This window comes from Mucilaginibacter endophyticus (genome assembly GCF_003351025.1).
GTDB classification, from domain to species: Bacteria; Bacteroidota; Bacteroidia; order Sphingobacteriales; family Sphingobacteriaceae; genus Mucilaginibacter; species Mucilaginibacter endophyticus.
The window spans coordinates 805,954-859,280 of sequence record NZ_QPCG01000003.1 but is presented as its reverse complement, the minus strand read 5'-3'; the positions used below and the strand labels follow the sequence as shown (position 1 = coordinate 859,280).

At 41.5% G+C, this 53,327-nt stretch carries 53 protein-coding genes and 1 tRNA gene (1 of these 54 running past the window's edge); 28 read left to right on the top strand and 26 right to left on the bottom strand.

From position 1 onward, the window contains the following. The 4 genes from DUL71_RS16855 to DUL71_RS16840 all read left to right on the top strand — a co-directional run. Positions 1–523 (top strand): NAD-dependent epimerase/dehydratase family protein (locus DUL71_RS16855; RefSeq protein ID WP_114939220.1); only part of this gene is annotated, 523 nt, incomplete at its 5' end. 113 nt (positions 524–636) lie between these two features. Continuing rightward, a complete protein-coding gene (gene galE / locus DUL71_RS16850; RefSeq protein WP_114939175.1) occupies positions 637–1,659 on the top strand; it encodes a UDP-glucose 4-epimerase GalE in 1,023 nt (340 codons plus the stop codon). A gap of 12 nt (positions 1,660–1,671) precedes the next feature. Next, entirely contained in the window at positions 1,672–2,727 is a 1,056-nt protein-coding gene (gene rfbB / locus DUL71_RS16845) for a dTDP-glucose 4,6-dehydratase (RefSeq protein WP_114939174.1), read from the top strand. A gap of 3 nt (positions 2,728–2,730) precedes the next feature. After that, positions 2,731–3,471: a tyrosine-protein phosphatase gene (locus DUL71_RS16840; RefSeq protein ID WP_114939173.1), complete on the top strand. Its 741-nt coding sequence runs from the start codon at positions 2,731–2,733 to the stop codon at positions 3,469–3,471. An 81-nt stretch (positions 3,472–3,552) separates the two neighbouring features. On the opposite strand, the gene DUL71_RS16835 is transcribed toward DUL71_RS16840, so the two are convergent. Further along, positions 3,553–4,791: an ABC transporter permease gene (locus DUL71_RS16835; RefSeq protein WP_114939172.1), complete on the bottom strand. Its 1,239-nt coding sequence runs from the start codon at positions 4,789–4,791 to the stop codon at positions 3,553–3,555. Between the two features lie 163 nt (positions 4,792–4,954). Between DUL71_RS16835 and DUL71_RS16830 the strand changes: the two genes are divergently transcribed. Further along, positions 4,955–5,785, top strand: coding sequence for a peroxiredoxin family protein (locus tag DUL71_RS16830; protein WP_114939171.1), 831 nt, complete (start codon positions 4,955–4,957; stop codon positions 5,783–5,785). 65 nt (positions 5,786–5,850) lie between these two features. Here DUL71_RS16830 and DUL71_RS16825 read toward each other — a convergent pair whose 3' ends face one another. Then, the gene (locus DUL71_RS16825; protein WP_112573281.1) at positions 5,851–6,198 is read right to left on the bottom strand and encodes a HesB/IscA family protein; all 348 of its coding nucleotides are present in this window, start codon (positions 6,196–6,198) and stop codon (positions 5,851–5,853) included. A gap of 91 nt (positions 6,199–6,289) precedes the next feature. On the opposite strand from DUL71_RS16825, the gene DUL71_RS16820 reads away from it, so the two are divergent. The 3 genes from DUL71_RS16820 to DUL71_RS16805 all read left to right on the top strand — a co-directional run bounded on the left by DUL71_RS16820 (position 6,290) and on the right by DUL71_RS16805 (position 9,632). Then, the gene (locus DUL71_RS16820) at positions 6,290–6,820 is read left to right on the top strand and encodes a DUF7935 family protein (protein ID WP_114939170.1); all 531 of its coding nucleotides are present in this window, start codon (positions 6,290–6,292) and stop codon (positions 6,818–6,820) included. Between the two features lie 854 nt (positions 6,821–7,674). Next, positions 7,675–9,099 (top strand): chromosomal replication initiator protein DnaA, encoded by a 1,425-nt coding sequence (dnaA, locus tag DUL71_RS16810; RefSeq protein WP_090528828.1) that lies wholly within the window; start codon positions 7,675–7,677, stop codon positions 9,097–9,099. 77 nt (positions 9,100–9,176) lie between these two features. Then, the gene (locus DUL71_RS16805) at positions 9,177–9,632 is read left to right on the top strand and encodes a nuclear transport factor 2 family protein (RefSeq protein ID WP_114939219.1); all 456 of its coding nucleotides are present in this window, start codon (positions 9,177–9,179) and stop codon (positions 9,630–9,632) included. A 65-nt stretch (positions 9,633–9,697) separates the two neighbouring features. Here the strand turns inward: DUL71_RS16805 and DUL71_RS32785 are convergent, their stop codons facing one another. The 8 genes from DUL71_RS32785 to DUL71_RS16765 form a co-directional block, all read right to left on the bottom strand. After that, positions 9,698–10,054 (bottom strand): DUF5615 family PIN-like protein, encoded by a 357-nt coding sequence (locus DUL71_RS32785; protein ID WP_114939169.1) that lies wholly within the window; start codon positions 10,052–10,054, stop codon positions 9,698–9,700. Further along, complete coding sequence (locus DUL71_RS16795) at positions 10,054–10,281, bottom strand: DUF433 domain-containing protein (protein WP_114939168.1); 228 nt, start codon at positions 10,279–10,281, stop codon at positions 10,054–10,056. Before DUL71_RS16795 ends, DUL71_RS32785 begins: the two co-directional genes overlap by 1 nt. A gap of 51 nt (positions 10,282–10,332) precedes the next feature. Next, a complete protein-coding gene (locus DUL71_RS16790; protein WP_114939167.1) occupies positions 10,333–10,884 on the bottom strand; it encodes an NUDIX hydrolase in 552 nt (183 codons plus the stop codon). Then, positions 10,877–11,281, bottom strand: coding sequence for a hypothetical protein (locus DUL71_RS16785; RefSeq protein WP_114939166.1), 405 nt, complete (start codon positions 11,279–11,281; stop codon positions 10,877–10,879). Before DUL71_RS16785 ends, DUL71_RS16790 begins: the two co-directional genes overlap by 8 nt. A gap of 27 nt (positions 11,282–11,308) precedes the next feature. Further along, positions 11,309–12,097 carry a TPM domain-containing protein gene (locus DUL71_RS16780; protein ID WP_114939165.1) on the bottom strand — a complete coding sequence of 263 codons (789 nt, stop codon included), beginning with the start codon at positions 12,095–12,097 and terminating at the stop codon, positions 11,309–11,311. A gap of 12 nt (positions 12,098–12,109) precedes the next feature. Then, positions 12,110–12,544 (bottom strand): TPM domain-containing protein, encoded by a 435-nt coding sequence (locus DUL71_RS16775; protein ID WP_112573297.1) that lies wholly within the window; start codon positions 12,542–12,544, stop codon positions 12,110–12,112. A gap of 102 nt (positions 12,545–12,646) precedes the next feature. Continuing rightward, entirely contained in the window at positions 12,647–13,228 is a 582-nt protein-coding gene (locus tag DUL71_RS16770) for a LemA family protein (protein WP_114939164.1), read from the bottom strand. Positions 13,229–13,473: 245 nt separating this feature from the next. After that, positions 13,474–14,049, bottom strand: coding sequence for an RNA polymerase sigma factor (locus DUL71_RS16765; RefSeq protein WP_223818106.1), 576 nt, complete (start codon positions 14,047–14,049; stop codon positions 13,474–13,476). Positions 14,050–14,387: 338 nt separating this feature from the next. On the opposite strand from DUL71_RS16765, the gene DUL71_RS16760 reads away from it, so the two are divergent. Genes DUL71_RS16760 through DUL71_RS16750 form a run of 3 tightly spaced genes read left to right on the top strand, consistent with a single transcriptional unit; the run spans position 14,388 to position 16,775 of the window. Then, on the top strand, positions 14,388–15,938 hold the full coding sequence (locus DUL71_RS16760; RefSeq protein ID WP_114939163.1) for an NAD(P)/FAD-dependent oxidoreductase: 1,551 nt from the start codon (positions 14,388–14,390) through the stop codon (positions 15,936–15,938). Further along, the gene (locus DUL71_RS16755) at positions 15,935–16,417 is read left to right on the top strand and encodes a DinB family protein (protein WP_114939162.1); all 483 of its coding nucleotides are present in this window, start codon (positions 15,935–15,937) and stop codon (positions 16,415–16,417) included. Before DUL71_RS16760 ends, DUL71_RS16755 begins: the two co-directional genes overlap by 4 nt. Next, complete coding sequence (locus DUL71_RS16750; RefSeq protein ID WP_114939161.1) at positions 16,410–16,775, top strand: CoA-binding protein; 366 nt, start codon at positions 16,410–16,412, stop codon at positions 16,773–16,775. Before DUL71_RS16755 ends, DUL71_RS16750 begins: the two co-directional genes overlap by 8 nt. 55 nt (positions 16,776–16,830) lie before the next feature. On the opposite strand, the gene recG is transcribed toward DUL71_RS16750, so the two are convergent. The 4 genes from recG to DUL71_RS16735 form a co-directional block, all read right to left on the bottom strand. Beyond that, the gene (recG, locus tag DUL71_RS16745) at positions 16,831–18,990 is read right to left on the bottom strand and encodes an ATP-dependent DNA helicase RecG (protein ID WP_279629796.1); all 2,160 of its coding nucleotides are present in this window, start codon (positions 18,988–18,990) and stop codon (positions 16,831–16,833) included. Between the two features lie 117 nt (positions 18,991–19,107). After that, positions 19,108–19,485: a RidA family protein gene (locus DUL71_RS16740; RefSeq protein ID WP_114939159.1), complete on the bottom strand. Its 378-nt coding sequence runs from the start codon at positions 19,483–19,485 to the stop codon at positions 19,108–19,110. Then, positions 19,482–19,625 (bottom strand): DUF6728 family protein, encoded by a 144-nt coding sequence (locus DUL71_RS32305; RefSeq protein WP_162997005.1) that lies wholly within the window; start codon positions 19,623–19,625, stop codon positions 19,482–19,484. The genes DUL71_RS16740 and DUL71_RS32305 overlap by 4 nt, the downstream gene beginning before the upstream one ends. Before the next feature lie 138 nt (positions 19,626–19,763). Next, entirely contained in the window at positions 19,764–21,128 is a 1,365-nt protein-coding gene (locus DUL71_RS16735; RefSeq protein ID WP_114939158.1) for an OmpA family protein, read from the bottom strand. Positions 21,129–21,276: 148 nt separating this feature from the next. Here DUL71_RS16735 and DUL71_RS16730 point away from each other — a divergent pair, with 148 nt between their 5' ends. The 7 genes from DUL71_RS16730 to DUL71_RS16700 all read left to right on the top strand — a co-directional run bounded on the left by DUL71_RS16730 (position 21,277) and on the right by DUL71_RS16700 (position 31,109). After that, entirely contained in the window at positions 21,277–22,566 is a 1,290-nt protein-coding gene (locus DUL71_RS16730; protein ID WP_114939157.1) for an aminopeptidase P N-terminal domain-containing protein, read from the top strand. 340 nt (positions 22,567–22,906) lie between these two features. Then, entirely contained in the window at positions 22,907–23,920 is a 1,014-nt protein-coding gene (locus DUL71_RS16725) for a glycosyltransferase family 9 protein (RefSeq protein WP_114939156.1), read from the top strand. Next, entirely contained in the window at positions 23,913–24,899 is a 987-nt protein-coding gene (locus DUL71_RS16720; protein ID WP_161964455.1) for a glycosyltransferase family 2 protein, read from the top strand. The genes DUL71_RS16725 and DUL71_RS16720 overlap by 8 nt, the downstream gene beginning before the upstream one ends. Before the next feature lie 150 nt (positions 24,900–25,049). After that, positions 25,050–26,930, top strand: coding sequence for an ABC transporter ATP-binding protein (locus tag DUL71_RS16715; protein WP_114939154.1), 1,881 nt, complete (start codon positions 25,050–25,052; stop codon positions 26,928–26,930). 116 nt (positions 26,931–27,046) lie between these two features. Then, positions 27,047–28,426, top strand: a complete 1,380-nt coding sequence (locus DUL71_RS16710) for a M20/M25/M40 family metallo-hydrolase (RefSeq protein WP_114939153.1) — start codon at positions 27,047–27,049, stop codon at positions 28,424–28,426. Between the two features lie 224 nt (positions 28,427–28,650). Continuing rightward, complete coding sequence (locus DUL71_RS16705; protein WP_244228780.1) at positions 28,651–29,970, top strand: MFS transporter; 1,320 nt, start codon at positions 28,651–28,653, stop codon at positions 29,968–29,970. A gap of 329 nt (positions 29,971–30,299) precedes the next feature. Beyond that, entirely contained in the window at positions 30,300–31,109 is an 810-nt protein-coding gene (locus tag DUL71_RS16700; protein ID WP_114939152.1) for an SDR family oxidoreductase, read from the top strand. Between the two features lie 49 nt (positions 31,110–31,158). Here the strand turns inward: DUL71_RS16700 and DUL71_RS16695 are convergent, their stop codons facing one another. From DUL71_RS16695 to ettA, 3 genes are read right to left on the bottom strand one after another with little or no spacing between them, the layout of a single operon-like run. Continuing rightward, the gene (locus tag DUL71_RS16695) at positions 31,159–31,695 is read right to left on the bottom strand and encodes a hypothetical protein (protein WP_114939151.1); all 537 of its coding nucleotides are present in this window, start codon (positions 31,693–31,695) and stop codon (positions 31,159–31,161) included. 33 nt (positions 31,696–31,728) lie between these two features. After that, complete coding sequence (locus DUL71_RS16690) at positions 31,729–32,274, bottom strand: hypothetical protein (protein ID WP_154402414.1); 546 nt, start codon at positions 32,272–32,274, stop codon at positions 31,729–31,731. Positions 32,275–32,321: 47 nt separating this feature from the next. Then, complete coding sequence (gene ettA / locus DUL71_RS16685) at positions 32,322–34,004, bottom strand: energy-dependent translational throttle protein EttA (protein WP_112573330.1); 1,683 nt, start codon at positions 34,002–34,004, stop codon at positions 32,322–32,324. Positions 34,005–34,529: 525 nt separating this feature from the next. Here ettA and DUL71_RS16680 point away from each other — a divergent pair. After that, positions 34,530–37,064 carry an ATP-dependent Clp protease ATP-binding subunit gene (locus DUL71_RS16680; protein ID WP_114939149.1) on the top strand — a complete coding sequence of 845 codons (2,535 nt, stop codon included), beginning with the start codon at positions 34,530–34,532 and terminating at the stop codon, positions 37,062–37,064. A 147-nt stretch (positions 37,065–37,211) separates the two neighbouring features. Here the strand turns inward: DUL71_RS16680 and DUL71_RS16675 are convergent, their stop codons facing one another. Continuing rightward, positions 37,212–38,321 carry a carboxypeptidase-like regulatory domain-containing protein gene (locus DUL71_RS16675; RefSeq protein ID WP_114939148.1) on the bottom strand — a complete coding sequence of 370 codons (1,110 nt, stop codon included), beginning with the start codon at positions 38,319–38,321 and terminating at the stop codon, positions 37,212–37,214. Between the two features lie 146 nt (positions 38,322–38,467). Here DUL71_RS16675 and DUL71_RS16670 point away from each other — a divergent pair, with 146 nt between their 5' ends. Next, a complete protein-coding gene (locus DUL71_RS16670) occupies positions 38,468–38,869 on the top strand; it encodes a hypothetical protein (protein ID WP_114939147.1) in 402 nt (133 codons plus the stop codon). A 73-nt stretch (positions 38,870–38,942) separates the two neighbouring features. Here the strand turns inward: DUL71_RS16670 and DUL71_RS16665 are convergent, their stop codons facing one another. The 5 genes from DUL71_RS16665 to DUL71_RS16645 all read right to left on the bottom strand — a co-directional run bounded on the left by DUL71_RS16665 (position 38,943) and on the right by DUL71_RS16645 (position 44,843). Further along, complete coding sequence (locus tag DUL71_RS16665) at positions 38,943–39,755, bottom strand: enoyl-ACP reductase FabI (RefSeq protein ID WP_114939146.1); 813 nt, start codon at positions 39,753–39,755, stop codon at positions 38,943–38,945. 34 nt (positions 39,756–39,789) lie between these two features. After that, positions 39,790–40,557 carry an energy transducer TonB gene (locus DUL71_RS16660; protein ID WP_114939145.1) on the bottom strand — a complete coding sequence of 256 codons (768 nt, stop codon included), beginning with the start codon at positions 40,555–40,557 and terminating at the stop codon, positions 39,790–39,792. 31 nt (positions 40,558–40,588) lie between these two features. After that, entirely contained in the window at positions 40,589–42,283 is a 1,695-nt protein-coding gene (recN, locus tag DUL71_RS16655) for a DNA repair protein RecN (protein WP_114939144.1), read from the bottom strand. A 185-nt stretch (positions 42,284–42,468) separates the two neighbouring features. Beyond that, a complete protein-coding gene (locus DUL71_RS16650; protein WP_114939143.1) occupies positions 42,469–44,460 on the bottom strand; it encodes a M56 family metallopeptidase in 1,992 nt (663 codons plus the stop codon). A 5-nt stretch (positions 44,461–44,465) separates the two neighbouring features. Then, the gene (locus DUL71_RS16645) at positions 44,466–44,843 is read right to left on the bottom strand and encodes a BlaI/MecI/CopY family transcriptional regulator (protein WP_091217546.1); all 378 of its coding nucleotides are present in this window, start codon (positions 44,841–44,843) and stop codon (positions 44,466–44,468) included. A 328-nt stretch (positions 44,844–45,171) separates the two neighbouring features. Here DUL71_RS16645 and murB point away from each other — a divergent pair, with 328 nt between their 5' ends. Both murB and DUL71_RS16635 read left to right on the top strand, forming a co-directional pair. Further along, positions 45,172–46,191: a UDP-N-acetylmuramate dehydrogenase gene (murB, locus tag DUL71_RS16640; RefSeq protein ID WP_114939217.1), complete on the top strand. Its 1,020-nt coding sequence runs from the start codon at positions 45,172–45,174 to the stop codon at positions 46,189–46,191. A gap of 263 nt (positions 46,192–46,454) precedes the next feature. Beyond that, positions 46,455–46,991: an RNA polymerase sigma factor gene (locus DUL71_RS16635; RefSeq protein ID WP_090528721.1), complete on the top strand. Its 537-nt coding sequence runs from the start codon at positions 46,455–46,457 to the stop codon at positions 46,989–46,991. 82 nt (positions 46,992–47,073) lie between these two features. Here DUL71_RS16635 and DUL71_RS16630 read toward each other — a convergent pair whose 3' ends face one another. Then, positions 47,074–47,679 (bottom strand): helix-turn-helix domain-containing protein, encoded by a 606-nt coding sequence (locus tag DUL71_RS16630; RefSeq protein WP_114939142.1) that lies wholly within the window; start codon positions 47,677–47,679, stop codon positions 47,074–47,076. Between the two features lie 90 nt (positions 47,680–47,769). Further along, positions 47,770–49,251: a phytoene desaturase family protein gene (locus tag DUL71_RS16625; protein ID WP_114939141.1), complete on the bottom strand. Its 1,482-nt coding sequence runs from the start codon at positions 49,249–49,251 to the stop codon at positions 47,770–47,772. A gap of 82 nt (positions 49,252–49,333) precedes the next feature. Between DUL71_RS16625 and DUL71_RS16620 the strand changes: the two genes are divergently transcribed. Genes DUL71_RS16620 through DUL71_RS16605 form a run of 4 tightly spaced genes read left to right on the top strand, consistent with a single transcriptional unit; the run spans position 49,334 to position 51,673 of the window. Next, positions 49,334–50,185, top strand: coding sequence for a phytoene/squalene synthase family protein (locus DUL71_RS16620; RefSeq protein WP_244228779.1), 852 nt, complete (start codon positions 49,334–49,336; stop codon positions 50,183–50,185). Beyond that, a complete protein-coding gene (locus DUL71_RS16615) occupies positions 50,185–50,730 on the top strand; it encodes a hypothetical protein (protein ID WP_112573360.1) in 546 nt (181 codons plus the stop codon). The genes DUL71_RS16620 and DUL71_RS16615 overlap by 1 nt, the downstream gene beginning before the upstream one ends. Continuing rightward, the gene (locus DUL71_RS16610) at positions 50,727–51,407 is read left to right on the top strand and encodes a lycopene cyclase domain-containing protein (protein WP_114939139.1); all 681 of its coding nucleotides are present in this window, start codon (positions 50,727–50,729) and stop codon (positions 51,405–51,407) included. The genes DUL71_RS16615 and DUL71_RS16610 overlap by 4 nt, the downstream gene beginning before the upstream one ends. After that, complete coding sequence (locus DUL71_RS16605) at positions 51,404–51,673, top strand: cytochrome b5 domain-containing protein (RefSeq protein WP_114939138.1); 270 nt, start codon at positions 51,404–51,406, stop codon at positions 51,671–51,673. The genes DUL71_RS16610 and DUL71_RS16605 overlap by 4 nt, the downstream gene beginning before the upstream one ends. Positions 51,674–51,717: 44 nt before the next feature. Here DUL71_RS16605 and DUL71_RS16600 read toward each other — a convergent pair whose 3' ends face one another. Further along, positions 51,718–52,632 (bottom strand): PfkB family carbohydrate kinase, encoded by a 915-nt coding sequence (locus DUL71_RS16600; protein ID WP_112573366.1) that lies wholly within the window; start codon positions 52,630–52,632, stop codon positions 51,718–51,720. 305 nt (positions 52,633–52,937) lie between these two features. Between DUL71_RS16600 and DUL71_RS16595 the strand changes: the two genes are divergently transcribed. Both DUL71_RS16595 and DUL71_RS16590 read left to right on the top strand, forming a co-directional pair. After that, positions 52,938–53,014, top strand: a tRNA-Asn gene (locus DUL71_RS16595). A gap of 201 nt (positions 53,015–53,215) precedes the next feature. Continuing rightward, a protein-coding gene (locus tag DUL71_RS16590) for an ABC transporter permease (protein WP_114939137.1) crosses the window boundary here: on the top strand, positions 53,216–53,327 show its 5' end (the start). 2,426 nt of this gene lie beyond the right edge of the window; the window shows 112 of its 2,538 coding nt (coding positions 1–112); the start codon lies at positions 53,216–53,218; the stop codon falls past the right edge of the window.

The window sequence follows — 53,327 nt, the reverse complement described above, 5'->3', positions numbered from 1 at the left end:
GTTCCAGGAAGCCATCACCATGGCCTATCATACCTTCCATGGTGTAGAAACCAGGATCGTGAGGATCTTTAACACCTACGGGCCAAGGATGCGGCTGAATGACGGCAGGGTATTACCGGCTTTCATCGGTCAGGCACTAAGGGGCGAACCGCTGACGATGTTTGGCGATGGTTCACAAACCAGATCATTCTGCTATGTAGATGATTTGATAGAAGGTATCTATAGGTTGTTGCTGAGCGATTATGCTCAGCCGGTAAACATTGGTAACCCGGATGAGATCACGATCAAACAATTTGGTGAGGAGATCATCAAACTTACCGGCACCAATCAAAAACTGATCAGTTTACCATTGCCTACAGATGATCCGAAACAACGTCGTCCGGATATCACCAAGGCTAAAGCCATATTGGGCTGGGAGCCAAAGGTATCCCGGAGTGAAGGTTTGAAGATCACGTTAGAATACTTCAAATCGTTACCTGAGCAGGAAATACACCACAAAGACTTTTCTTACTACAATAAATAAGGTAACAAGGCCGAAAATTAACTTTTTTGGCCTTGTTTATAATATAAAAGTAGATTGATTTGTTACAATCTGCTTACTTTGCTGAACAATCAAATATACTCTCTATACAAACTATGAAAATATTAGTAACAGGCGGTTTGGGTTTTATTGGCTCGCACACCGTTGTTGAGCTGGTTAACGCGGGTTATGATCCCGTTATTGTTGACGATTTATCAAACTCAGATCCTAAAATATTAGATCAGCTTACCAAGATATTAGGCTTTACCCCAACCTTTCATAAACTTGACCTTTGCGATGAAGCTGGTGTTAAGTCGCTTGCGCTTGCCGAGCCCGAAATAGGGGGGATCATTCACTTCGCGGCTTTTAAAGCTGTGGGGGAGTCGGTAAAAAAGCCAATGAAATACTACAGGAATAACTTTTATTCGCTTATCAACTTATTGGAAGCTTATTACGGTAAAGCTATCAATTTTGTATTTTCATCAAGCTGTACAGTTTACGGTCAGCCGGAAAAATTACCTGTTACCGAAGATGCTCCGGTACAACCGGCACAATCGCCATACGGCAATACCAAACAAATAGCCGAAGAGATTTTGGTTGATATGGTAAATTCTGGCAGCGACTATAAAGTAATTTCATTACGCTATTTTAACCCGGTGGGTGCTCATGAATCGGCCCTGATTGGCGAATTGCCAATTGGTGTACCACAGAACCTGGTACCTTTCATCACCCAAACAGCTATTGGTAAACGTGAAAAGATCACTGTTTTTGGTGATGACTATAACACACCTGATGGTAGCTGTATCCGTGATTATATTCACGTGGTTGATTTGGCTAAAGCGCACGTAGCCGCGTTAAGGCTTGCCGAAAAAGACGACTTTAAAGGTTATGACGTATTTAACCTGGGTACCGGCAACGGCTCTTCGGTGTTAGAGGTAATTCATGCTTTTGAAAGTACAACCGGCGAAAAGCTGAACTACGAAATTGGTCCGCGCCGTGAAGGCGATGTGGAGCAGGTTTGGGGCGATGTTACCAAATCATCAACCAAACTTGGCTGGACAGCCCAACTCGGCATTGGCGAAATGATGTCATCTGCCTGGGAGTGGGAAAAATATATCGCTCAAAATCCGTTTAATTAATAATAGCAGGGAATGAAAAAAAAGATCATTATTACGGGTGGGGCAGGTTTTATCGGCTCGCATGTAGTGCGCAGGTTTGTAAAAAACTACCCCGATTACAGCATTGTTAATTTAGACAAGCTTACCTACGCCGGTAACCTGGCTAATTTAAAGGATATCGAAAACGAGCCTAACTATAAGTTTGTGAAAGGCGATATTGTGGATATTGCCTTTATTAATGAGCTTTTTACAGCAGAGAACCCTGATGCAGTGATCCACCTTGCTGCCGAATCGCATGTAGACAGGTCTATCACCAACCCGCTTGATTTTGTGATGACCAATGTGGTAGGTACGGTAAATTTATTGAACACTGCCCGCGAGCACTGGAAAGGCAGATATGATAAAACCCGTTTTTATCATGTATCTACCGATGAGGTGTACGGTACCCTTGGCGAAGATGGTATGTTTACTGAAGAAACAGCCTATGATCCGCACTCTCCGTATTCGGCTTCAAAAGCTGGATCAGACCATTTTGTGCGCGCTTACCAGGATACTTACGGTATGGATACCGTTATTTCAAACTGCTCAAATAATTACGGATCGTTTCATTTTCCGGAAAAGCTTATTCCGCTGGCAATCAATAATATCAAGCAAAATAAACCGGTGCCGGTGTATGGTAAAGGCGAAAATATTCGCGACTGGCTTTGGGTTGAAGACCATGCCCGCGCTATTGACGTGATATTCCATAATGCTAAATCTGGCTCAACCTATAACATTGGCGGTCACAATGAATGGAAAAATATTGACCTGATAAGATTGCTTTGCAGTATATTGGACAAAAAATTGGGCAGGGCCGAGGGAGAATCGGCTAAACTGATCACATTTGTAACAGACCGGGCCGGGCATGATCTAAGATATGCTATCGACGCAACTAAGCTTAAAAATGAATTGGGCTGGGTGCCGGGCATAACTTTTGAGGAAGGTCTGGAAAAAACTGTAGATTGGTATCTTGCTAATGAAGAATGGCTAAACGATGTAACATCTGGTCATTACCAGCAATATTACAGCGGTCAGTATAACGATAGATAAAAAATGTTCGGGCTTTTTAAGAAGAAAAAAGAAGTAAGGGAAGTAAAACTCAACTATGAGGGTATCATGGTTGATATGCACTCGCATGTGTTACCGGGAATTGATGATGGCGCCAAAACGCCAGAAGAATCGGTGGAACTGATAAAGAAAATGATGGCATTAGGCATAAAAAAAGTTATTGCCACGCCGCATATCATGATAGATTTTTATCGTAATACGCCCGAAACCATAGGCAACGCGCTTACTTTATTAAAAGCCGAACTGGTGAAAGAAGGGATTGATATTCCGGTTGAAGCCGCTGCCGAACATTACTTTGATGAAACATTTGAAGCACGGGTAGAAAATGGGCCGGTAATGACCATGGGTGATAACCATGTATTATTTGAGTTCTCATTTATAAATCAGCCACCCAATACCTATAGTGTAATCCAAAAGCTTCATGATAAAGGTTATAAACCTATTTTGGCCCACCCTGAGAGGTATCAATATCTTGATTTGGACAAGCTGAAAAACCTGCATAGCTGGGGCGTTGATTTTCAGCTTAATACCATATCGCTTACAGGGTACTATGGTAAGGATATAAAAAAGATGGCCGAAGATCTGATCGATAATAGTTTGATAGATTATATTTCAAGCGATATGCACCATTTAAAGCATGCTGCGGCGCTTGGAGATGCACTCAGGACAACTTATATTGAAAAAGTGCTGGTTGATTATCCGCTTAAAAATAAGATGTTGTTTTAGCATAAATTTATAAACAAAAAAGGCGCATTAATTGCGCCTTTTTTGTTTGCAGGTGGCTTTAAGATTTTGAAGCCGTGTCTGTTATTCGTACCTCAATGCCTCAACCGGATCAAGCCTTGCCGCTTTTTTTGCAGGGTAATAACCGGATATTAAACCGATAAAGGTACAAAGCACCACTGCAAAAAATAACCATGCCCATGGCACTACAAATGCGCCGCTTATTTGTACCGCGATGAGGTTTCCTGCAGCCATGCCCAGTATCATGCCGGCCGCGCCGCCTATTAAACAGATCACTATGGCCTCTATCAAAAACTGCTTACGGATAATAGCAGGAGTTGCGCCGATGGCTTTTCGCACGCCAATTTCGCGGGTACGTTCTGTTACCGATACCAGCATGATATTCATAAGGCCGATAGCCGCGCCAATGAGTGTGATGATACCTACAGCAAAACCGGCAGCTGTAATTCCAGCAAGTTGACCAGAAAGTTCTTTTTGAATAGAATCACTCCGGGTTATTTCAAAGTTATCCTGGTTAATTACATTAAGTCCCCTTACATTTCTGAACAGGGAAGTGGCTTCGCCGATGCTTGCATCAAGCGCGCCGGGAGTAGCAACTTTAATAGTTACCGTGAATGACGCGTTTTTGGTGCTGTCAATCTGTTTAGCTTTCAGTACCGGGATCACACAAAATTTATCGCCCCCAAATGAGCTTGAACCTTTTGAGGCAAACACGCCAACTATCCTGAACCTATTTGTACCAAGGTATATCGATTTATTGATCGGGTCTTCGGTTTTGAATAATTTCTTTTTGATCTCATCGCCAATAATTGCCACGTTTGAGCCATGCTCCAATTCGGAAGCCGAAAAATTACGTCCAAACGCCAGTTTCTTGCCGGCTGTTACCAGGTAGTTTTCATTAGATCCTGATATGGATATGTTAGGGTTGGTTTTTTGGTTGCCGTATTTGGCCACTGCTGTGCCGGTTACCTCTAAATTAATGGCTACAGCTACAGGTAGTTTAAAAGTATTTTTAAAACGTACAGCCTGGTCATAGGTAATGGCCGGATAAATCTTACGGTGGCCGCCGTTGCCGAAATTTAAACCTTCGCCGCGGTTTTGTAAAGTGAAGGTATTGGCACCTAAATCGGCAAATGCATCATTGGTAAATTGCCTGATCCCTTCAATTGCCGTTAAGATACCAACCAATGCCATAATGCCTATAGCAATAATAAGCGCTGTTAATGAGGTACGCAGCCTGTTGCCGGCTATGGACTGTAATGCAATAGAAATGTTTTCTTTGTAAGAGGTTTTTACCGGCATGGTATAAATATAAAAAACTTGTCGGTATGACTAAGCATTATGCCTATTTGTTACAGTTATTGCTCAATAATCTTTTTGATAGATAGTATAATCCGGCCGCTAATTGTTTTGCTTGTTTGTTACACTTTGATGCTTTATAATTAAATATCTGTATTGTATATTTATGAAATTAATACTAAACCATATCATGAAATATTTTACGCCATTGCTTTTCTTAATTGCGTTGAGTTTCAATAGCTGGGCGCAGGATACGCTGAGGCATAAAGCTGTTAATCGTTCATTCAGAATCGATGATCATTCAGTTGTAAAGGATTCGACCGGGAAACAACTAACTTATAAGCAATGGAGCGATCTGATGCGTACCAGGCAATATGTTTTACTGCCCGAAAATATGGAAGACACCAAAACTGCTTTTATACTTAGCAGGAAGGATGAACGGGAGGCACGATACATAAAGCCCAATACCGCACCTACTGATAGAGTTTCCATAAATACCCCTAAGCAACTATCACCCGAAGAGGCCCAGGAGCAGTATATGGCTTCGCTTCCCAAACCTTATGAATCTTCTTATTTTAATACCGGTGAGGTTATGGAGCCATTTAGTACACATGATATTAATGGTAATAAAATCAAATTAAAAGATTTGCGTGGCAAAATAGTGGTATTGAATTTTTGGTTTATAGGCTGCCCAGCCTGTATGCAGGAGATTCCGGAGTTAAACAAACTGGTTGATGATTATAAAAATAACACGAATGTGGTTTTCCTGGCAATAGCGCTGGATGATCGGTATGACCTGAAGAAATTTTTGAAGCAGACGGAGTTTAAGTATGATATTATAGATGATGGCCGGTATATTGCTTCCGGCTATAAAATAGGACTTTATCCGACGAGCGTTATTTTAGATAAGGAAGGAAAGGTTGCTTTTCATACGGTAGGTTTTGCTGTAAACTCTCCTTATTGGATGAGGAAGACCATTAATGAAGGATTGAAATAAACCCATAAACAAAAGCCGCTTCATGTTTTTATGAAGCGGCTTTTAATATTTTAAATGTCTCTGTCTTAAACCGAGAACGAAGAGCCGCAACCACAAGTGCTGGCAGCGTTAGGGTTGTTGAAAGTAAAACCACGGGCGTTTAATCCGTCCTGGTAATCAATTTGCATACCGGCCAGGTATAAGCCATGCGCTTTATGCATAAATACTTTTATACCATCAATGATGTATTCCTGGTCGCCGTCTTTTTTCATGTCGAAGCCTAAAATATAGTTCATGCCCGAGCAGCCACCACCCTCAACTCCAACGCGTAAACCAAACTCCTCGTTTATTTCTTGCTGGTCTTTTAATTTAAACAGTTCTTTTACGGCGCCCGGTGTAAAAGAAACCGGAGCAGTTTCAACAGCTATACTCATCTTATTTTTATTTATTCTACACAAATATAACGTAAAATGCAGATTTTTGTTAATGTCATAATTTTATGACCGCTATATAACATTTATAAATATGCTGGCTCTGCCTTTTTTGTTTGATATTTTAAAGTATACCGTTTCGGGTTTAGGCGTTGTATATATCGCTTTTTACTTGTTTAAACCATATCTTGATAAATCAGAAAGTATCCAGCTGTTGGAGTTAAAGCGTACCATCAGCAATCAAACCCTGCCGTTGCGGTTGCAGGCCTACGAGCGGGTTGTACTATTTATTGAAAGGGTTAACCCGGCAAGTCTGCTCATTCGTCTTAACGGATCGGCCGATACCGCTGCCGAGCTACAGGCAATTATTATCAATGAGGTACGTAACGAGTTTCAGCATAATATTACCCAGCAAATTTATGTGAGCGCCCGGGTTTGGAATGTGGTAAAAAGGGTAAAGGACGATACCATTAGCCTGATCAACAATGCGGTGAAGGCATTGCCTCCTGATACCTCTGCGCTTGAACTAAGTAAAGTTATCCTGGTGCATTTAAGCAAGCTGGAAGATAATCCTTATGATGTTGCTTTAGGCCTCATCAGGCAGGATATGGAAGAGCTGTATTAAGTACTGCGTTGTCTATTACTGTACGTACTAATTTCTATCCTATCATCTTCTATTCCCCCTAGGGGATACCTGTTTGTAGCAAATAATAGTAGCACTCTTTGCCTCGTAGAGGCTACCTTTTCAGCATTGATCATAAATATTGCTTTTAGGCAATCGCTTATTTGCGCGTAATGTATCAATGCAGAATATACAGGCTGTGGTGCCGGTGTTTAAACTGTTAGGCTTGTGAAATCTTCCATAAAACATAATTTGTGAAAATCGTGGGAGTTATCGGGAAAGGGCAACGAGAAAGTGCTGAGAAAAGTTTACATCTTTTGGGAATAGAGGCCCCCGGTAATTAAAACTTATCGCGTTTTATCGTAACTTCGGTTGAAAGCTATACTATCTCCGGGAAATCACCAATATTTTGGGGCGTATGGGCATCGTGATGTGGCTTCCTTGCATGTGTTTTTAGCGTGCCACAAATCAAAAAAACTTGGTTTTTATTTTTATAAGACACTAAACCAGTGTGTTAATTTTTTGTTTGCGATAACCGTAAAAAAGGCGCAAACATTGCCTGTGTTTTGGCGTATAATTAAGGGTTGTAACAGGTGGTTTTGTTCTTCTTTTTTTTGAAATTTCAAAAAAAGAAAAAAATAATGAAGAAATATTCGGATTGTGATTTTTATACCAAAAATTATGTTATCCATACAAAAATTTCATTGAAAAATCGAATTTGTTAATAAAAAGCCAAATGTTAAAAAAGTGAAAATTTAATTTTTTTATAAGCTTTTTTTGGCAATATTCGATGTTCCGTAGCAAGGCCAAAAGTTGTTTCGCTGGGGGTTGGAAATCAATATTTTACTTATATCTATATGGAAAAAACTTGTACGAACGTTTGGAATAGCTGCCTTCAGATCATCAAAGACAACATACCGGCCCAGAGTTTTAAGACCTGGTTTGAGCCGATAAAAGCTTTGAGAATGGAAGGAAGCGTATTAACCATACAAGTACCAAGTTTATTCTTTTACGAGTGGCTTGAAGAGCACTATGTAGGGTTGCTGCGCAAAACCATTAAGAAACAATTGGGCGATGAAGGACGTTTAGAGTATAATATAGTTGTTGAGCAATCATCAAGTAAACCATACACAACTAATATGCCTTCAAACGGAAATGGCGCTGATTCAAAACATCAGAGTATGCCGATACCTATTTCAATTAACAAGGACATTAAAAATCCTTTTGTTATACCCGGGCTTAAAAAGTTGAACGTAGATCCTCAGCTTAACCGTAATTACACCTTCGAAAACTTTGTTGAAGGTGATTGTAACCGTCTGGCCCGTTCGGCAGGTTACGCGGTAGCGGCTAAACCCGGTGGTACCTCTTTTAACCCGTTGATGATTTATGGCGGCGTGGGTTTAGGTAAAACCCACCTGGCACAAGCCATCGGTAACGAAATCAAGCGCACCCTGCCCGATAAACTGGTACTGTATGTATCATGCGAAAAATTTACACAGCAATTTGTTGATGCCTTAAAGCATAACAACATCAACGACTTTGTGAACTTTTACCAGGCCATTGACGTGCTGATCATGGACGATGTGCACAACTTTGCCGGTAAAGAGAAAACACAGGATTTCTTCTTTCATATATTTAACCATCTGCACCAGTCAGGCAAGCAACTAATCATTACATCAGATAAAGCGCCTAAAGATCTGGCCGGTTTGGAAGAACGCCTGCTTTCGAGGTTTAAATGGGGCCTATCTGCCGATTTACAGATCCCTGATCTGGAAACCCGTATGGCTATCCTGAAAAATAAGATCTATCAGGACGGTATCGATCTGTCAAACGATGTGATTGAATACGTTGCTCATAATATCGACAATAACGTACGTGAGCTGGAAGGAGCTATGGTGTCATTACTGGCACAGTCAACCCTTAACCGTAAGGAGATTGACCTGAACCTGGCTAAACAAATGTTGAAAAACTTTGTGAAGAACTCATCTAAAGAAATTTCGATGGAGTATATTCAAAGCCTGGTGTGCGAGTATTTTGAAGTGCCTATTGAGATGGTGAAATCACAGACCCGCAAACGCGAAATTGTTCAGGCCCGTCAAATTTCAATGTACCTGGCAAAAGCCCATACCAAAAGCTCATTGAAATCAATTGGTCATTTCTTTGGCGGCCGCGACCACTCTACCGTGATCTATGCCTGCCAAACTGTAGAAGACTTAATTGATACCGATAAGAAATTTAAAGGCTACGTAGCCGATATTCAGAAAAAATTGAAAATGTCGTAAATAACGATTTTGTAAATATGAAAGCCTTGCATTTATGCAGGGCTTTTTTGTTTGGTGGCAATATTTTATATTTAATTATGAAAAAACTGATACTCCTTTTTCTTGTCGCGCTCTCGTCGAATTCCTTTGCTCAGCAAACAGAGCAGGATGCTATTAAGCAAACTATCAACACCATGTTTAATGCCATGCGCAAGGGCGACAGCACGATGCTCAGGGCAACCTTTGCCAAAGGAATAGCATTTCATAGTGTGGCTAATAAAAAAGATGGTTCGGTAGCCCTGGAGATTGAAAACCCTGATGATTTTATAAAATTGATTGGAACCCCGCATAAAGGTGTTTATGATGAGCGTATAACCTTTACCGATATTAAGATCGATGGCCCTTTGGCCAGCGTTTGGGCGCCATATAAGTTTTATTTAGATGATAAATACAGCCATTGCGGTGTCGATGTTTTTCAACTGATGAAAACCACGGATGGTTGGAAGATCATCTATATAGTTGATACCCGCCGGAAAGATAACTGCCCGGAGTGATTCTACATCACTCCCAGCTTCATCATGCCGTAAAACAAACCGCCGCAATGCATGGCTTGTTTTATTTACAAATACAACTCGAACACCCCCAATGAATCGTCTTGAATAAACTGTACAATTGAGTTTCTGGATCGCGATAATAAGTCGGAGATCGCTTTGGTATTCACGTTACCAGTCCTTAGCCATATTATTTTAGGAGGAGAGGAGTAAAGATTCTGCAATTCCCTAAAGTCTTCATCAAAAGTCAAGATAGAATAACCATTGGCTTTTGCGAATTGCCATATACGGATATCGCTCAAACGTTCGTGAGGCGCAATTTCATTTACAGGTAAAATGTCCCATGATGGGAGTAGTTTCTTTAAACGCCACGAGATATTCTCATCAGTAATGATACGGATCTCGTAAGAAGCAATTATAGCCATTATGCAACTCTTATTGTCCGCTCTTTATTCGCGGCATATGCAAGGCAGGCAAAAATATGATCTTCATTTAGTTGGGGGAAATCTTCAATAATCTCTTCATGAGTGGAACCGGAAGCAAGCCACTGTAAAACATCATACACGGTAATGCGTGTACCTATAATTACGGGCTTCCCAAATCTTATTTCCGGGTTTACTTCAATAAATTGCTTGTAATCGATCTGCCGCATATTCAAATTTAACTAAAAAGCATTCAAATCTGAAATATTACAGATGTAATCTTACATCACTCCCAGCTTCATCATGCCGTAAAACAAACCGGCGCAATGCATGGCTTGTTTTATTTCGTTATTGAGCAGTAATTGTTTTACCTCTTCAATGGTATATTCCTCAACAATCAGGTCTTCCAGTTCGTCGAGGTGCTGGCCTTGTACTTTTTTGCCGCCTTTGGTAAAGTAAGTAAAAGTTTGATTGTTAGCTGTAGATGGGTTGCCATAAACTGTACAGATCAATTCAAATTCATCAAACTGATAGCCGGTTTCTTCCAATAACTCGCGGCGTATAGCATGAACCGGATCTTCGCCGGCATCAATTACGCCACCCGGAATTTCGAGCGAGATAATGCTTGCTGCATGACGGTATTGTTTTACCATCAATACCTTGTTATCTTCGGTTATAGCTACCGCGTTAACCCAGTTTGAATATTCAAGTACATAGTAATCTTCAACGATTTTGCCGTTTGGCATTTCGCATTTATCAATGCGGAGTGTTGCCCAGGGGCCTTTATGGATGTATGATGATGAAAGTAGTTTCCAGGTGAGATCTTTACTCATAGTTGTTTTGCAGAAATTGATAGATGGCGTTGCGCTTGTTTATGTTTTCGAATGATGTACGATTATGAATCTTTTCCAAACGGTTAAATATTGAAATGATCTTTTGTAAGGCGGCTAACGTTTCGTCATTAGCTACAAAAGGCTCATAATACATATATAACAGCTGAGCCAAAGCATCAAGCTTTTCGGGCGAATAGTTTCTCTCATCAAGTAAAATGTCAAAATCTTCGATACTTAGCTTAAGTAAATCGTTTAATTTTAGATCATACTCATTCTGAAGCAATTGATCAGCATGTTGAATAAATGCTTCAGGATTTACGCTGTTTTTGAAACCCGCGAGCCTTGTTATTGAATATACGATCTTTTCGATCTCGCGTAAGATGTAGTCTTTTTGCATGAGTTAGAACGAGTTTATTGTGAACGACTACCAACTACCGCTTGAGCCGCCACCGCCACCGCTGCCACCGCCGAAGCCTCCAAATCCGCCACCGCCGCCACCGCCGGAAAAACCTCCCCAATCGCCTCCGTTGCTACGACCGCCACCGCCAAGCATATTGCCTGCCAGGAACCACCAGAATGGGCTTGCACCACCCCGGCGACCGATGATCTGCCTGCCACCGCCTCCACCACGGTTGCGGAAGATTATAATCAGGATCACTACTACAATTATAATAATGATAAAACCGGCAGGGCCACCGTCATTGCCTTTTTTGCTTGATTTCCTATCAGCTTTATATTCGCCTTTCATGGCTTTAATAATGCTGTTTGTCCCGGCATCAAGGCCGCCATAGTAATCGCCTTGTTTAAAATGTGGTTTAAGGTCGTTTTGGATAATATCCTGTGTAACAATATCAGGTAGTGCACCCTCGGCACCGTAGCCGGTTTGGATACTCATTTTACGGTCGCCAATGGCAACAAGTACCAATACGCCGTTATTCTTGTCTTTTTGGCCAATACCCCATTTACGTAACAACTGAACGCCATAGTCATTGATATCATAGTTACCGACAGATTTCAGTATCACTACTGCTATTTGCGTTGAGGTAGAATCGTTAAAGGCAACCAGCTTAGTTTCCAGCTGTTGTTTATCAGCCGGGCTTAAGGTATTGGTATAGTCGGTAACAAGGGTATTGGAGCGTTCCGGAAAATCCTGCGCAATTGCTGCAACAGCGCAAAGTATAAATCCGAAGAACAGTATAAACTTTTTGAACATGTTTTTTAGTTTTTAATCGCCATCCATAAAGGCAATATCATCCGGAAGTTCGTTTTGATCGCCATCCTGATGAGGGAAGTATTTTTGAAGTTGTTCGCCGGCAATTTTCAAGCCTGTAACAATTCCTTCAACAATATCGCCATATTTAAAATGTTGCAGCATGTCATCGCGTGTGGTATCCCAAAAATCGGGAGGAACTACCTGGTTGATTCCTGCATCGCCGATAATCGCGAACTTACGATCGACAGTGGCAACGTATACCAGCACGCCATGCCTTAGCTTGGTTTTGTGCATATTAAGCTGCACGAAATATTTTGCCGCACGGTCAAGCACATTCTCGCTGCATCTTTTTTCAATGCAGACCCTGATCTCGCCCGATGAGCGCTGCTCGGCTTCTTCAATAGCCTTACGAATGCGCTGCTGTTCTTCTTCGTTAAATACAGCCATGTTTTTTAATTATTGAATTATTGATCTGGTGAATTATTGAATGTAGAGTTATTGAAATAGCAAGTTGCAATTCAATAACTCAATACCTCATTATTTCAATAATTAATTAAACTCTACTTTAGGGGCTTTGTCGGCACCCGGTTCGGCAGTGAAATAACCTTTTGCAGAAAAGCCAAACATTTTGGCAGTTATATTGGCCGGGAACGAACGGATTTTGCTGTTGTATTCCTGAACTGCATCATTGAAATCCTTACGGGATACGTTGATCCTGTTTTCGGTACCTTCCAGCTGAATTTGCAGATCGTGGAAGTTTGAGTTTGATTTCAGATCGGGATAGTTTTCTGTAATAGAAAGCAATTTGCCAAGGGCAGCGCTCAATTCACCTTGCGAGGCCTGGAAAGCTTTAATAGATTCTGGCGTAAGTTTATTAGGGTCAACCTGTACAGATGTTGCTTTTGAACGGGCCTCAACAACAGCTGTTAAGGTGCTTTTTTCAAAATTGGCAGCACCTTTTACAGTATTAACTAAATTCGGGATCAGGTCGCTGCGGCGCTGATAGTCGCTTTGTACGGCTCCCCATTTTGCTTTAACAGACTCATCTAATTTAACCATGCTGTTATAGCTGCATGAGCTTAAGGACATGACTGTCACTATAACTAATATAGCAGAGAATAATCTTTTCATTTGTTTTTCGTGTATTTATGTGATGTTTCGGGTTAGAGTGCAAATCACGTACCGTTGTTACAAACAAGGCATATGCTGACAAGGTGTCAAGATACGGCTTTTCGGTAAGTTATAAAAGGATATGAGGTATGCGAAGTGCGATATGAGAAAATTTGCACAGTATCTGACCACTTATAAAAGCAGAAAGCCCCATCAGGGGCTACAGCTTTGTAAATGATTTGTGTAAGGTTAATGGCAGGATCGGCTTATCCTGCCAGGCAATGTTCTTCGCGCATGGTTAGCTTGGCTACCATTTCTTTTAAAAGTGTACGGGCGCGGTGCAAGGTAGTGCGCGATAATAGTTCGCTCATACCTAGTGATGAACCGATTTCCTGGTGCGAGTAACCTTCAATAGCGTACATGTTAAAAACAGAGCGGTATGTTTTTGGTAGTTTTTGTACCAGTTTCATCAGGTCTTTAGCTTCAAGGCCGTTATCGTTATATGAACTGCTGATAGGCACAGCCGAAGCTTCTTCTGCCGCGAAATCATCAACCAAAACCATCGGTTTTAATTTGCGGTAGCGTGATATGGCGCAATGTACCATAATGCGACGGATCCATCCTTCCAGGCTACCTTCGCCACGGTAGTTTTTCATGTTGCGGAACATTTTGATAAAACCTTCCTGTAATATATCTTGTGCCTCGTCTTTATCGGTTGCATAACGCATGCAAACTGCAAGCATGCGGGGTGCTAATAACCTGTATAATTGTTCCTGGCTTTTTCTGTCGTTACTCAGGCAGCCATTCCATATTGTGTGTAAGCGTTCGTCGGCGGTAGTCATTTTTTTATTATTTAAATACATGAGGTGCATGCCAATCTGAGTGCCATTTTGTAATTTATTGATTTTCAGTAATTTATTTTTAATGGTATTTTAAAACTGTTCGATAGCGTACGGTCATTGTGCAAACCCGAACGGTTTTAGCTTTATTGAACACCACTAAAAGGAGGTGAATGATCATGATTTGCGTTACAAACGCAAACCCATTTTAAGCCCTCGTTAAAAACAGGCGCAAGTAAAATCTTCATGGCAGCGGCTTTTAAAAGTGTCCCCTTTAGGGGGGAGATTTAGAGGGGGTTTCTTAACTTTGCATCATCCGGGATAAAAACCCGGCATTAGTCATGACAAAAGAAACAGAGATAGTTTGCCCTCCCGGGCGGCAGGAAGATGAGGCCGTTTTAAAGCAACTTGCTGCATCGGCGCTTAAGACCCCCCTGAAAAATATTACGGCATTAAAAATCCTAAAACGTTCTATTGATGCGCGTGGCCGCCGTGTGGTTTACCGCATGCAGGTGAAGGTTTTTATGCAGGAGGCCTATCAGCCCGAAGTTTTTACTGTAAATTATCCCAACGTACAATTTGGTCGACCGGTAATCATCGTAGGCGCGGGCCCTGCCGGGTTATTTGCCGCTTTGCAATGTATCGAATTGGGATTGAAGCCGATTGTTATTGAACGGGGCAAAGATGTAAAACAACGCCGCCGGGATTTGGCCAATATTAATAAACAGGGCCTTGTAAATCCCGAATCAAATTACTGCTTTGGCGAGGGTGGGGCAGGTACTTACTCTGATGGTAAACTATATACCCGCTCAACCAAGCGTGGCGACGTGAACCAGGTATTAAAAATGTTTGTAGCCCATGGTGCTGCCGAAGATATCCTGATTGACGCGCGGCCGCATATCGGCACCAATAAATTGCCTCAAATTATCACCGCCATGCGCGAAACCGTGCTGAACGCGGGCGGTGAGATCATGTTTGATGCCAAAGTAACCCAACTGCTGGTTGACTTTGGGAAGATCAAAGGGGTAAAAACCTCAGCAGGTGAAAAAATTACTTCCGATGCGGTGATCCTGGCTACAGGCCATTCGGCAAGGGATGTGTTTGAGATGTTGCACAGTCAAAATATTTTGATCGAGGCCAAGCCTTTTGCCCTGGGTGTAAGGATTGAGCATCCGCAGGAAATAATTGACCGTGCCCAATACCATTGCGAACATCGTGGGCCTGATTTGCCACCTTCATACTATAGCCTGGTTGAACAGGTTGATGATCGTGGTGTGTTCTCTTTTTGTATGTGCCCCGGTGGTATCATAGCGCCGTGCTCAACCGAAGCCGGTGAGATAGTGGTGAACGGATGGAGCCCGTCAAAAAGGAACAATCCTTTTGCTAATTCAGGTACCGTAGTACAAATTAATCTGGAAGATGTTGCCGGCGACGATAACGATCCGTTTAAAATGCTTAATTTCCAGAAGCAGGTTGAGCAGGCTGCTTTTATGGCTGGCGGTGGTAACCTGGTTGCTCCCGGTCAGCGCATGGTTGATTTTGTGCAGAACCGTTTATCAACCGATTTGCCTGTTAATTCATACCTGCCTGGGACTAAAAGTGTGGAGTTGAAAGAGGTTTTACCGGGCTGGATCAACGAGCGTTTGCGTAAGGCACTGCCTGTGTTTGGTAAAAAAATGAAAGGTTATTTCACCAACGAAGCAATTCTGGTAGGTGTTGAATCGCGTACATCATCGCCGGTAAAAATACCGCGCGATAGGGAAACATTGCAGCACCCCCAGGTTACCGGGCTTTTTCCTTGTGGCGAGGGTGCGGGTTATGCCGGTGGTATAATTTCTGCTGCAATTGATGGTATTAATTGTGCAAACGCTGCTTTAAAAATATTATCATGACAACATCTCAAAAATTAGCCGCCGAGCTTGAAAATGTGTTATCGGGCAACCCATGGTATGGCCCATCTGTTTATAGTATTGTTGAGAGCATCAGCTTTGAGGCCGCTTATGAAAAACCTGTGGGCTCGGTACATAATATTGCTGCCATTATTTTGCACATGACTGGTTGGACCGAAGAGGTAATGGACCGCATGAACGGCATGGATGCTCAAATGCCCGTGCGTGGTGATTGGCCTGAGCCCGGCCTGCCCGAAGAACAAAAGTGGAAATGGATTGTTGAAGATATAAAGCTGGTAAATGTAAATTTGGCAGGTTTTATTCAGAATTTCCCGGAAGAAAGGTGGAGTGAACCTGTTGCCGGTAAGTCGGGAGCTGACGAAACGGGCGAAACTTACGAGTATCAGGTGGCGGGTTTGATACAGCATCATATTTATCACTCTGCGCAAATTGCTTTATTAAACAGGATGATCAATGGCTGATAAGAAAACATTAATATTAGGGGCAACACCCGATACCAGCAGGTATGCCAATTTTGCGGCTACCCGTTTGGTTGAACGGGGGCATCCCATTGTTAACGTCGGCATAAAAACGGGAGAGGTAGCAGGTGTGCCTATTGAAAGGCCTGAAACTATACATCATGATATTGATACCATAACGCTGTATGTTGGCCCGCAAAATCAGCCGCCGCTCTATGACTACATCCTGAACACCAATCCCAAACGAATAATATTTAACCCCGGTACCGAAAATACCGAGCTCCGGCGCAAAGCCAACGAAAAGGGTATCGAAACAGCTTATGCCTGTACGCTGGTAATGCTATCAATAGGAGAGTATTAATAAAACGAGTTGTTATTGCGATGAGTGGAGCAAGGTAGTGAGCTTGCTAATCGCCTTATGATATCTTATCCCAACTTAATCCGGCGTTTTTTACTTCAAAGGCGTGGTGCAATACCTGGTTTTCGGGATGTGCCAGCTGTGGGTCTTTCTCAAATATAGCTTCAACACATTTGCGTACTTTAAAAAGCAGTTCCTGGTCGGTGGCCAGGTTGGCCAGCTTTAAATCAACTACGCCACTTTGTTGGGTGCCTTCAATATTGCCGGGGCCACGCAATTGCAAGTCAATCTCCGAAATCTCGAAACCGTTGTTGGTTTTTACCATCGTATCCAGCCTGATCTTGCCGTCGTTACTCAGTTTGTGGCTGCTCATCAAAATACAATAGGATTGTTCTGCGCCACGCCCAACCCGGCCCCTTAACTGGTGTAGTTGCGACAGGCCAAAACGTTCGGCATTTTCAATGATCATCACCGAGGCATTAGGCACATTCACGCCTACCTCAATAACGGTGGTGGCCACCATGATCTGCGTTTCGTGCTTAATAAAACGCTGCATTTCAAAATCTTTATCGGCAGGCTTCATTTTGCCGTGAACAATACTCAATCGGTAGTTGGGCAACGGGAACTCGCGTGACATAGCTTCGATGCCATCCTCCAGGTTTTTCAGATCGAGTTTTTCACTTTCCTGTATCAGCGGATATACCACGTAGATCTGCCTGCCCAACGCTATCTCCTGTTTCATAAAACCAAACATGCGTAGCCGCTGGTTTTCAAAAAAATGGACGGTTTTAATTGGCTTACGCCCAGCCGGTAACTGGTCAATTACCGAAACATCCAGATCGCCATACAGCGTCATGGCCAGCGTGCGCGGGATAGGAGTGGCCGTCATTACCAGGATGTGTGGGGGGATGATATTTTTACGCCAAAGCTTTGAGCGCTGTTCAACGCCAAAACGGTGCTGCTCATCAATTACCACAAAGCCAAGGTTTTTAAACTGCACTTTATCCTCAATAAGCGCATGTGTACCAACCAGTATTTTCAGATCGCCGTCTTCAAGTTTTTGATGCAGTACTTTGCGGTCTTTTTGTTTGGTAGAACCGGTTAGCAATGCCACTTCAATAAAATCGTCGCCAACCAAGCTTTTAATGGTTTGATAATGCTGAGTGGCCAGGATCTCGGTGGGTGCCATGATACAGGTTTGGAAACCATTATCAATAGCAATCAGCATGCTCATCAACGCTACTACGGTTTTACCGCTGCCTACGTCGCCCTGTAAAAGGCGGTTCATTTGTATACCGCGCTGGGTATCCTGCCGTATCTCTTTCAATACCCTCTTTTGCGGATCAGTCAGCGTGAAAGGTAGTTTGTTGTGGTAAAACTCATTAAAATAATGCCCAACCTTATCAAACACATTTCCCTTAAACTTTTGGGTATGCAATAGCTTATTCTTGAGTAATTTGAGCTGAAGGAAAAACAACTCTTCAAACTTCAAACGGATCAAGGCTTCGTTAAGCAAAGTAGCATCACCCGGAAAATGGATGTTACGGTAAGCATCGGCCCGGTTGAGTAGCTTAAACTGGTTTATGATATATAAAGGCAGGTTCTCCCGAATATCTTTAGCGTGCTGGTCAAGCAATGAGGCGGTTAACTTCTGGATACCTTTGGTATCCAGCGAAAATTGCTTGAGCTTTTCTGTTGAATTGTATACGGGTTGTAAAGAAAGATTGCCTTGTTTCTGGGCCCCCGGCACATATAATTCCATTTCGGGATGCGCCATTTGGGGCATCATATTAAAAAATCCCGGCTTGCCAAACAGTATATAAACCTTGCCGGGAATAATGGTTTTCTCAATCCAGTTAATGCCCTTAAACCATACAAGTTCTATAATGCCAGTATCGTCTTTAGCCTTTACTACCAGGCGGCGGCTTTGTTTTTCGCCCACAACTTCTTTACTCACTATCCGGGCCAGTACCTGCACATAAGGTAACTCCTCCCTAATCTCCCTTACCTTATAAAACCGGGTGCGGTCAATATACCTGAACGGGAAATGCCGCAGCAAATCTTCAAACGTGTGCAGCTCAAGTTCCTTTTTCAAAACTTCGGCCCTTGACTGGCCTACACCTTTTAAATAAACAAGTGGCGTTTGAAAAGGATTCATTGATTGGTAGTTGTCTGAATCAGAATTTACTGAATTAGAAAATGTTGTCTGAACTCGAATTAAACGAATTAAGAGAATTTATTGAATTTGGTGAGCATGCTGCTCATTCAATAAATTCTCTTAATTCCGGTTCAGGCAATATCCGAAATCGAAAATCCGAATTCCGAAATCAAAGTATTATTTAACCGCGATAACCGAGATCTCAACATTTACGCCTTTAGGTAAAGCAGATACCTGGATAGTTTCGCGGGCCGGGAAATCGGCAGTAAAATAGGTGCCGTATACTTCATTAACCTGTACAAAGTTTTGCAGATCGGTTAAGAAAATGCTGGTTTTTACAATGTTATCGAAGCCTAAACCTGCTTCGGTTAAAATGGCTTCAATGTTTTCCATTACCTGTGTTGCTTCGGCCTTGATGTCACTGCTGATAAGCTCGCCGCTCAAAGGATCGATAGGGATCTGGCCCGAAACGAATAAAAAACCACCGGCTAAAGTAGCCTGGCTATATGGCCCGATAGGGGCAGGTGCATTGTTGGTATTGATGATTGTTTTCATTTTTTTAGTATAAATACCTGTACCAGTTTCCAGATGATCCCGGCCAGGAACATAATAATAGCCAGTGCATTTATAAAATGCATCACCCGCAAATTGAAATTGTCGGGACGGTTCGGATCTTTTTTCCTGAAGAAATACATTACACAAACTTACGTAAAATTTTACCGCTGTAAACCTGTACCTATTATATAAGGTATAACTATTAGGCAAAAAACTATGTAAAACAAAGAAGGCTCCGGGTTATCCGGAGCCTTCGCAAATAATATTTTAATCAGATATTATTTCTTTTTGAATTGAACACGACGGTTAAGTACGCGACCTTCTTCAGTTGAGTTGTCAGCAATTGGGTTAGTTTCACCGTAACCTTTTACTTTCACTTTCTTAGCATCAACACCAGAGTTAACTAAGTAAGTTTTTACTGAGTTAGCACGGTCTTTAGATAATGACAAGTTGTGAGCAGCAGTACCTTCAGATGAAGCGAAACCATCAACTTCAACAGCAGCACCAGATGAACGTAAGTCAGCTGAAGTAGCATCTAACACTGGGTAAGATGAAGTACGTAATACTGAGCTATCAAATTCAAACTGGATGTTTGAGTAAGCAGTAGCAACCGGAGCAGCAACAGTATCTTTAGGGAATACGATAACGCAACCAGAACCATCAACTACGCTACCTGCAGCAGTACCTGGACATTTGTCAAACTGATCAGCAACACCGTCACCGTCAGAATCTTTTTTCAGGTCATTAACAGCAGTTTCAACGTTAGCAACACGGCCTTTTAGAGCTTCAACTTCCTGACGTAAAGCTGCATCATACAGTTCGTCATACATCATAGCTACCGGGTTAACCCACTCTAATACTGGTTTTGATTTCGAACCTAAAGTGAAGTCTAAACCAGCGTAAGCGTATGAGTAGTGGTCTTTAGTAGGGTAAGCCCTTTTGAAACCGTCTAAGTTGTCACCATCAACATAGTTTTGAGTATAACCCAAATCTAAAGCAACAACATCGCTCAATCTGAATTTAACACCTGCACCTACAGGGATAACTAATTCTTTCACGTAGTGAGTACCATCGGTACCGTTGTTTTTAAAGTGACCAGTGAAAGTAGAAGTACCGTCATTACGAGTGATTGTTGGATCATAGAAAGCTAAGCCACCACCTGCTTTGAAGTAGAAGTTAACAGCGTTTTTACGACGGATGAAATCGATAGTAGCAACGTTAACAACCGCGCTTAAGCTTGCTTGCCAAAATTTGGTATCGTAGCTAACATAAGTATCGCGGTAAGTACCAGCAGCTGAAACTGGGTTTTCACCTTTAATTTTACCACCGTTCAGATCTAATTGTAAAGCAAATGAGTGTGCTAATTGCTCTTTAAATGAGATACCGTAACCAAGGCTGATTTTTTTGTTTTGGAAATCGGTTGAACCACCGGTTGCCAGTGACTGTGAAGTTGCGCCACCGTTTATACCGATGCTAAATTTCCTGTACTGACCCAAACCACCAAATACCTTGGCTGTTGTGGTTTCAGATGACGTTGTAGTTGCCGTTGTTTTGGTTGAATCGGACTGGGCGTTAGCCAAACCCGCAACCATCAAAGAAGCAAATGACAATGCGACTGTTTTCTTTAATGTAGAATAATTCATAGTTTTTAAGATTAAACGATTTTAATTGTGATTTTTTTCAAATTTAGTAATTATGTTTGAATCCATGACCAAACATTGTTCCAAAAATTGTAATAGTTACACAAATAACTAAAAAAAAATGATTTAATAAAATATTCAACCGATAAATATGAAATATCTGCCGATAAAGAATAGCTTATTTACGAATAATAGAAAAAATTTCGTCTCGCGAACAAAATCCAACTCCATCGCTATTTTTCATGCCAATGACGAATTTCCGCGTAGTGGCGATCAGGCATTTATGTTCAAGCAGAATCCCGACTTTTTTTATTTAACAGGCATCGATCAGGAGCAGAGTATCCTGGTTTTATACCCGGATTGTCCTAATAAAGCATACAGGGAAGTACTTTTTTTAAGACAAACCAACGAACACATTGCTATTTGGGAAGGCCACAAGTACACCAAAGAAGAAGCTCGTGAAGCATCAGGGATAGAGAGCATTTTTTGGCTGCAGGAGTATGATACAATACTGCATAGCATTATTAACTATGCCGAAAATATATACATTAATACTAACGAAAATGACAGGTACGCGCACACCGTGCCTTACCGTGATTATCGTATGTACGAAGCACTTAAATTAAAGTATCCGCTTCATAACTACACCCGCTCGGCGCCAATTTTACGCGACCTGAGAGTTATCAAATCCGACATCGAAATTGAGCTTACTCAAAAGGCCTGCAACATAACCCGTGATGCTTTTGTACGAGTTTTAAAATACACTAAGCCTGGTGTTACCGAGTATGAAATAGAGGCGGAAATTATTCATGAATTTATTCGTCAGCGGGCTACCGGGCATGCCTATAATCCCATTATTGCATCAGGGCCCAACGCAATTGTATTGCACTATAACGATAATAATCAGGTATGTAAGGATAGTGATGTAATACTGCTTGATTTCGGTGCCGAATACGGTAATTACAACGCCGATATGACCCGTTCAATACCTGTTAACGGCCGCTTTAACCCACGCCAGCGCAAGGTTTACAATGCCGTTTTAAATGTAATGCGTGAAGCCACGAAGCTTATTGTAGCAGGTACAGTATGGAATGAATATCAGGACGAGGTTGGTAAAATCATGACCAGCGAACTCATTGGCCTTGGTTTGCTTGACCGCCACGATGTTGAAAAGCAGGACAAAAACGCACCGCTATATAAAAAGTATTTTATGCATGGTACATCGCACCATCTTGGGCTTGATGTACATGATTATGCAAGCCGATATAAACCTTTTGAAGTTGGCAACATATTAACCTGCGAACCCGGAATTTATATTGCTGAAGAGGGATTAGGTATCCGCCTCGAGAACAATATCCTTATAACCGCCAGCGGCAATACCGACTTAATGGGAGACATCCCCGTTGAGGCAGATCATATTGAAGAAATCATGAATAGTTAATGTTTGTTGTTAAAAAAATATAAACAAATCTGCGAGGGGTTATCTTTTGTTTACATTAAGCTAAACAAATACTATACAATAAGTATCCACAAAACTATACAGATCAAGATTAAATTTATCTTAAGCTTCAGCTATATCAGGCTGAAGCTTTTTTTATGCCTGTTTCCGTCATTTCGTGTTCATCGCGTTGTATGCTTTTTCGGTCAGCCATTATTTCTATCAATCCTGATTTAATATATCGTGGAATGGTCGCCTTAAAAACAATCCATAAAATTTATCAATACATGAGTTAATATATCGTTATTATTGCAGTTTTACGCAAAATGTAACTGAAGCGGTAATGCAAATTGATCACACTACAATTAAACATGTTTTAATAAGCAGAGTTGATGCTATTGGCGATGTTGTACTTACCCTGCCAATGGCAGCATATATTAAAGAGCTTTTGCCGGGCACTACCGTATCATTTTTGGGTCGTACGTACACCAAACCTATAATAAACAGTTGCACCGCTGTTAATCATTTCATTAATTACGACGACCTTAAAAAGTTACAGCCTAATGAGCAGGTTAGCTACTTAAAGGAAAAAAACATTGATGCGGTAATCCATGTTTTTCCAAATAAACATGTAGCCAGCTTATGCAGGCAGGCAGGCATTAAATTACGTATAGGAACAACAAACCGCGTTTTTCACTGGTATACCTGTGATAAGCTGGTAAAGCTAAGCCGCAAAAAATCCAACCTGCACGAAGCTCAGCTTAACCTCATTTTGCTGCAGCCTTTTGGTTTGAAAGATGTGCAACCGCTTGCAGCGGTAATTGAACATAATGAGTTCGAAAGCAAGACAGTATTGCCGCAAGCGCTTAGCAAAGTGTTTAATCAAAATAAATTCAACCTGATTGTCCATCCAAAATCGCACGGTAGTGGGATGGAATGGGGGCTTGAGAATTACGGCAAGCTAATCACCGGTTTGCCTGCTGATAAGTTTAATATCATCATCACCGGATCAGACAAGGAGAAACAATTACTGGCCGACTGGATAAAAAGCCTTCCCGAAACTGTTATAGATATGACGGGTAAAATGTCGCTTGACGAGCTGATTGCTTTTATTGCAACCGCCGACGGGCTTTTAGCTTCGGGCACCGGCCCATTACATGTGGCGGCGGCATCTGGTATAAACACGCTTGGATTGTTCCCGTCTGTACGGCCAATCCACCCAGAGCGCTGGGCCCCGCTGGGAAAAAAAGCAAGCTACCTTGAAAGCCAAACTATTGATCTTAACGGCATAACTACAGATATGGTAAGCGAAAAAATTAATGTATGGTATAATAATAAATTCATTATTAATGGATAATACCAATATTAATGGAGGAATATCGGTTGTAATACCTAATTATAATGGTATTAAACTATTAAGCAAAAACCTTCCTTCTGTTTACCAGGCCTTAAAAAACAGCGGGCTCCCTTATGAGGTTATAATAAGCGACGATGCATCTACAGATGAGAGTGTTTCGTTTGTCAGAACCAACTATCCGGATGTCATCCTTATCGAAAACCGGGAAAACAGCGGTTTTTCAATCAATATTAATAAAGGTATAGCCTCTGCAAAACTTGAACTGGTGCTGTTGCTTAACAGCGATATTAAACTTGATGAACATTACTTTGATACGCAATTAAAATATTTTGACAACCCCGGCACCTTTGGTGTAATGGGCAAAATCATTGATGAAGGTACCGGCGATGTTGCAGAATCATGCAAGTATCCGTTGCCTTCCTGGTTTAAGATCAATCATTTCAAAAACATACCTGTTAACACTGATAGCCCGGTGTACTCTTTTTATTTAAGCGGTGCCAACGCATTGGTTAACCGGGAAAAGCTGAACGAGCTTGGCGGCTTTAATGAAATATTTTCGCCGTTTTACCATGAAGATCTTGACCTGTCGTTGAGGGCCTGGGAAAATGGTTGGCAATGTTATTATGAGCATAATGCTGTTTGCTTCCATGCGGTTTCTGCAACTATAAAATCGCACAGTTCAAAAAAGAAGATCAAAACTATAAGCACCCGGAACAGGCTGTTACTTCATTTTTTTCACCTGAATGGCATCAGGCTGTACTTATGGTCGTTAATTACTTTCCTGTCGCTATCGGTAAAATGGATAAGTGGTAAGTTTTATTACTTTGATGCCTATCGCCAGTACTTAAAAAAGCTGCCTGCAATGAAAGTTTATAAACAGGCATTTAAACAAAACGCCATAGGTAAGGGCAAATATGTACCTTACGTTGTGGTTAAAGAGAATATTCGTACAGCTATCGATCGGGTGCTTGCCTCTTGATTGCAAATAAATCACCGGTAAAAAATAGTATTACCGTCTATTGTTTCGTTAGATAACGGATGCTAACGTAGTTGGTTGCAATGTCACAAGCTGGTGGCTATTCACATTATTTATTAAATACTGTTAGCTTTGTACTTTTAAAATTATTTAATGAAGATTTATTTCAGGCTTTTGTCGTTTGCCCGCCCAATTGGCAAATTCGCATTTCCTTACGCCATTTGTACTATATTCACAGTAATATTCAGCACATTAAACCTTGCTTTGCTCGCGCCACTTCTTTCAACTCTTTTTGACGAAAAATCGCATAATAAAGCACTTGTTAAACCAGCCCACTGGGTAGACCTGTCTGCAAACTTTGACTATTATGCTGCACTGGCTAACCATACTTACGGACAAACCGGCGCGCTAAAGTTTGTATGCTTAATTATTGTTGCCTCAGTTTTACTAAGCAACATATTCAGGTATCTGTCGCAAAGGATAATGGAAAACCTGCGTATTTATACGTTATTAAACTTGCGCAAAACGGTGTTTAACAATGTGATGGATCTGCATACAGGCTATTTTAGTAACGAACGTAAGGGCGACATCATAGCCAAGATATCTGCCGATGTACAGGTTGTACAGTTTTCGGTTACAGGAACTTTACAGGTAATATTTAAAGAGCCGCTGCAACTGATAGCCTACCTGGCAAGCTTATTCTGGATTTCGTATCAACTTACGTTATTCTCCATGCTTGTGATCCCCGTTTCGGCCTTTGTTATATCGCGAATAGTTAAAAAATTAAAGGAACAGGCCATAGCTTCACAAAAAACATATAGCAATATGATCAGCTATCTTGATGAGGCATTATCCGGGGTTAAAATAATAAAAGCATTTAATGCAACGGATTTTATCAAGAAACGCTTTAACGATGAAAACGTAAATTATTCACAAATAACCAAAAGTATGGCCAGGCGTCAGCAGTTGGCCTCGCCTGTATCTGAATTTATGGGGGTTTTGATGGTGTCCTGTATTGTTTTATATGGAGGCTCATTAATCATAAGCCATCAAAGCTCACTCACGGCGGCAGGTTTTGTGGGTTACATCGCCTTGTTTTCACAAGTGATGCGCCCTGCTAAGGCCATTTCTGATTCATTTAGTAATATTCACTCGGGCATTGCCGCAGGTGAACGCGTGTTAAGCTTAATTGATGAGAAACCACAAATTGTAGATCAACCTAACGCCATCGAGCTTTCAGCTTTTGAAGATAAGATCAAATTTGAAAATGTATCATTTGCTTATACCATTAAGCCCGATGTAAAAGAGGATGATCAAAATGACAAGCCGCTGGCTTCGATAGAAAAATACGTGTTGCATGATTTAAACCTTGAAATACCTAAGGGAAAAACGGTAGCACTGGTTGGCCCGTCGGGCGGAGGTAAATCAACCATGATGGACTTGCTACCACGTTTTATCGAACCGCAATCGGGTATTATTTCTATCGACGGTCATGACATCAAGAGTGTTACTGCCAATTCATTAAGGTCATTAATGGGGGTAGTTAACCAGGAGTCGATATTGTTTAACGATACCATTTTTAATAATATAGCCTTTGGCAAAACTGGAGTAACGCAGCAGGAGGTTGAAGCCGCCGCGCGGATAGCCAACGCCCATAATTTTATTATGGAAACGCCAAACGGTTACCAAACTAACACCGGTGACCGTGGTACCAAATTATCCGGGGGGCAGCGTCAACGGATCTGTATTGCCCGCGCTGTACTCAACAATCCGCCGATTATGCTTTTGGATGAGGCGACTTCGGCACTGGATACCGAATCTGAAAAACTGGTACAGGAAGCTCTGAATAACCTGATGAAGAACCGCACTTCACTTATTATAGCTCACCGCTTAAGCACAATCCAAAACGCCGATACCATTATCGTACTTGAAAACGGCAGGGTTGTTGAACGCGGTTCGCACCTGGAGCTGTTACAAAACAATGGCCTCTACAAAAAGCTGATAGATATGCAGGCTTTTAACAGCGCGGAGTAGATTGGTAGTTTGCAAGTGAGGTAAGCGCACTTTTTATGGCGGTCAATTTCTTTTATTACAGGTTCGTCCTTTAGCGCTCAAATAATATATTTGTTGAAACTGATCCCGCTATTTATATGAAGAAATTTTCCTTTCTATTTTCTGCCGTGTTACTGTGCGCACAAGTAAAAGCACAGGATTCATTAGCTATTCGTAAAATGTATGATGAGGCACTGGTTAATGGCCAGTGTTATGAAAACCTGCATTACCTGTGTAAAAATATTGGCCAGCGTATAAGTGGTTCGGACAATGCGCAAAAAGCTGTTGACTGGAGTAAAAAACTGATGGATAGCTACGGTTTTGACAAAGTTTACCTGCAGGAAGTAATGGTACCACACTGGGTACGCGGAGCAAAAGAGGAGGCCGCAATTATTGACGGTAAAACCCGCATCCCGGTTCCAATTGTTGCTTTGGGGATGAGCATTGCTACACCAAAAGCAGGTATCACTGCCAATGTTATAGAAGTTAAAAGTATCAAGGAGCTTGAAGCCCTTGGCGAAAATGTGGTAAAGGGAAAAATAGTTTTCTTTAACCGTGCTTTTGATCCTCGTTTTATTGAAACTGGTATGGCATACGGTACAGCAGGAGATCAACGCTTTATGGGGCCTGCCGTTGCAGCCAAACTTGGCGCAGCTGGCGTAATTGTACGTTCCCTTACCGAAATTATTGACGATTACCCGCATACCGGCGCTACACTTGCTACCCCGGGAAGTAAAATAATTCCGGCGGCAGCTATCTCAACTAAGGCGGCAAATAAATTGAGTGCTATGCTTAAACTGAGAAAATTCCCTGCGGCAAAATTTTACTTTAAACAAAACTGTGAGTTATTGCCCGATGTGAAATCATATAACGTTATCGGCGAAATAACCGGCTCCGAAAACCCTAACAAGTTTATTACTGTTGGCGGTCACCTGGATTCTTGGGATTTGGCCGAAGGCGCCTATGACGATGGTACCGGTGTAATGCAGTCGGTTGAAGTATTGCGTATTTTTAAAACCGTAGGCTATAAACCTAAAAACTCAGTACGCGCTGTACTTTTCATGAATGAGGAGAACGGCCATAAAGGCGGCTCCAAATACGCCGAGCTGGCTGCCCAAAACAAGGAGCAGCATATCGCGGCTATTGAAACCGACGAAGGTGGTTTTACTCCCCGCGGTTTCAGTTTTGCCGATGTATCGAAAGATTTTATCAAAAAGGTGAACGATAATTTCAAATCAATTCTGGAACCTTATGATGTTGACAAATTAACCATCGGTGGTGCCGGTACTGATATTGAGCCAATGAAGGAAACTTTGCCAGGCGTAGTGCTAATTGGTTTCCGCCCGGATTCGCAACGTTATTTTGACCTGCACCATACCGCCAAAGATGTTTTTGAAAACGTAAATAAACGTGAGCTTGAACTTGGCGCAGCTGGTATGGCAGCGTTAATTTATTTGATAGATCAGCACGGATTGTAAACACCTGAACCATGATTATTAGGATTAGAGGATGACCATGATGTTGTCTGAACTCGAATTAAACGAATTAAAGAATTTATTGAATCTGATTAGTTTTCTGTTCATTACTTAATTCCCCCAAATTCAAGTTCAGACGGTCTTCATCTCAAGTTCATCCTTTAATCCTGCTAATCAAGGTTCAAAAAAATATCTACCTTTGCGGCACATCATAAAAAACTATACAAGTGACCGAAGAAGGCGATAGTAAACCCCAGAAAGTAGACTCCTTTGCAGCATTGCGTTATAAAGATTTCAGATCTTACATAGGCATGCGTTTTTGTTTCACCTTTGCATATTCCATGCAAGCCGTAGTCCTCGGCTTTTACATTTACAGCATTACTCATAGTAAAATAGCGCTTGGCTATATTGGCTTGTGCGAGGCTATTCCGGCTATCGGTATTGCTTTGTACGGCGGCTATATTGCCGATAAATCAGAAAAGCGTAAAATGCTTTTGCTGATTTTTACCGGTGTGTTGCTTACATCCCTGGTGATGTTTACCGTTACGCTAAAAAGCATGAGCAATATTATCCATGCAGCCTGGATAGTGCCCATCATGTATAGCATGATATTTTGTAACGGCGTGGCCCGCGCCTTTTATGGTCCTGCCACGTTTACCATTTACGCTAATAGTATCCCTAAAGAATTATACCCTAATGGCAGCACCTGGAGCAGCAGCAGCTGGCAGGTGGCATCTATTTTAGGCCCGGCCGCAGGTGGTTTGATATATGGTTATGCCGATAAGATTGTACCTGGTTTAACGGGGATTACGGCTGTTTTTGGCTGTATTTTGTTTTTGCTGCTGGTATCATTGGTGCTGGTTTTCATGCTCAGAAAATACCCTGCGCAATATGTTCCTAAAGAAAGTATCTGGAAAAGCCTTTCGGAGGGGATTCACTTTGTATTTAGTAATAAGATGATGATAGGTGCCATGAGCCTCGACTTGTTTTCGGTGTTTTTTGGCGGCGCGGTTGCTTTGTTACCGGTTTTTGCCAACGAGATATTAAAGGTAGGTGCAGAGGGGTTGGGTGTCATGAGGGCCATGTCATCATTGGGCGCGGTACTTACCATGCTGGTCATGACACGTTTTTCGCCGATGGGTAAGCCGTGGCGTAACCTGCTTATTGCCGTAACCGGTTTCGGCCTGTCAATTTTATGTTTCGGTTTATCAACAAATTTTTACTTGTCGCTGGTATTCATTTTTACCGAAGGTGCCTTTGATAGTATCAGTGTGATCATCCGAGGTACACTGATGCAGCTTTTAACTCCTGACCATATGCGTGGCAGGGTATCGGCAGTAAACCAGATGTTCATCGGGTCATCAAATGAGATCGGTGCATTTGAATCGGGTACCGCTGCTCAATTACTGGGCACTGTTCCATCGGTAATTTTTGGTGGCAGTATGACCATGCTTATCGTTGGCATTACTTACCTTAAAACAAAAAAACTGATCCCGCTATCCCTGCAGCAAATCCATGCGCCGGGTGAAGAGGGGATAAAAGCGTAGGGTAAATACTAAACAGGCTGTCATTTCGATAGAGCTGAGGGGGACTGTGCGTTGGGGCGAAGATTCAGACACAGTTTGAAAAGAGGTGTCATGCTGAGCTCGTCGAAGCATGGTGGGTAGGCCTCTGCGCGCGGGTCTTCGACAGGCTCAGACTGACAGGCCGATGTTATCGATCTCCATCCAATCCTCATGAATTTTTTATGCAGGTAACATTAATTTTAATTTATCTGCTTGTTTTGCTGCATTATAAATTCACATCTTTACGCTGCCGGAAAACGGCATCAACAAACCAATAAACAATCAAACAAAACAACTCACCCTTACAAACAATGAAAAAGGTAATATTAGTAACAGGAGCATCTTCTGGTATTGGCTTAGCTTGTGCTAATGCGCTTCAGGCGGCTGGCCATACGGTTTACGGTTCATCGCGTAATCTCGACCGTATGAAATCCGTATCATTTAAACCTGTTCAACTTGATGTTACCGACGACGCTTCGGTAAAGGCAGCAATAGACACTATTATTAAGGCAGAAGGTAAAATTGATGTACTGGTGAATAATGCCGGTAACGGCGTAACCGGTCCGGCTTATGCTATGCCTGTTGAAAGCGCCAAGCAACAGTTTGAGGTTAACTTTTTCGGAGTGATCCGTGTTAGCTCTGCGGTATTACCTACGATGATCGAAAAAGGTCAAGGCCTTATCGTAAACATCAGCTCGTTGGCCGGCTTATTCGGTTTGCCGTACCAGGGTATGTACAGCGCTTCAAAGTATGCTATTGAAGGTTATTCACAAAGCTTAAGGATGGAGCTACGTAACACCGGTGTTAAAGTAACCCTGCTTAACCCGGGCGACTTTAAATCTGACTTTAGCCAAAACCGCGCGAAAGTTAAATTCCCTATCAAAAACGATAAGCTGGAAACCGAATACAACGCTGCAGTTGCTGCCATGGAAAAAGACGAAAGCATTGCCCCAAGTCCGGAGTCGTTAGCCAAAAAGCTGGTTTCGATAGTAGCATCATCAAGCCCTAAACATCGTTACCTGGTTGGGCAAGTTGGCCAAACCATTGTACCGACACTTAAAGCGATATTACCTGGTGGTTTGTTCGAGAAATTGATGAATGATCATTACGGGATAAAGTAAGATCTACTTAATTGATATAAGAAATGCCGCCCGGTTTGGGTGGCATTTCTTATTTGGATAAAGTTTTGCTTTCTATAGTTTCGAAGCCGAATAAGCCTCTGCGAAGAGTTAGATCAACAGTGTTAAAACCATCTGTTGATGTGCCGCAAGGGAAAATAATTTGCTTGTCAAACTTTTCATATTTGACAGTAACGTAAGGCTCCCCGCATCCCGAACTACCTTTTGCTAACGTGCCTTTGTCGGTTATCTTTAAAGAAATTGAAGTGCGGTTTGGAGTGCCCCAATAAAAATTTGGAGCCATAAATAAATAGATCACAATGCCACCCCATGTGAATATGTTAAAAAGAAACTGAAACACAAGAAGATTACTTTTTAAGTACCGTGGCAATCTTTTGAAAAATAAAGGTGTTATAATGACTCCTGAAAACATCCATAATAAAAAAGGGATTGCGAACGAAATAAAGGTTAATCTGTAAATGCAGATTTCTAAGTAAGTGAGGGTAATTCCTGTAAAAAAGGCTATCGTAAAAAAGGTATTTTCGGTAGTTATATCAAGAACCTTTAAGAATGATTTGATCTTGTTCATGGTTTAGGTTATCTGCTTATCAAGTGCTTTTGATCATTGTGCGGGTAAGCCGACGTTAATATCTTCCTGATAAACGACATCAAAGCCCCAAAGCCCCTCTTGAATTGGAAAGGTAACGGTTTTGTATTTATCAACCGGTGTGCCCCAGTCGTAAAATATTTCTTTGTTTAGCCCTTTGTATGCAACCACAACACTGGGGGGATTTTTGAACTTCCCTACTTCGGCTGAGATCACTTTGAAAGTTTGCGGAGAGGTTTTATTATTGGCAAAATAGTAATTGGTTGCCATAAAAATATATAATGGCAACCCGGCCGAAGCGTATCCATAAAACAGGGACACTAAAATAGTGCTAAACGATTTTTTGTATTTCCAATAAAAACGAATAAAGATTACAAAACTGATTATTGCAAATGCTGTCCATATTTCCATGGAAACAAGTAGCGGTATAAACGTAAGTTCAAACAAGCCGATTTGGGCAACTAATGAAAACGCGCCGACAAGTAGGGCAACGAGAGCGAGCGCCCCGGCTCTTCGTGAGGGTATTGGTGGAATCGGAGGCCCGTAGTAGTTTCTGATCATTACGTTATAAAAAAAATCTCCCCCATTCGGAGGAGATTTAGAGGCTTTTACGCCGTCAACTTTTTATACTTGATCCTTTTCGGAGCAACATCACCTAAGCGTTTTTTACGGTTTTCTTCGTAGTCGGAGTAGTTACCCTCAAAGAAGTAAACCTGTGAGTTGCCTTCAAAAGCCAGGATGTGCGTACAGATACGATCAAGGAACCAACGGTCGTGGCTGATCACTACGGCGCAGCCGCCAAAGTTTTCCAGGGCCTCTTCCAACGCACGTAAAGTATTTACGTCGATATCGTTGGTAGGCTCATCCAGCAGCAGCACGTTTGATCCTTTTTTAAGGGTGATGGATAAGTGAACTCGGTTACGCTCACCGCCCGATAGTACACCCACTTTTTTCTGCTGATCGGCGCCGTTAAAGTTAAACTTAGATACATAAGCCCTTGAATTTAAAGGACGGTTACCTACCATAATGGTTTCCAGACCGCCGGTTACGTTTTCCCAAACAGATTTGTTAGGGTCAAGGTCGTCATGCATCTGGTCTACATAACCCAAAGCTACGGTTTCACCAACACGGAAGGTACCGGCGTCTGGTTGGTCCTGCCCGGTGATTAAACGGAATAGCGTGGTTTTACCGGCACCGTTAGGGCCAATGATACCAACTATACCGGCCGGAGGCAATGAAAAGCTCAGGTTATCAAACAATAATTTATCGCCGTATGATTTGCTTACGTTATTGGCTTCAATCACCACGTTACCCAAACGCGGGCCTGGCGGAATAAACAGCTCCAGTTTTTCTTCGCGTTCTTTGGTTTCTTCAGAAGCCAGTTTTTCGTAATTGCCTAAACGGGCTTTTGATTTGGCATGACGGCCTTTCGGGCCCATGCGTACCCATTCCAGCTCGCGCTCCAATGTTTTCTGACGTTTGCTCTCGCTCTTTTCTTCCTGCGCCAAACGTTTGGCTTTCTGGTCCAGCCATGAGGAATAATTTCCTTTCCATGGGATACCTTCTCCACGGTCAAGTTCCAGGATCCAGCCTGCAACATTGTCAAGAAAATACCTGTCGTGCGTTACCGCGATAACTGTTCCTTTATATTGTTGTAAATGTTGTTCCAGCCAATCAATAGATTCGGCATCCAGGTGGTTGGTAGGCTCATCAAGCAATAAAACATCCGGTTCTTTTAATAAAAGGCGGCACAAAGCCACGCGGCGACGCTCGCCACCAGATAATACCGAAATTTTGGTATCCGGCTCAGGGCAACGAAGGGCATCCATTGCGCGCTCCAGTTTGCTGTCCAGTTCCCATGCATTTACAGCATCAATTTTATCCTGCAATTCGCCCTGGCGGTTCATGAGTTTTTCCATGGCGTCGGCATCTTCGTAATACTCCGGAAGGCCGAATTTCTCGTTGATCTCTTCGTACTCTTTCAGTAAGGCTGTTGTTTCGGCAACGCCTTCTTCAACTATTTCACGCACAGTTTTTTCGGGATCAAGTTCCGGTTCCTGGCTCAGGTAGCCAACGGTGTAGCCCGGCGAAAAAACAACTTCGCCTATATTGGTTTTATCAATGCCTGCAATAATTTTAAGCAGTGACGATTTACCAGAACCATTTAAGCCGATAACGCCAATTTTTGCGCCGTAAAAAAACGACAGGTATATGTTTTTTAATACTGTTTTTTGCGGGGGATAAACTTTGCTAACCCCGGCCATTGAAAAAATTATCTTTTCGTCTGCCATTATAATTGATCAATAAATAGAAATTCAAATATGGATAAAATAGATGAAACGGCAGTCGCAGATTAATGTTTAGGAGTAGTAATTTTAGGCTGATTTTTGAGTTATAATGTTAATTTAAATTTAATTGAACCTTAAACGAAGTTACACAACCCTCGCCGGGCATTCACCGTATATAGTATATATGACGATAATTACAAGGCTAATGCCTAATTGTCATGTTTATGACGAAATGCCTTAAAAGGTGGAAATGTTATTAAATATTTGAAATTTGTTTAAACTTTTTTAGGATATTTATATCAAACAGGTAAGTTTCGTTCGTATATTGTAAAAAAAACACTTAGCAGTGGGCTTTTGAGGTAAAAACTGTTGATTGGCACTAATCTTTGATACATTGCGTATCATAACAATGTCTGTTTCTGCAAAGCTTTAAATGTTGGCAATATTGTTGATGAAAGTAAAACAGGCGTCGTAATTTATAAAGACATAATTTATACATTAGGGCGTTCAATAATTAGAAAGGTATATATGGAAGCTAAATTTTCGCCGAGGGTAAAAGATGTTATTCAATATAGCAGGGAAGAGGCATTACGTCTTGGGCATGACTATATAGGTACTGAACATCTTTTGCTGGGGCTTATCCGCGATGGGGATGGTGTAGCAATTAAATTGCTGAAAGGATTGAACGTTGATACCGCAAAACTTCGCCGCGCCGTTGAGGATGCAGTAAAGGGAACTATTGGAACAAACGTACATATCGGCAGCATCCCGTTAACAAAACAGGCCGAGAAAGTATTGAAGATAACTTATCTGGAAGCCAAAATATTTAAAAGCGATGTGATTGGTACAGAGCACCTGCTGCTGTCTATCCTTCGTGATGAAGACAACATTGCCTCTCAAATACTGGTGCAGTTCAACGTGAACTACGAGGTATTTAAAGGCGAAGTTGAATCACATAAAAACGACGTTACTGACGAAATGCCGGGATCACCTACAGGTGGCGACGATGACTTTAAAGAAGAAGAGTCATTTAGTCAGCCTAAAAAAGTATCTGACATTAAATCAAAAACGCCGGTGCTTGACAACTTTGGCCGCGATTTAACCCGCGCCGCCGAAGATGGCAAGTTGGATCCGATTGTTGGTCGTGAAAAAGAGATCGAAAGGGTATCACAAATTTTATCGCGCCGTAAAAAGAACAATCCTATATTGATAGGTGAGCCGGGTGTAGGTAAATCGGCCATTGCCGAAGGTCTTGCATTGCGCATTGTTCAGCGCAAAGTATCACGTGTATTGTTCAATAAGCGTGTAGTTACACTTGATTTAGCCTCATTGGTTGCAGGTACCAAATACCGTGGCCAGTTTGAAGAGCGTATGAAAGCGGTAATGAACGAACTGGAAAAATCACCTGATGTAATTTTATTTATTGACGAGATCCATACTATAGTAGGTGCTGGTGGTGCTTCAGGTTCGCTTGACGCGTCAAATATGTTTAAACCAGCTTTGGCGAGGGGAGAGATACAATGCATTGGCGCTACTACCTTAGATGAATATCGCCAGTATATTGAAAAAGATGGTGCTTTGGACCGTCGTTTCCAAAAAGTAATGGTTGAGCCGGCTACCCCGACTGAAACCATTGAGATACTGAACCGCATTAAGGATAAATATGAAGAACACCACGGTGTTACCTATACTCCTGAAGCAATCAACGCTTGCGTTAACTTAACTACCCGGTACATCACCGACAGGTTTTTGCCAGATAAAGCTATCGACGCGCTTGACGAAGCAGGTTCACGTGTTCACTTAACCAACATCCACGTGCCTCAAAACATCCTGGATATTGAGCAAAAGATTGAGCAGATCAAGATAGAGAAAAACAAAGTTGTTCGCAGCCAGAAATATGAAGAAGCTGCACAATTGCGCGATACCGAGAAAAACCTTTTGGTTGAGCTTGACCAGGCAAAAGCTGTTTGGGAAGCCGAAACAAAATCTAAACGTTACACCGTAACCGAAGATAATGTTGCCGAAGTGGTTTCAATGATGACCGGTATCCCGGTACAACGTGTTGGTCAGGCCGACAGTCAGAAACTGTTGCATATGAGCGATACTGTTGCCAGCAAGATCATTGGTCAGGATGAAGCTATCAAAAAGCTAACCCGTGCTATACAACGTACCCGTGCAGGTTTGAAAGATCCTAAAAAGCCAATTGGTTCATTCATTTTCTTAGGCCCTACGGGTGTTGGTAAAACCGAGCTTGCCAAAGAGCTTGCCCGCTTTATGTTTGACACTGAAGACGCCCTGATCCAGATTGACATGAGCGAGTACATGGAGAAATTCGCGGTATCTCGTTTAGTAGGTGCGCCTCCGGGCTACGTAGGTTATGAAGAAGGCGGTCAGTTAACTGAAAAAGTACGTCGTAAACCATATGCGGTAGTTTTATTGGATGAGATCGAAAAAGCTCACCCTGATGTATTCAATATCCTGTTACAGGTATTGGACGAAGGTCAGCTTACCGATTCATTAGGCCGTAAGGTTGATTTCAGGAACACCATCATTATCATGACATCAAACATCGGTGCCCGCCAGTTGAAAGACTTTGGTCAGGGTGTAGGTTTCAGCACCAATGCTAAAACTTTACAGGCCGAAAGCCACTCACGCGGTGTTATTGAGAATGCTTTGAAACGTGCTTTTGCACCTGAGTTCCTGAACCGTATTGATGATGTTATCGTATTTAACTCATTAGGTAAAGAAGAGATCTTCAAGATCATCGATATCGAGCTTGCTTACCTGTTTAGCCGTGTAAATGGCTTAGGTTTCAAAATTGAGCTTACCGAAGCAGCTAAAGATTTCATTGCCGATAAAGGTTACGATTCGCAATTTGGTGCAAGGCCGCTTAAACGCGCCATCCAGAAATACCTGGAAGATCCAATTGCCGAAGAGATCCTGAAAGGTGAATTAGCCGAAGGCGATGTAATGGTAGTTGATTTTGATACTGAAACTAAAGAGATCAAAATTACCGACAGAAAAGGTGAAAGCAAAAAGCCAGAACAGGAAGAACAAAAGTAATTTTGTAATCCCATAAATAATATCAAAGCCCCGTTTCGATTTTTCGAAACGGGGCTTTTGTTTTTGTCAGAACTCGAATTTTTTGAATTAAATGAATGGGTAGAATGCAAAACAAATTCTCTTAATTCCCTTAATTCAAGTTCAGACTCATTTCTTCTCCACCACCGGCTCATAATCAACCGGCAGCATTTCGGCAACGCGGCGTATGCCCCAATCACCTTCGTATACAATTGAATGGGGATTGGCTACTATGCCGTTGTTGTCAAAAAAAGCATGTGGTTCATCGAAGGAAATGATGGTTGTAGCGTTGTTGGGCATATTGAATGCCTGAAAAGTGCTGGCAGACGGATCCTGCCCTTTTTTAGTATACATTACATACAGGCAATCGGTAAAGCCTATGGCAAATAGGCCTTCCTGGTCTGTTGTATAAAAAAAATCGGGCCTGTCTAAAGGCTTGTTGACAAGACTTTGCTGGTATTTATTATTTGGTCCGCCATGATAATTGGGATTAGGTTTACGGATCAGGCGCATGACAACAAAATTTTCTTTGCTGAGGCTATCCTTAATCGCTGCCCGGTAGAAATGCATGCTTGAACCCAGATAGGCTATTTGCCGTTGTTTGTGCCATCTGCGTTTCTGTTTTTCGCTGCCTTTAAGATCTTCAAAGTTGGAGATTCCCTCGTAATATAGCATGGCTTTGCCCGGATTATAATTAAAGTTAGTTAGCTTATACCTGATCCGGTAGCCTAAGGCTTTATTCTCGATCTCCAGAAAATCATGCGAAGATGCTTTTAACACATAAGTTACATCGTCGTAATCAAAATCAAGTACATCAGAATTCAGGATCTTGCATTGGGCTGTATTATCGGATGTTCCCAAAAATTGCTGCCTGAATATATTGTAGTATTTTTCACGGTTAGGATCTGGCCTGATCTTAACCTCATTAAGCTGAAAAGTTTTAGGAATAATGCTGATGGTACCCAGATCGATATTGGAGCTGCCCGCCTGAAGGCTGTAAGTATAGGTTTCGTAGCCTACTATGGATATGATAAAATCATATTTGCCTGGCTTTACATTACTTAGCGTGAATGTACCATCCTCGGCTGTTTTATTGCCCACCTGGGCATTATTTAAAAATACGCTGGCATTAGGTACCGGTTTGGTATCTGTCATGTTAATCACTTTCCCGGTAATTTTTACCTGGGCCAAGCAGCAAGCAGGTAATAATATCAACAAAAGCAACAGGGATTTACGCATAGCTAAAATTAAACTAAAATGTTAGTTTATCAATGCGTGTCGCAAAAAAGGGCTGAAATAATATTTGAAATAAAATAATTTAAAAAACGTTTAAACCTTTGAACAATTTTTTGTTCATACAGTTATAATAACTAACGCAATACTTTATGAAAAAAATCTTGACTTTAATTTGCTGCACTATTGTACTTGCCGCAACATCGTGTAAAAAGGAGTATGTAACCACAAGCCCAAGCGCAACTACCATTTTTGATACCACGCCAAATTTTGTGCTTGACAATACTTCCGATCCTAATAGCGTTCATGGCTATACTACAACTTTAGCCGTGCCTGAAATCACAGATTATTACAATAATCACGGTGCTGTTTTAGTGTATTTGGATGAAGATGGAGCTTATGAGCAATTACCTGATGTATATGGAGGAATTAGCTATCGGTTTGTATACGCTAAAGGAACACTATATATAGATGCTCAAAACGCTGATGGAAGTATTCCTACCGGCTCAGGCATCCCTGGCCCGTTAAAACTTAAAATAGTTTTGGTACCGTAAGGTACTCTGAACAAATAAAAAAGGAGCTTTTGCATTTGCAAAAGCTCCTTTTTTATTTAGTAACAATATGGTATTACTTAGCCATTTGATCAATAACCGCCTGGGTTACTCCGGTGAATGAGAAGCCACCATCGTGATACAGGTTTTGCATAGTCACCATTTTAGTCAAATCGCTAAACAGGGTTACGCAGTAATCAGCACACTGATCGGCATCAGCATTACCAAGCGGACTCATTTTTTCGGCAAATTCGATAAAGCCGTCAAAGCCTTTTACTCCTGAGCCTGCAGTAGTACGGGTTGGCGACTGAGAAATGGTATTAACACGCACTTTTTTAGCCATGCCATATTCATAACCAAAGTTACGGGCAATACTTTCTAATACCGCTTTGTTATCGGCCATGTCATTGTAGCCTGGGAAATAACGCTGAGCAGCGATGTAGCTTAATGCTAATACAGATCCCCATTCGTTAATGGCGTCATGTTTCATAGCAGCCTGCAAAATGCGGTGAAGACTTAATGCAGATATATCGAAACCTTTGTGGGTAAATTCGTAGTTGTTTTCAAAGTATGGAATGTTTTTGCGTACGTTAACGCTCATGCCTATCGAGTGCAGGATGAAGTCAACCTTGCCGCCAAAATGTTCCATGGTTTTGGTGAACAGGTTATTGATATCATCACCATTGGTAACATCGGCACCAATAACAGGCGCGTTGCATTCTTCGGCCAGTTTATTGAGTTCACCCATGCGTAAAGCAATAGGGGCATTTGATAATACAATTTCAGCACCTTCCTGTACAGCGCGTTGTGCCACTTTCCAGGCTATTGATTGCTCATTTAGCGCACCGAAAATGATGCCTTTTTTACCTTTTAATAAATTATAAGCCATTTGTTAAGTTTTTATAATTGAAGCAAAGTTATAATTATTTATCAGTTAGTTTAAATTCAACCGAAACAGTTTGTTCCATCACTACAAGCCTCCCATTTTCAATGCCGGGAATCCACGTTCCTGAATTTTTTATGCTATTTATAACCTCTTCTTCGCAACCGTAACCTACCCCTTTTAAAACTTTAAATCCGGTAGGTGTTCCATCTTTTTCCACTTTAAATGCAATTTGTACGGTACCTTCAATATTGTTTTCAACTGCTTTAGTAGGGTAGTGTACTTGTTGATTTACCAATTGTATAAAGCGTTCATTGCCACTTTTATAACGGGGAGCCAGATGCAGGCCGATAAATGGGCAATAAGGGTCATTGCTACTTTTACGAATAAAGGAAGGGACGGTTTTAGCCCGCGTACGTTTCGCACTTATAATCATTTGTCCTTTCTGGTTAACATCCTTTAGCGCTGCAAACGGTAAGTAAATAATTAAGAAACGACTTCCTTCATTATAAACAGGCTTGGAAGCATACAGTATGTTTTCTTCAACAGTTAACGTATCATTGAATTTTACGCCTTCAAGTGTAAAGTGTCCTGATGTATCAGTCCGCGTTGTAATGTTAACTCGATCGAAATCTATATATTTTTGAGATGAACGTAGCTCAATGTATTTTACAGGTTTACCTGCTTCGTCGTAAACATAACCGTGTATATTGATGGTATCACGTTTAACGATTGAATCTTTTTTAGTTTGTTGCGCAAATAACCTTGATGCCGCTAATATTAGCAACAGGCTAAAAAATGATCTCATATTGGTTTAGGTTATATGTATAATAAGCAATTTATACGCTCAACAGTTCCCTCGCATTCTGCAACGCACTTTCGCCGGGTTTATCACCACTCAGCATTTTGGCAATTTCTAATACACGTTCGTCATTGTTTAGTTGCTTGATGCGGGTAAATGTCGCGGCCTCGCTATCATCCTTATAAACAAAATAATGACTTTGGCCTTTGCTTGCAATTTGTGGTAGGTGGGTGATGGTAATAACCTGCAGGTTTTGAGCTAAACGCTCCATGATCACCCCAACCTTGTTAGCCACCTCGCCCGATACACCTGTATCAATCTCGTCAAAAATAATAGTAGGCAGAGCGGTGTATTGTGCCACGATAGATTTAATGCTCAGCATCAACCTCGAAAGCTCACCGCCCGAAGCTACCTTGCTCATCTCCGCCAAAGCATGACCTTTATTAGCCGAAAACAAAAACTTAATGTTATCAATCCCGGTAGCCGTAAGTATTGCTTTAGGACTATCAGTACCACCTTTTGGGGGCGGGGGAGGCGTCGTGTGTTGCTCAATCTTCAAGCTCGAATTACCCATGCCCATTTCGGCCAGTGTGGCCAATACCTGTTTTTCAATATCAGGAATAGCTTTTTGACGATTAGCCGATAATTTTGTCGCCAGTTTTTCAAGTTCAGCTTTATCGGCAGCTATTTGTTTTTGTAGTTTTTCGATGGCTTCGTCGCCAAACAAAGCTTGCTGTACTTTGTCCGATAACTCTTCCTGTATCTGCAATAGCTCGGGAATGGTGTTTACCCGATGCTTTTTTTGCAGGTTGTAGATCATGCTGAGGCGATTGTTCACCTCTTCGGCACGGGCTTCATCAACAAAGGTATGCTGTTCAATAGCGTCTATTTCGGCAGCTATATCTTTAAGCTCGATAATAGTGCTGCTGATGCGCTGGTGCAGTTCGGCAAGGGCCGGGTTGTATTTTTCTATCGATCCTAAAGCCTGTCCCGCTTCTTTTAACTGAAGCAACGCCGCGGCTTCGCCATCCTGTAAAAGGTAGTTAGCATTTAACAAAGCTCGTTTTATTTCTTCGGCATTATTGAGGGTGTTTAGCTCCTGCTCAAGCAGTTCCTGTTCATCGGCCACCAATTCGCCTTTTTCCAGTTCATCAAACTGAAACTGGAAATAATCCAGATCGGCTTTGGCCTTGTCATTTTCGGCTATGAGCTGGTTGAGTTTGCTTAACGACTTTTTATATGCTTTGAATTTAGTTTGATAATCAAACAGCAAATCTGAGTGGCGGGCAACCGAATCGACCACTAACAACTGAAAATCCGGATCATTAATCTCCAGCGTAGCATGTTGCGAATGGATATCGATCAGCTTTTCGCCCAGTTGTTTCAAAGCGGTAAGGTTAACCGGGGTATCATTCACAAAAGCGCGGGATTTTCCATCGGCCGAGATCTCGCGACGGAGTACGGTTTCACTCTCGTAATCCAGATCGTTATCCTCAAAAAAATCAGCTAAATGAAAGCCACTTATTTTAAAGGTACCTTCAATAACGCATTTTTTTTGCTGGTTGAAAAAATATTTGCTTTCGGCCCGCTGGCCTAAAATGAGTGACAGGGCACCCAATATGATCGACTTTCCGGCACCGGTTTCGCCGGTTAATATGTTCAGACCGCTATCAAAACCTATCTCCAGGTTGTCGATAAGCGCATAGTTATTAATGGTTAGCTTTTGAAGCATAAAAAAAGTGTCCTCATTTTATTGAGGACACTAAATTACAAATTAAGGCTCTTTAAAAAATATTTTTAATACTATTTGCTAATTTATTTAGTCATGGTTGGGGTAAGTCAAAAGTCTTGAGTTCAAAGTTCGAAGTCGAAGCAGGACTTGAGACTCTCGACTTAAGACTTCTGACTCAATATCAGTTAGTCAGCTGTATCGGGTTTTATATCCTCCAGCTTGTCGTTGTCAAACTTGTAATCAAAGTCCTTGTCCATTTTATCCCGGTATAATTTCATTTTTTGTTTAAAGGCCGGGCTTTTCATATACTCCTGCAATTTTTTGCTGGCTTCTTTAAGGCGTTCTTGTGCAGCTCTGATCTCCGGGCTATCCTGGAAACCACGCATTTGCCTGCCAATATTTTTCATGTCTTCCTGTAATTTTTTGATATCAGGATTATCATAAGCCAACCTCAGGCTATCGCCCATAGCCTGCATGCGGTTTCTTTTGGAAATAAACTCCGGCGAATCATAACGGTTGCGCATTTTCTGGCCCAGGGTTTTCAGCAGCTCTGTTTGTTCCTTTACTTCAGCAGGAATTTTGCTTTGCAGCTCGTCCTGGTATTTTTTGTAGTTAGGGTCTCTGTCGTCATTATAGCCGTTATAACCACGGTTGTGCGGAATGCCGTATTTTTTCTCCAGGCTCTCGTTCATTTTTTTAAACTCGGCGCTGCTGTAATATTTACCGATGTTGTTGCCAATTTCACCCATCTGTTCGCCAAGTTTTTTAGATTCTGATGTTTCGCCATATTCTTTCTGAAAATCCTGACCCATTTTTTCCATTTCGAGCTTCATTTTCTCCATGCCATCGGAGTTATAATAAGCCTGCAGGGCTTTGCTTTTTGCTTCAAGCATTTCCTGTTGCTTTTTAAAAGTATTGCTGCTGTAGTATTTGCCAATCAGCTCGCCTTGTTTGCTCACTTCGGCGCTTAGCTTTTCAAGCTGGGCATCATTAAAGCCGCTGTAATCAAAATCTTCGTGACGTTGTTTGGCTTTAACAATTTCGGCCTGGGTTTTCTTTTTATAGGTTACAGCCTTTTTTGCTTTCACCTTATGGGTGGTGTCATCAACAAATATGGCATGTAGGGCAGCAGGGGTAGCAACCTTTTTAACGGTTAACTTACCATCTTTTATAGTGGGGTTTAGCCAGGCAATGCTGCTAACGCCGGCAGTCATTATAGCAATGGCCACAAGCAGGTGGCGGATATTGCCTATAGGTTTCTTCGTTTTCATGATGCGTTCAATTCTGTTTAATAAATGATATTTTTTGCCGTTAGCAGCCAGGGCCAGCTGTAAATGCTGTTGCCTGGTTTGCTCCAGTTTAAGAAGCGCATGCGCGTAGATTAAAGGTTGTTGCGTTGTTTGCACAACCAGATCATCGCAGCTGTTTTCACGCTCCTGGTTAATAATGCGGTTAATTAATTGGGCAAAGGGATTAAAGAATAACAGTATGGAAATAAATTGCTGCATCAGGTTCAGCAGGTAGTCGTTGCGTTTAATGTGTGAGAGCTCGTGCAATAAAATGGCTTCAACCTCGGTGGCCGATAAGTATGTAGTAAGGGTTATCGGCAACAAAATAATGGGGCTTAAAAAGCCAATCATGCAAGGGGCATCAACCATGCGGCTAAAGTTTACCCACACATTTTTAGTAATACCCAGCTTTTGGCAAAGCTCATCGGCAAATTCCTGTAGCCTGTCGGCAGGTACCATGGTACGTTTTATCAGGCTGATCCTTTGCCAGCTTAAGCTCACTTTAAGCAGGTTAAATACCAAACCAACAAAATAAAGGGCCGATATATAAGGGAGATAACCTTTTATAACGTATTCGTAATAGTTGCTTTGTGGTCTGGCGGCTACTTCATGCAGCGGCAGGTAGAAACGTGGTAATAAAGATGGCGCATTGGCGGATGTATAATTAACCCACTCGTGCAGCCTGAACTGATGGATAAACGTGTATATAAACCAGGCGCTGATGGTGAGCATGGCACCCATGGCCCAATTGTGCTTTTTAATAGCCGATAATTGCGGCCTGCAAATAAACACTAACCTTAAGGCAAACCAAACTAACAAACCCTGCCATACCGATTGCAGAATAGTCACGCCCAACACCTGGCTTATATTATAGAATAAATTTTCCATCACGTTTATTTTTTGTCCTGATCAAATTGATTCAAAAAATTTTTAATAGCGTCAATCTCGTCTTTTGATGCGCGGTGCTGGCCAAGCGCCTGAATCACCAAGTCGGAAGTAGAGCCTTTAAATACAGTAGACAAGATTTTATCCAGAGCGTTGCTTTGCGCCTGCTCCATTGTGAATAAAGCTTTGTATAAATGTGTTTTTGAAGTGGTGTCGCGCTCAACCATACCTTTGTCATGCATTATCTGCATGAGTTTTAAGGTGGTGGTGTAACCGGCATCCTTGTTTTTAGCAAGCTCCTCGTGAACTTCACGTACGGTGCACTGGCCCTTTTTCCAGATTACCTGTAAAATTTCAAGTTCGCTTTCTGTTGGTTTAATTTCCATCTGTCTCTCTTTATTACGAATTTCTTCGTACAAATATCTACGATGGTTTTCGTATTTGCAAGAGATTCGGAAAATATTTAACAAATTTTAACGGTTGGGAGAGAGGTGAGTGGTTGATTAGGTGAGTGGTTATTTTTTGTCTGAACTCGAATTAAACGAATTTTGAGAATTTGCTCAGTATTCTGTTAATTCCTTAATTCTATAAATTCGAGTTCAGACAAAATTCCTAAATCCAACAATCACCATCTTTTAATTACTTTTGCGACAGGTAGATTCAAAAAATAAAAAATTCCGAAATCGAACCTCCGAAATCCGAAATAAAGAAACCATGCTGCAAATACAGGAAAACGTATCCCTCAAAAACTTTAACACCTTTGGTATTGATACCCGCACCCGTTATTTTGTAGAAATAGCCCACGAAACCGAGTTAACAGAACTGTTTGCCGATCCGCAATGGCTGCAAACGCCGTTATTGGTGCTTGGTGGTGGTAGCAATATGCTTATGGTTAATGATTTTGACGGATTGGTTGTACGGATGAATATCCGCGGTATTGAGCATCGCATTAGTCATAACGATATTTATGTTGAAGCAGGTGGCGGCGAAGTATGGAATGACCTGGTGAACTACTGCGTTTCTCATGATTATGCAGGGGTCGAGAACCTGAGCCTGATCCCCGGTTCGGTAGGGGCGTCGCCTATTCAAAATATAGGTGCTTATGGAGTCGAGCTTAAAGATGTGTTTCATAGCTGTCGCGCTTTTGAAATAGCCACTGGTACTTTCAGGGAGTTTAATAAAGAAGATTGTAAGTTCGGTTACCGCGAAAGCGTTTTTAAAGCCGAGCTGAAAGGGCTATATATTATAGTATCTGTAAAATTTCATCTTTCACTGGTGCCCAGCATTAACACCCGGTATGGGGCCATTGAACAGGAGCTGCAAAATAGGGGGATCTCAAACCCTACCATAAAAGATGTATCGCAGGTGGTGGCGCACATCCGGGTTTCTAAGCTGCCCGATCCGTCAACCATAGGTAATGCCGGTAGTTTCTTTAAAAATCCGGTGATCAGCGCTGAAGAATTTGCAGTGGTTCAGGCTAAATTTCCGGAAGTGGTGAATTACCCTGCTGCGGACGGCGGTGTAAAACTGGCTGCCGGATGGCTCATTGAGCAGTGCGGATGGAAGGGAAAAACCGTTGGCCACACAGGAACATGGAAGAACCAGGCCCTGGTTTTGGTGAACCATGGAGGGGCCACAGGGCAGGAAGTGTATAACTTTTCGTCGCAAATCATAGACAGTGTGTACACTAAATTTGGCGTTACACTACAACGCGAGGTTAATATTATTAGTTAAATAAGTTTATTTAAAGTGAATTCTTGTTTTAAATAAAATTTGTTCTAAATAACATTCCTGTTACAAAATGCCGTTTCAAAAAGCTTGTTTTTACTTGAATTATCATTTAAATGTCTGTTTTTCAGTGATGTAGTTGTTGTTAATGTGTTAAACGTACACATTGGTAACTAATAGGTGCTGAAATTAAAATGTAGAGTTTTTACCACACATTTTGGGTTAGTGGCATCATGCTTGTCTAATTGTTAACACAAAACTTTAACAAAATGACAAAGATTGAGTTTAACACCCTTGTACTACGTCAGGCGACTTCTTTAAGATCATACGCTTTACATTTCACGCACGACGCAGACGATGCTAACGACCTTGTCCAGGATACAATGTTGAAGGCCATAACTTATTACAACAAGTTTAAGGAAGGCACCAATTTAAAAGGATGGTTATATACCATCATGAAAAATACGTTCATCAACAACTATCGCCGTTTTGTTAAAATGAGCACCTTCGTTACTAAAAGTGATGAAATATCATCACCTAACCTGGTATTTAGTTCAACCAAAAACCAGGGCGAAGCCAAATTTGTAATGGATGATATTAAAAAAGCTTTAGACAGGCTGCCTGAAGATTATTATGTACCCTTCACGATGTATTTTGAAGGCCATAAATACCATGAAATTGCCGATCATCTGGATATTCCTATCGGTACAGTAAAAACACGCATTCACGTAGCACGTAAACTGCTTAAGAAAAATCTTAAAGCATATGATAACGGAATCGCCAAACCCGTTTACGCAGAGAATTAATTCAATTAAACTCCATCATATACTATAATAGAAAAACCGCCCTTTTAGAGCGGTTTTTTTGTTTTAAGATTTTAATTAACTATCAACTTAAAGATGGAGCCGCCTGCTTATAAATTAGCTGCTGCTTGATATAAAGCATTATAGTGCTTAAAATGATATAAGCTACATTTACAATATAAAAAATGGGTACACTTAGTAGCATTAACTCTCCTGAGTTTAAATTTAAGATACCAGGCAAATGCAAAATAGCACGCAAGTAAAAAATACCAAGTACAGTCATCAACATTACGAGCCAGCATATCTGAATATTAATAAGACGTTTAACGGACTTATTTTCCGACGGTAATAAACTTTTGTTTAATCGCCGTAATACCAACGGAATTATAATACCTAAAGGCGGAAATAGGATAAAACTCAATGTGGATAAATTGATGCGTATAAGCAGACTTTTATCGTATCCGGGAATGGAGCCATTAAAATTATCCGTTATTTGGGTTAGATATTCAATGTTGGTGTCAAGCGTAAATGCCAGTCTTTTAAGCGTGTCGCCTCTTGCTTCTGTTTCATCGCTTTCTATTCGCTGTACAGTTCTTAGACTTATTTGGGCTTGTTCAGCTAATGCTTCCTGACTTAATCCTTTGCGATTACGCAAATCCTTGATTTTTTTTCCGAGGCTATAGGTTTTCATATTTGTGCTGTTTTGCTGAACAAATGTATTGCCCAATAAGGATATATCATGCCGACTTGTTTACGTCATATTTATGACATATCATTTTATTTACTCCGATAAGGCTTTAATCGCCTCTCCGGCCACAACCTGCCCCGAAATAATAGCAGGCGGTACACCCGGACCCGGTACCGTAAGTTGCCCGGTATACAGTAAATTGTTAATGTGTTTTGCCCGCATGGCTGGTTTAAAAAAAGCCGTTTGCGCAAGTGTATTGGCCAAGCCGTAAGCGTTGCCTTTAAAGGAGTGATAATCGCTCTTAAAATCATTAAGTGCGTAACTTCGTTTCACAGCTATTGAGCTGCGGATGTCATGCCCGGTAATACGGGTAAACCTGTCCATCATCAGGTTAAAGTATTTTTCGCGAGTACTTTCATCATCATTTAATCCCGGGGCTATAGGCATCAGGAAAAACAGGTTTTCGCCGTCTTCGGGAGCCACGGTGCTATCTGTTTTTGAACTACAGCATACATAAAACAAGGGGTTGGTTGGCCACTGAGGCGAAGTGTAAATTTCTTTGGCATGCAGTTCAAAATCTTCATCAAAAAATAAATTATGATGCTGTATGCCGGGTACTTTTTTATTGATGCCGATATAAAAAAGCAAACTGGATGGCGACATGGTGCGGCTGTCCCAATATTTAGGCGTGTAATTGCGATGAGGCTTATCAAGCAAATGCTGGTCAACATGCTCATAATCGGCTCCGGCAATTACCATATCGGCGGTAAATACGCCTTTGTTGGTTTGTATGGTATTAACCTTTTTATCTTTTACATCGATCTTTGTAACCTCGGTATTTAGTTTAATTTCAACCCCAAGTTCGGTAGCCAGGCTTACCATCGCTTTTACTATTTCGTTCATGCCACCCATGGGGTACCATGTTCCAAGCGACAGGTCGGCATAATTCATCATGCTGTACATGGCAGGTGTGTTTTGCGGAGTAGCTCCTAAAAACAACACCGGGAACTCCAATAGCTTAACCAGTTTGGGATTTTTAAAATACTTGCGCACATGGCTACTCATACTGGTAAGCAATTGTATGCTGAAGCTTTTTTTGATGAGGTTAAAGTCGATAAACTCGGTAATGGAGTGGGAGGGACGGAAAACATATTCGCCCATGCCCACTTTGTATTTATACTCTGCCTGCTTTAGAAAATCACGCAAAGCTTTGCTGCTGCCGGGCTCTGTTTGTTCAAACAAGGCTTCGAGTTCGGTCATGGATGCCGGCACATTAAGTATATTGTTTTGACCGTAATAAACGCGATAGCCGGGATCAAGCCTTTTGAGCCGGTAATAGTCGGCAGTTTTTTTACCAAACAGCGCGAAGAAATTTTCAAACACATCGGGCATCCAGTACCAGCTGGGTCCCATATCAAACCTAAAGCCGTCCTGTTCCCAAACCCGGGCACGACCGCCGGGCTGATCATTCTTTTCAAGTATGGTAACCTTATAACCTTCCTTAGCCAAAACACAGGCTGCTGATAACCCTGCAAAGCCCGATCCCATAACAATAATATGCTTGCTGCTGCTCATGTTTAATGTGAAGCCCAAGGTAAGCAAATTGTTTTAGGCCCATTAAAAAACAATACGGCTTTGAATTTGTACTTTTGAACAAATGACCACTCGTGTGCCGATGATGAACCTGTACGATGAAGCCTGTTTTGAATGCAGTAAACTGATAACTAAAAAATACAGTACTTCATTTAGTCTTGGCATAAAAACATTCGATAAAAGTTTCCGGTATCCTATTTATGCCATTTATGGTTTTGTGCGTTATGCTGATGAAATTGTAGATACCTTTCATGACTACGATCAGCAGCAACTGATAGACAGGTTTAGCGACGAAACATTTCGCGCTATCAAAGAGGGGATCAGTACAAATCCGGTTATTCATTCCTTTCAGCAAATTGTTAATCAGTATCATATTGATCATGACTTGATCAGGGCTTTTCTTCGGTCGATGGCGATGGACCTGGATAATAAGGCCTATGATAAAGAGAGTTATCAAACTTATATCTATGGTTCGGCGGAGGTTATTGGTTTGATGTGCCTGAGGGTGTTTACAAGCGATGATGTTTTATATCATTCATTAATTCCTAAAGCCCGAAGCCTGGGGGCGGCATTCCAAAAGGTTAATTTTTTGCGTGATGTTAAGGCCGATTATACCGAACGTGGTCGCACTTATTTTCCGGGGATTGATTTTAATAATTTTACCGAGCAAGATAAACTTACCATTGAAGCCGAAATTAAGCACGACTTTGATGAGGCTTTTGAAGGAATAAAACGCCTGCCGGTTGGTACGCGACTCGGCGTTTATATTGCTTATATTTACTATCTGCAGTTGTTTAAAAAAATCAGTTATACGCCTGCTAACGTCATACTACAAAAACGCATCAGGGTATCGGATGCGCGCAAAATGAGTTTATATATCAAGGCTGTGCTGCAGCAAAAGTTAAATGTTATTTAATGTTCAGGAAGATTTTTTTTATCGTCAATATTTTGGCGCTGGTGTTCATTTTTCAATCAGTTAAGGCCGAGGAACCTAATCTTAAAGTACTGCGCAAACAAATGGTTATCGCCATTGATAAAAGCCAACTAACCGACTCGTTGTTTAATAGTCTTAATAACATCAAAGAAAAAAGCGGTATAGTAAATGGTTTCATAGGTGCTTTACTGGCGCTGAAAGCCAAACATGCCTGGAACCCATATTCGAAAGTAAAATACCTGAACAGATCAGAAAAGGTATTTAAGCAGGCTGTAACCGCCGATCCGCATAATATCGAGATCAGGTTCATGCGTTTCTCCATCGAACACAATGTGCCTTCAATTTTAGGGTTTAATAAAGATCTTGCTGTAGATAGTGAAGATATCATAGCCCAGCTTGATAGAAAGAACTATGGTTCGGCCGATAAGGAATTGACAATAGCTATTATCAAATTCCTGATCCATTCCAAAAGATGCACACCTGCGCAAAATCAGGTACTAAATAAACATTTAACCGAACTTACGTGAGATACGCCTATTTATTGATCAATTTGCTCACGGTATTTTTCCCTGTGGTGCTTTCGTTTGATAAAAGGGTAGCTTTTTACAAAAGCTGGAAGTTTATTTGGCCGGGCATGGCAATAACCGGTTTGTTTTTTTTGTTTTGGGATGTACTTTTTACCATCAATGGTGTTTGGTCGTTTAATCCGGCGTATATCATCGGCATTAAGTTTTTCGGTTTGCCCTTGGAGGAAATGCTGTTTTTTTTAACGGTGCCCTTCGCCTGTATATTCATTTACACATGTCTAAACCACTACGTTAAATGGCTGATGCCGTACAGGCTTACCAATAACATAAGTGGGATGGTAATATTGCTGAGCGTTTTGATGCTGATATTTTATCACGACCGGCTTTATACCGCGGTTACATTTGGTTTGTTGCCGGTATTGGTTTTACTGATTCAGTATGTTTTTAAGGCCGATTGGCTTAACCGGTATTACCTGGCCTATTTTGTGGCACTTTTGCCGTTTTATATTGTGAATGGCATATTAACTTCGATACCCATTGTGCTGTATAACAATGCCGAGAATATCGGGAAACGTGTAGGTACTATCCCTTTTGAAGATCATTTTTATCTGATGGCCTTATTGCTCATGAATATTGGTTTCTTTGAGTATTTTAAACAACGGAAATTAAACCGATGATTGAGCTGCCGATATACACTAAATCGCAATTGGCCTTACGTAACGGTCAGGATAAGCCCCAGATTTGGGTGGCGTATAAAGGCGATATTTATGATGTTACCGAAAGCCGCCTATGGCGTAACGGTAAACATTATGAACATTGGGCAGGTCAGGATTTAACAGATGAACTTCCCGATGCTCCACATACAGAAACTGTATTTGAGAAGTTTGTAAAGGTTGGTCGCCTCAACCCGCCCCTCTCCAAAGGAGAGGGAGGGAAAGACTGATATGCTTTTTAAAGTCCTCTTTGGGGGAGGATTTAGGAGGGGTATTACAATTCAAATTTAGCAAGGCCAACAAACTCCTGGATGCGATTGGCAATTTCTTCTTCGCTCAGGTTTCTTAACCTTTCTGAACCAAATTTTTCAACACAGAATGATGCCAGGGCCGAACCGAAGATAATAGCGTTTTTCATGTTATTGAAGTTAACGGTACCCACTTTGGCCATATAGCCAATAAAACCACCTGCAAAAGTATCGCCGGCGCCTGTAGGGTCAAATACCTCGGCCAATGGAAGGGCAGGGGCGCTGAAGATCTGATTTTCATGGAACAATAATGCACCATGCTCACCTTTTTTAATGATAAGGTATTTAGGGCCCATGGTTAATATTTTACGGGCAGCTTTAACTAATGAAAATTCGCCTGATAACTGACGTGCTTCGGCATCATTGATGGTTAAAACATCAACCATTTGTATGGTTTTTAACAACTCATCAAGGGCAATGTCCATCCAAAAGTTCATGGTGTCCATTACAATAAGCTTAGGGCGGTTTTTAAGACGGTTGATCACCGTTTGTTGTACCTGTGGTGACAGGTTGCCCAGCATCAGGTATTCGCAATCCTGGTAGCTATCCGGAATAATAGGGTCAAAAGCTTCCAGTACATTAAGTTCGGTTACCAGGGTGTCGCGACTGTTCATGTCGTTATGGTAACGGCCGCTCCAGAAAAATGATTTTTCGCCCTGTTTTATTTGCAGGCCTTCGGTATTAACGTTGTGATTTTGCAGGTCCTCAATTTCGTGCTGAGGAAAATCGTCACCAACAACAGCAACAATTTTTATTTTATCATAAAAGTAAGAAGCGCCCAAACTTGCAAAAGTTGCAGAGCCACCTACTATTTTATCGGTTTTACCAAAAGGGGTTTCAATGGCATCAAACGCCACAGTGCCAATAACTAACAAACTCATGTAAAGATATTTATATTTTTCGGCGCAAATATTGCGAAAAATAAGGGATAATCATTCATCGATGCTGATTTGTGACACGGATTTTCATCAGGGAAAGCATAATATGATAATTTAAACACCGGCAGAAGGAGAAAAGAACCGAAAAGTTATTCGGATAATAAAAAATGATAATGTGTCTTAAATTATAAATATCAGATAATCAGTATGAAATGGTCTTTGTGGAAAATATTTGATTTTTTTTTAAATAAAAATTGTGAAATATCGGACGAGTTTTTACCTTTGCCCCACTCCAAACCGGATTAGATTCCTGAGTAGCTCAGCCGGTTAGAGCATCTGACTGTTAATCAGAGGGTCGCTGGTTCGAGCCCAGCCTCAGGAGCCAAAGCCTCACAGACATGTGAGGCTTTTTTTATGCGCTGTTTTTTATATTGATAGCATAAAACTCGCTCCTCAATTTATTGTGCCTACTTCGAGGTGCTGATAAAGCAAAAAAGTTTCGTGACATTTTAACAAAGCATAGTTGTAGAATGTATTGTATTTTTAAGTCTGTTTTGCAGAATTAAATTTTATATATTTGATATGTGTGAAATATAATATCGGTATTTTTTTAAAGCTACCGTTTGTATCTCCAAACCTAATACCTGTTCTGCACAAATCAATAGCATCAACCATGATTAAAAACTATTTCAAAACAG

Excerpts from the sequence above, each read along its gene's own strand:
- galE (WP_114939175.1), top strand. The coding sequence starts at position 637 with ATGAAAATATTAGTAACAGGCGGTTTGGGTTTTATTGGCTCGCACACC.
- rfbB (WP_114939174.1), top strand. The coding sequence starts at position 1,672 with ATGAAAAAAAAGATCATTATTACGGGTGGGGCAGGTTTTATCGGCTCG.
- DUL71_RS16840 (WP_114939173.1), top strand. The coding sequence starts at position 2,731 with ATGTTCGGGCTTTTTAAGAAGAAAAAAGAAGTAAGGGAAGTAAAACTC.
- DUL71_RS16835 (WP_114939172.1), bottom strand. The coding sequence starts at position 4,791 with ATGCCGGTAAAAACCTCTTACAAAGAAAACATTTCTATTGCATTACAG.
- DUL71_RS16830 (WP_114939171.1), top strand. The coding sequence starts at position 4,955 with ATGAAATTAATACTAAACCATATCATGAAATATTTTACGCCATTGCTT.
- DUL71_RS16825 (WP_112573281.1), bottom strand. The coding sequence starts at position 6,198 with ATGAGTATAGCTGTTGAAACTGCTCCGGTTTCTTTTACACCGGGCGCC.
- DUL71_RS16820 (WP_114939170.1), top strand. The coding sequence starts at position 6,290 with ATGCTGGCTCTGCCTTTTTTGTTTGATATTTTAAAGTATACCGTTTCG.
- dnaA (WP_090528828.1), top strand. The coding sequence starts at position 7,675 with ATGGAAAAAACTTGTACGAACGTTTGGAATAGCTGCCTTCAGATCATC.
- DUL71_RS16805 (WP_114939219.1), top strand. The coding sequence starts at position 9,177 with ATGAAAAAACTGATACTCCTTTTTCTTGTCGCGCTCTCGTCGAATTCC.
- DUL71_RS32785 (WP_114939169.1), bottom strand. The coding sequence starts at position 10,054 with ATGGCTATAATTGCTTCTTACGAGATCCGTATCATTACTGATGAGAAT.
- DUL71_RS16795 (WP_114939168.1), bottom strand. The coding sequence starts at position 10,281 with ATGCGGCAGATCGATTACAAGCAATTTATTGAAGTAAACCCGGAAATA.
- DUL71_RS16790 (WP_114939167.1), bottom strand. The coding sequence starts at position 10,884 with ATGAGTAAAGATCTCACCTGGAAACTACTTTCATCATCATACATCCAT.
- DUL71_RS16785 (WP_114939166.1), bottom strand. The coding sequence starts at position 11,281 with ATGCAAAAAGACTACATCTTACGCGAGATCGAAAAGATCGTATATTCA.
- DUL71_RS16780 (WP_114939165.1), bottom strand. The coding sequence starts at position 12,097 with ATGTTCAAAAAGTTTATACTGTTCTTCGGATTTATACTTTGCGCTGTT.
- DUL71_RS16775 (WP_112573297.1), bottom strand. The coding sequence starts at position 12,544 with ATGGCTGTATTTAACGAAGAAGAACAGCAGCGCATTCGTAAGGCTATT.
- DUL71_RS16770 (WP_114939164.1), bottom strand. The coding sequence starts at position 13,228 with ATGAAAAGATTATTCTCTGCTATATTAGTTATAGTGACAGTCATGTCC.
- DUL71_RS16765 (WP_223818106.1), bottom strand. The coding sequence starts at position 14,049 with ATGACTACCGCCGACGAACGCTTACACACAATATGGAATGGCTGCCTG.
- DUL71_RS16760 (WP_114939163.1), top strand. The coding sequence starts at position 14,388 with ATGACAAAAGAAACAGAGATAGTTTGCCCTCCCGGGCGGCAGGAAGAT.
- DUL71_RS16755 (WP_114939162.1), top strand. The coding sequence starts at position 15,935 with ATGACAACATCTCAAAAATTAGCCGCCGAGCTTGAAAATGTGTTATCG.
- DUL71_RS16750 (WP_114939161.1), top strand. The coding sequence starts at position 16,410 with ATGGCTGATAAGAAAACATTAATATTAGGGGCAACACCCGATACCAGC.
- DUL71_RS16740 (WP_114939159.1), bottom strand. The coding sequence starts at position 19,485 with ATGAAAACAATCATCAATACCAACAATGCACCTGCCCCTATCGGGCCA.
- DUL71_RS32305 (WP_162997005.1), bottom strand. The coding sequence starts at position 19,625 with ATGTATTTCTTCAGGAAAAAAGATCCGAACCGTCCCGACAATTTCAAT.
- DUL71_RS16735 (WP_114939158.1), bottom strand. The coding sequence starts at position 21,128 with ATGAATTATTCTACATTAAAGAAAACAGTCGCATTGTCATTTGCTTCT.
- DUL71_RS16730 (WP_114939157.1), top strand. The coding sequence starts at position 21,277 with ATGAAATATCTGCCGATAAAGAATAGCTTATTTACGAATAATAGAAAA.
- DUL71_RS16725 (WP_114939156.1), top strand. The coding sequence starts at position 22,907 with ATGCAAATTGATCACACTACAATTAAACATGTTTTAATAAGCAGAGTT.
- DUL71_RS16720 (WP_161964455.1), top strand. The coding sequence starts at position 23,913 with ATGGATAATACCAATATTAATGGAGGAATATCGGTTGTAATACCTAAT.
- DUL71_RS16715 (WP_114939154.1), top strand. The coding sequence starts at position 25,050 with ATGAAGATTTATTTCAGGCTTTTGTCGTTTGCCCGCCCAATTGGCAAA.
- DUL71_RS16710 (WP_114939153.1), top strand. The coding sequence starts at position 27,047 with ATGAAGAAATTTTCCTTTCTATTTTCTGCCGTGTTACTGTGCGCACAA.
- DUL71_RS16700 (WP_114939152.1), top strand. The coding sequence starts at position 30,300 with ATGAAAAAGGTAATATTAGTAACAGGAGCATCTTCTGGTATTGGCTTA.
- DUL71_RS16695 (WP_114939151.1), bottom strand. The coding sequence starts at position 31,695 with ATGAACAAGATCAAATCATTCTTAAAGGTTCTTGATATAACTACCGAA.
- DUL71_RS16690 (WP_154402414.1), bottom strand. The coding sequence starts at position 32,274 with ATGATCAGAAACTACTACGGGCCTCCGATTCCACCAATACCCTCACGA.
- ettA (WP_112573330.1), bottom strand. The coding sequence starts at position 34,004 with ATGGCAGACGAAAAGATAATTTTTTCAATGGCCGGGGTTAGCAAAGTT.
- DUL71_RS16680 (WP_114939149.1), top strand. The coding sequence starts at position 34,530 with ATGGAAGCTAAATTTTCGCCGAGGGTAAAAGATGTTATTCAATATAGC.
- DUL71_RS16675 (WP_114939148.1), bottom strand. The coding sequence starts at position 38,321 with ATGCGTAAATCCCTGTTGCTTTTGTTGATATTATTACCTGCTTGCTGC.
- DUL71_RS16670 (WP_114939147.1), top strand. The coding sequence starts at position 38,468 with ATGAAAAAAATCTTGACTTTAATTTGCTGCACTATTGTACTTGCCGCA.
- DUL71_RS16665 (WP_114939146.1), bottom strand. The coding sequence starts at position 39,755 with ATGGCTTATAATTTATTAAAAGGTAAAAAAGGCATCATTTTCGGTGCG.
- DUL71_RS16660 (WP_114939145.1), bottom strand. The coding sequence starts at position 40,557 with ATGAGATCATTTTTTAGCCTGTTGCTAATATTAGCGGCATCAAGGTTA.
- recN (WP_114939144.1), bottom strand. The coding sequence starts at position 42,283 with ATGCTTCAAAAGCTAACCATTAATAACTATGCGCTTATCGACAACCTG.
- DUL71_RS16650 (WP_114939143.1), bottom strand. The coding sequence starts at position 44,460 with ATGGAAAATTTATTCTATAATATAAGCCAGGTGTTGGGCGTGACTATT.
- DUL71_RS16645 (WP_091217546.1), bottom strand. The coding sequence starts at position 44,843 with ATGGAAATTAAACCAACAGAAAGCGAACTTGAAATTTTACAGGTAATC.
- murB (WP_114939217.1), top strand. The coding sequence starts at position 45,172 with ATGCTGCAAATACAGGAAAACGTATCCCTCAAAAACTTTAACACCTTT.
- DUL71_RS16635 (WP_090528721.1), top strand. The coding sequence starts at position 46,455 with ATGACAAAGATTGAGTTTAACACCCTTGTACTACGTCAGGCGACTTCT.
- DUL71_RS16630 (WP_114939142.1), bottom strand. The coding sequence starts at position 47,679 with ATGAAAACCTATAGCCTCGGAAAAAAAATCAAGGATTTGCGTAATCGC.
- DUL71_RS16625 (WP_114939141.1), bottom strand. The coding sequence starts at position 49,251 with ATGAGCAGCAGCAAGCATATTATTGTTATGGGATCGGGCTTTGCAGGG.
- DUL71_RS16620 (WP_244228779.1), top strand. The coding sequence starts at position 49,334 with ATGACCACTCGTGTGCCGATGATGAACCTGTACGATGAAGCCTGTTTT.
- DUL71_RS16615 (WP_112573360.1), top strand. The coding sequence starts at position 50,185 with ATGTTCAGGAAGATTTTTTTTATCGTCAATATTTTGGCGCTGGTGTTC.
- DUL71_RS16605 (WP_114939138.1), top strand. The coding sequence starts at position 51,404 with ATGATTGAGCTGCCGATATACACTAAATCGCAATTGGCCTTACGTAAC.
- DUL71_RS16600 (WP_112573366.1), bottom strand. The coding sequence starts at position 52,632 with ATGAGTTTGTTAGTTATTGGCACTGTGGCGTTTGATGCCATTGAAACC.